This is a genomic window from Pseudomonas sp. NPDC087614, from assembly GCF_044743485.1.
Classification (GTDB): Bacteria; Pseudomonadota; Gammaproteobacteria; order Pseudomonadales; family Pseudomonadaceae; genus Aquipseudomonas; species Aquipseudomonas baetica_A.
Genome location: NZ_JBIUWN010000010.1, coordinates 1 through 53,171, shown reverse-complemented (window position 1 = coordinate 53,171; position 53,171 = coordinate 1). Strand labels below are relative to the sequence as shown.

Genomic DNA, 53,171 nt, shown 5'->3' with positions numbered 1-53,171 from the left:
TTCTCGCCCCTTACGGGCTTGGCCGTCTGCTTGATTTCCAGGGGATCGCCGCCGGCAGCGAAAACACCAATTTCTTTATCAGCCTGGAGCAGGGCGAGTTTGTCCTGACCTTGGTCGAGCGCGGCCCGGTGCAGGAGATGCCGTTCTTCATCGACCTGCTCGACGTGCTGCACGAAGCCGATTTGCCGGTGCCTTACGCACTGCGCACCACCGAAGGCCAGGCGTTGCGGGAGCTCAAGGGCAAACCGGCGCTGCTGCAACCGCGCCTGGCCGGCAAGCACATCAAGGTCGCCAATGCTCAGCATTGCGCGCAGGTCGGCGAGTTGCAGGCGCATCTGCACCTGGCGACCCTGGGCGAGCGCATGATCAAGCGCACGACCGATCGTGGCCTGGACTGGATGCTGGAAGAGGGCACCGAGTTTCTCTCGCACCTGGCCGACGAGCCGCGTGCGCTGCTGCACAAAGCGCTGGATGAGATCACTGCGCAGAAAGAAAAAATTCTCGCGCTGCCACGGGCCAATATCCACGCCGACCTGTTCCGCGACAATGCGATGTTCGAAGGCACGCACCTGACCGGTCTGATCGACTTCTACAACGCCTGCTCGGGGCCGATGCTGTATGACGTGGCGATTGCCTTGAACGACTGGTGTTCGGACGATGACGGCTTGATCGACGGCCCGCGTGCCCGGGCTTTCCTCGGTGCCTATGCGGCGCTGCGGCCGTTCACGGCGGCGGAGGCTGAGTTGTGGCCGACGATGCTGCGCGTGGCGTGTGTGCGGTTCTGGCTGTCGCGGTTGATCGCGGCCGAACAGTTTGCCGGGCAGGACGTGTTGATTCACGATCCGAAGGAGTTTGAGCAGCGTTTGGCGCAACGCCAGCAGGTTCTCACCCCTCTACCGTTTGCCCTTTAAAAGCTTCGCGAGCAAGCCCGTCACCTTGGTTCTGTGTCATGCACACATCCAAGGTGGGAGCGGGCTCGCACGCGAATGGGCCGACACAGATGGCCGGGTTTAGAGAGACTCCAGGCAGCCGGCCAGATCATTGCCCAATTTTTCCAGCACCTGCTCATACCCCTGAGCAGTCGCCGGGGTGTACCCGCCCAGCGCATCGAGTTCGGCCAGTTTTACCGGCAGACCGGCCACCAGTGTTTCCGCCAGACGCGGGCGCAGTGGCGGCTCGCTGAATACACACGTCTTGCCTATTTCCTGCAAGCGTTTGCGCATTGCCGCCACGTGTTGCGCACCTGGCTGCACTTCCGCCGCTACGCTGAACACGCCGGTGTGCTTCAAGCCGTAAGCGTCTTCGAAGTAATCAAATGCTTCGTGAAAAACGAAGTACGGTTTGCCTTCAATGCTGGCCAGACGCTTCTTGAGCCGCTGATCCAAGGCATCCAGTCGTTCATCGAACGCCTTGGCGTTGTGCTGATAGCGCTCGGCATTGGCCGGGTCGGCGGCACTTAGATCCGTTGCCATTTTGTCGGCAATAACGCGCGCGTTCACCGGCGATAGCCACAAATGCGCGTCCAGCGTGCCCGGACGGTGATCGTGATCATGCTCATCGGCGTCTTCGGCGTGGGAATGGCTGTCTTGCGCGAAATGACGCAATTTCAATCCCGGCAAATCCTGCACCGCCACGCTCGGCAGCTTTCGACCGCTCAGCACGCGCGGCAGGAACCCTTCCATGTCCGGGCCGATCCAGTAGAGCAGGTCCACCGATTGCACTTTCCGTACGTCGGATGGGCGCAGGGCATAGTTATGTGGCGAGGCGCCCGGCGGCAGCAGCACTTCGGGAGTCGCCACGCCGTCCTGCACCGCCGCTGCAATCAGTTGCAACGGTTTGATGCTGGTGAGGACTTTGACCTCGGCCTGAGCCGAACCGATCAGCAGGAAACTGGCGACAAATGCCGCAAAAACAGAAAAAAGTCGGGACACGATGACCACTCAAGGAGGCGAGAACGGGTAACATAATAACGTCTCTATCAAAACTCGTCGCCGCCCATGCCTATTACACCGATTGCCAGCCGTCCCCACGACCACTCTCATTGCGTGCACAGTGCTTTGTCCGAGGCCGATGCCTTGTGCGCCCAGAAAGGCCTGCGCCTGACCGCGTTGCGCCGCCGGGTGCTGGAGCTGGTGTGGCAGAGCCACAAGCCGCTGGGCGCTTATGACATCCTCGCGGTACTCAGCGAGCAGGACGGCCGCCGCGCCGCGCCGCCGACCGTCTATCGCGCACTGGATTTCCTTCTGGAAAACGGCCTGGTGCATCGCATTTCCTCGCTCAATGCCTTCGTCGGCTGCGTGCAGCCGGAGCACGCGCATCAGGGCCAGTTCCTGATCTGCCGCGACTGCCACGCCGCAATCGAACTTGAACAAAAATCCATCAGCGACGCGATCATCAACAGCGCCAGGGATGTCGGTTTCATCGTCGAAGCCCAGACCGTCGAAGTCGTCGGCCTGTGCTCCGGTTGCCAGGGGGCTTGATGAGCAACGCGCTGATCCGTCTGGAGCAGGTCGCCGTCACGTTTGCCGGGCAGACCGTGCTGGACAACATCGATTTGAGCGTCGAGCCGGGACAGATCGTCACTCTGATCGGCCCCAACGGCGCCGGCAAAACCACGTTGGTGCGCGCCGTGCTCGGGTTGTTGAAGCCGGACAGCGGCAGCGTCTGGCGCAAGCCGAAGCTGCGCGTCGGCTATATGCCGCAAAAACTTCATGTCGACCCGACCCTGCCGCTCTCGGTGCTGCGTTTTCTGCGCCTGGTGCCGGGCGTCGATCGCCCGCGTGCACTGGCGGCGTTGAAGGAAGTGGGCGCCGAACACGTCATCGACAGCCCGGTACAAAGCGTTTCCGGCGGTGAAATGCAGCGCGTGCTGCTGGCCCGGGCGCTGTTACGCGAACCGGAGCTGTTAGTGCTCGACGAACCGGTGCAAGGCGTCGACGTTGCCGGTCAGGCCGAGTTGTACAGCCTGATCACCCGGCTGCGCGACCGCCATGGCTGCGGTGTACTGATGGTTTCTCACGATTTGCATCTGGTGATGAGTACCACCGATCAGGTGGTCTGCCTCAACCGTCACGTCTGCTGCTCCGGGCACCCCGAGCAAGTCAGCGGCGATCCGGCGTTCGTCGAGCTGTTCGGCAAGAACGCGCAGAGCCTGGCGATCTATCACCACCATCATGACCACGCCCACGACCTGCACGGTTCAGTGGTCAAGGGCCCGGTTTCGGGCCAACCCCACGTTCATGGAGACAACTGCAAGCATGGCTGATTTTCTGTTGTATGCCCTGCTTGCAGGTCTGGCGCTGGCGCTGGTTGCCGGGCCGTTGGGGTCTTTCGTGGTCTGGCGGCGCATGGCCTATTTCGGCGATACGTTGTCGCATGCGGCCCTGTTGGGGGTGGCCTTGGGCTTTGTGTTGGATGTCAGCCCGACGGTTGCCGTAACGGTCGGTTGCCTGCTGCTGGCGGTGCTGCTGGTGACGTTGCAACAGCGCCAGCCACTGGCGTCCGACACGCTTTTGGGAATTCTCGCACCGAGCACGCTCTCTCTCGGGCTGGTGGTACTAAGCTTCATGCATGAAGTGCGGATCGACCTGATGGCCTATCTGTTCGGCGACCTGCTGGCGATCAGCCCGACCGATCTGGCGTGGATCCTCGGCGGCAGCGCGGCGGTACTGGTGTTGCTGGTGACACTGTGGCGCCCATTGCTGGCGATCACCGTGCATGAAGAGTTGGCCAAGGTCGAAGGCCTGCCGGTGGCCGGTCTGCGCATGGCGCTGATGCTGTTGATTGCGGTGGTGATCGCGGTGGCGATGAAAATCGTCGGGGTGTTGCTGATTACTTCGCTGTTGATCATCCCGGCGGCTGCGGCACAGCGTCATGCCCGTTCACCGGAGCAAATGGCCGTGGGCGCAAGCCTGCTGGGCATGCTCGCTGTGTGTGGCGGCCTGGCGCTGTCGTGGTTCAAGGACACCCCGGCCGGCCCGTCAATCGTTGTGACGGCGGCCGCACTGTTTCTGCTGAGTTTTGTTCTGCCCCGTCGAGGGGTGTAGACTTGCTCGCTTTTTGCGCAAATAGAGAGTCGCAGGAATGAAGCCGTTCGCCTCCCGTTATCTGCTCCTTGTCGCATTTTCACTGCTGCTGGGCGCCTGCCAAAGCACGCCACCGGTGGCTGAAGTCGCCGATGCGCGAGCTACGGCCATCGCACAGCTGGAGCAAAGCCTGGCCAGTAGCGAATTGGCCACTGCCGAAGACCAGTTGGCCGCCATGCAGGCCGAAACCCCCAACGATCAATCCCTTGAGCACTATCAGCGGCAATTGGCCGAGGCGTATCTGCGTCGTAGCCAGATCGTGCTGCAGAAGGGTGACGTGAATGCTGCCGCTACCGCGTTGAGCCGTGCGCGTGCGTTGATGCCGAAAGCGCCAGCGCTGACCGGTGGCGTCAACGGTGCCATCACCCAAGCGCGCAAGGCCGAACTGGAAAAGGCCGAAGCAGCGTTGTTGGCAGCCGAAGCCAAGCCGAAAGCCAAGGTGATTGATCCGACCGCCGAGAGCACTACGGTTGCGCTGAACATCACCGATAGCCGCAAACTTCGTCGGCAACTCGATGCGATCGCCGCCGATGTGGTGAATTACGAATGCGCAGTGAGCATTCAGGCGCCCCGCACCAATGATTACCCTTGGTTGGCGACGTTGCTGACCAAGCGGGTGAAGAAATTGAATCCGGATTTCGATCTGAAAATCGAGAAACAGATTTTGCGCACGGTGCCGGCGCAGATGGTTCTAAGTCCGAAAAAGCCCTAAAAGCTTCGCAAGCAAGCCCGCTCCCACCCTTGATCCTCTGTGCCCACAAATTTTGTGTTCGACGCAGATCCAGAGTGGGAGCGGGCTTGCTCGCGAAGGCGTCCCTTCAGTCAGTGAATGACTTTTAGGCCGCAATGGCTTTCGCCTTAGGCTCGCGTGCCCAAACCCGATGCTGCCCGATCGCGGCAAAGAACGGTTTGGTCAGCGCACCAACATCCTTGCCCTCAAGCAGCCCGGCATCCGCCTCCAGCTTCAGCACATTCAGCAACTGCTTGGCGTCACCCTGCAACGCAATCGCCTTCAAATGCTTGTACGCCTCCAGCAGGTAGTGCAACGCCACGCCGTCGCCGCTCAACGCCTTGATCGATGCCGCGCCACCCGGCACGAACACCGCATCAAAGATCACCGAAGGCATACCTTCCATCGAGGCATCCACCGGCAGGCTTTTGCCATCAGCGGTTTTGACGGGTGCCGACGTCGGCCCGAGCAGTTTGGCGTGCGCACCTTGTGCTTCAAGCGCTTTCTTCATGGCGTCAATCGCCGCACCATCGACGCCGTTGGCCGCAAGAATCGCTACTTTTCGCGTCTTGATGTTCTCCGGCAACAGATTTGCCTGACTCAGTGCCGGGGATCGATCCGGTGACGTTTTGCGCACCTCAATCGTGCCTTTGGCTGGCGCCGGCAAACCGAGGTTCTCGGCCACTCGCTTGGCCAGTTCCAGATCGATGTTGGCCAGAATTTCGTTCACCTGACGCGCACGGATGAATTCGCGCTCGACCTTGCCCAACTCAAAGCTGTAAGCAGAAATGATGTGTTCCTGCTCATGCTTGCTCATGCTGTGAAAGAACAACCGTGCTTGAGAGAAGTGATCGCTGAACGACTCGCTGCGCTGGCGGATCTTGTTGGCGTCAATGCGTTCCGGATAGCTCTCGAAACCACCGTCCTGCGCGCCCGGCGGAGTTTCTTTCGGCCAGCCGCCATCAATTGAGTTCGGCTCGTAGGACGCACGGCCCTTGTCGATCACCGTGCGGTGCTGAGCATCGCGCTGACCGTTGTGGAACGGCGCCACCGGGCGATTGATCGGCAGTTCATGAAAGTTCGGCCCGCCGAGTCGGCTGATTTGCGTATCGGTGTAGGAAAACAGCCGACCTTGTAGCAATGGATCATTGGAAAAGTCGATTCCCGGGACGATGTGGCCCGGACAGAACGCAACCTGTTCAGTCTCGGCAAAGTAATTGTCCGGATTGCGGTTGAGGGTCATTTTGCCCAGCGGCGTGATCGGCACGATTTCTTCGGGGATCAACTTGGTCGGGTCGAGGATGTCGAAATCGAAGTCGTGCTCGTTTTCCTCCTCGATGACCTGCACGCCCAGTTCCCATTCCGGGTAGTCGCCCATCTCGATCGATTCCCAAAGGTCGCGACGGTGATAGTCCGTGTCCTTGCCGGCGAGTTTCTGCGCCTCATCCCACACCAGCGAGCAAGTGCCGGCGGTAGGGCGCCAGTGGAATTTGACGAAGCGCGATTTGCCTTCGGCGTTGATCAAACGGAAGGTGTGGATGCCAAAGCCCTGCATGCTGCGCAGGCTTTTGGGGATCGCCCGGTCGGACATCGCCCAAATGACCATGTGCGCCGATTCCGGGACCAGCGAGACGAAATCCCAGAAAGTGTCATGGGCCGAACCGCCGGTAGGGATTTCGTTGTGGGGCTCGGGTTTCACCGCATGGACGAAGTCGGGAAACTTGATCGCATCCTGAATGAAAAACACCGGCATGTTGTTGCCGACCAGATCGAAGTTGCCCTCATCTGTGTAGAACTTCACCGCGAAACCGCGTACGTCACGTACGGTATCGCCAGAGCCGCGTGGCCCCTGCACCGTGGAAAAGCGCACGAACACCGGAGTTTTCTTCCCCGGATCCTGTAGGAAGCCAGCCTTGGTCAGCGTGGCGTGATTCTCGTAGGCCTGAAAGAAGCCGTGGGCCCCGGTGCCGCGGGCGTGGACGATGCGTTCTGGAATCCGCTCGTGGTCAAAGTGCGTGATCTTTTCACGCATGATGAAATCTTCGAGCAGCGACGGCCCGCGGGCGCCGGCCGTCAGGGTGTTCTGGTTGTCGGCAATTTTTACGCCCTGATTGGTGCGCAGGGCCTGGCCGGTGGCGTCGGAGCGAAACTTCTCCAGGCTGTCGAGTTTGGCGTTGGTGTTGGCGCGATCCTTGGTATCGGTTCCGGCCAGTTGGCTTTTGTCAGCGGTGGGCTTCTTACTGCTCATCAGACGTAAACTCCTCGTTTGACCCCGAGGCTTGCCGGGGGTTCTTGAGTGGTTCCCGGGCACGGCACCCAGGGTTTTCAAGTCGCTTACCTAGTGACTGACGAGGATTTTGAGCGTTCCTTTTTTATGACCTTTGATCTTGTTATTGCCAAATCGAAGGTTAATTGCGAAATAAATGCTAAGAACCTCTATACGGACAGGCTAAAATGCGCGCCCGGCTAAACGCTGATCCTTTTCTAACGCGCCCCACAAGGTTCGCTACGTGATCGAGTTTCAAAACGTCCACAAGACTTACCGCGTCGCCGGTAAGGACATTCCCGCCCTGCACCCGACCAGCCTCTCGATCGAGAATGGTCAGGTCTTCGGCCTGATCGGTCATTCCGGTGCGGGCAAAAGTACCCTGCTGCGTCTGATCAATCGCCTGGAAGATTCCAGCGGCGGCAAGATCTTCGTCGACGGCGAAGAAGTCACCGCGCTGGACGCCAACGGCCTGCGTCGTTTCCGTCAGCAAGTCGGGATGATCTTCCAGCACTTCAACTTGCTCGCGTCCAAAACGGTGGCCGACAACGTTGCGCTGCCGCTGACCCTGGCGGGCGAATTGTCGAGCAGTGAAATCGACAAGCGCGTGGCCGAGTTGCTGGCGCGGGTCGGTCTGTCCGATCACGCCAGGAAGTACCCGGCGCAATTGTCCGGCGGCCAGAAGCAGCGCGTCGGCATTGCCCGCGCCCTGGCGACCAAACCCAAGATTCTGCTCTGCGACGAAGCCACCAGCGCCCTTGACCCGCAGACCACCGCGTCGGTCCTGCAACTGCTGGCCGAGATCAATCGCGAGCTGAAACTGACCATCGTCCTGATCACCCACGAGATGGATGTGATCCGTCGCGTGTGCGATCAGGTTGGCGTGATGGATGCCGGCGTGATCGTCGAGCAAGGTTCGGTGGCCGATGTGTTCCTGCATCCGCAGCACCCGACCACCAAGCGTTTCGTGCAGGAAAGCGAGCAGATCGACGACAACGAACAGCGCGATGACTTCGCGCATGTGCCGGGTCGCATCGTTCGTCTGACTTTCCAGGGCGAAGCGACCTACGCGCCGTTGCTCGGTACCGTCGCCCGGGAAACCGGGGTCGACTACAGCATCCTCGCCGGTCGCATCGACCGCATCAAAGACATTCCGTACGGGCAATTGACCCTCGCCGTCACCGGTGGCGACATGGAAGCGGCGTTCGCCCGCTTCACCGCCGCTGACGTTCACATGGAGGTGCTGCGTTAATGGAACTGCTCAAGACTTTCTTCGAAAACATCGACTGGTTTGAAATCTGGCTGGCGACGGGCGACACCCTGCTGATGCTCGGCGGTTCGCTGCTGTTCACCGTGCTGCTCGGTTTGCCGCTGGGCGTGTTGCTGTTCTTGTGCAGCCCGCGTCAGTTACTCGAAGCCAAAGGCGTCTACGCCATGTTGTCGCTGGCGGTGAACATTCTGCGTTCGCTGCCGTTCATTATCCTGTTGATCGTGATGATCCCGTTCACGGTGCTGATCACCGGCACGTCGCTGGGCGTGGCCGGTGCGATTCCGCCGTTGGTGGTGGGTGCCACGCCGTTCTTCGCGCGTCTGGTGGAAACCGCCCTGCGTGAAGTCGATCGCGGCATCATCGAAGCGACCCAGTCGATGGGCGCGACGACCCGGCAGATCATCGTCAACGCTTTGCTGCCTGAGGCTCGTCCGGGGATCTTCGCGGCGATTACGGTGACGGCGATTACTCTGGTGTCCTACACGGCCATGGCCGGTGTCGTGGGCGCGGGTGGTCTGGGTGACCTGGCGATCCGCTTCGGCTATCAGCGTTTCCAGACTGACGTGATGATCGTCACCGTGGTCTTGCTGTTGATCCTGGTGCAAGTGTTGCAAATGGTAGGTGACAGACTGGTCGTGCATTTCTCGCGCAAGTAACCGGTTTCGTCATTAATAAATGAGCCGGCCATTCGCTGGCAGGCGCCGCAAGCGGGTGCCTCAAATGGAGTTAGCTGAATGAAAAAACTGATCGTTGCCCTCGCCGCCGTGGCGGCTTTTTCGGCCCAGGCAGAAGAAACCCTGACCGTAGCCGCCACTCCGGTGCCGCACGCTGAAATCCTCGAGTTCGTGAAGTCGGCGCTGGCCAAAGAAGGCGTGGACCTGAAGGTCAAAGTCTTCACCGACTATGTTCAGCCGAACGTGCAGGTCGCGGAAAAGCGTCTGGACGCCAACTTCTTCCAGCACCAGCCGTACCTCGATGAGTTCAACAAGGCCAAGGGCACCCACCTGGTGGCTGTGACCGGCGTGCACCTGGAGCCGCTGGGCGCTTACTCCAGCAAGATCAAGGATCTCAAAGACCTGCCAAGCGGCGCCAATGTGGTGATCCCGAACGACGCCACCAACGGCGGCCGTGCGCTGTTGCTGCTGGCCAAGGCTGGCGTGATCAAGTTGAAGGATTCGAACAACATCCTGTCGACCGTCAAAGACATCGTCGAAAACCCGAAAGACCTGAAGATCCGTGAACTGGAAGCCGCGACCATTCCGCGCGTGCTGACTCAGGTCGACCTGGCGCTGATCAACACCAACTACGCGCTGGAAGCCAAGCTTGATCCATCCAAGGACGCGCTGGTGATCGAAGGCAATGACTCGCCTTACGTGAACATCCTGGTGTCCCGCGAGGACAACAAGGACAGCGACGCGATGAAGAAACTGGCTGCGGCGTTGCACAGCCCAGAAGTGAAGCAATTCATCACCGAGAAGTACAAAGGCGCGGTATTGCCGGCGTTCTGATTCAGAACGCGGCAATGAAAAAAGGGGCGCATTCGATGCGCCCCTTTTTTTGCCTGGAATATGGCCCCTGTGGAAGCGGGCTTGGTCGCGAAAGCGGTGTGTCAGTCAGTCGAGAGGTTGGCTGGACTGACGCCTTCGCGAGCACGCCCGCTCCCACCAGGGAACCGTGGTGTCTTTACTTGCGGTTAAGCATCACTGGCAACTGCGCGACAAGCTTGGCGTTGTTCAACGGTGCCCGAATAAACCCGCGCTGTGTCCCGTCCGGCCCGATCACCGCCAGGTTGCCGCTGTGATCAACCGTGTAATTGGGCTTGCTGGTATCGGCCGGGATAAACGGAATGCTCACCGCGTTGGCGACTTTCTGCAGCTCCTCGATCGAGTTCGGCGTCAGGCCGATGAACTGTGGATCGAAGTAGCCCAGGTACTGCTTCAACTGCTTCGGGTTATCGCGATTCGGGTCGACGCTGACCAGCACGATCTGCAACTTATCCACAGCCTCTTTGGGCAACTCGCTCTTGATCTGGCGCAGTTGGGCGAGGGTGGTCGGGCAGATGTCCGGGCAGAAGGTGTAGCCGAAGAACAACAGGCTCCACTTGCCTTTGAGCTCATTGATCGCGACCGGTTTGCCGTCCTGATCGGTCATCGTCACGTCCGGCAGGGTGCGGCTCTGCGGCAGCAGGATGATGCCGGCGTCGATCAGCGCGGTGGGGTCGCCCTGGCCCTTGCCGCTCAGCACTTTGTTAACGGTAAGTCCCAGGATCAGCGCGATCACGGCGACGAGGATGAAGACGGTTTTCTGGGTTCGAGTCATAGGTTCAACAGTAAGTAGTGGTCTACGAGCAGGGCGATGAACAACAGGAACAAGTAATAAATAGAGTACTTGAAGGTGTTGATCGCCGCGTGCGGCCGAGTGCCACGGTACAGCACCACGGCCCATTGCAGAAACCTTGCACCCAGGCCGAGGGCGCAGATCAGGTACAACACGCCGCTCATGTGGATCACATACGGCAGCAGGCTCACCGCGAGCAGGGCGAAGGTGTACAGCAGAATGTGCACCTTGGTGTAGTGCTCGCCGTGGGTGACCGGCAGCATCGGTATATCGGCCTTGGCGTATTCCTCCTTGCGGTGGATCGCCAGTGCCCAGAAGTGCGGCGGGGTCCAGGCGAAGATGATCAGCACCAGCAGTAACGGTTCGGCGCTGACATGGCCGGTGGCAGCGGTCCAGCCGAGCAGCGGTGGCGCGGCGCCGGCGAGGCCGCCGATGACGATGTTCTGCGGCGTCGCGCGTTTGAGAAAACCGGTGTAGATCACCGCGTAACCGAGCAACGAGGCCAGCGTCAGCCACGCCGTCAGCGCATTGGTAAAGGTCAGCAGCATCGCCTGACCAAGTAAGGCCAGCACCAGTGCAAAGGTCAACGCCGCTACTGGCGAGACGCGACCTTCAGCCAATGGCCGTTTGTGCGTGCGCGCCATCACTGCATCGATACGCCGATCCACCACATGATTGACCGCCGCCGCGCCACCGGCACACAGCGCAATACCCAGATTGCCAAACACCAGCACCGTCCACGGCACCCCGGCGCGGGTCGCGAGGAACATCCCGACCAGCGAGGTGATCAACATCAACACCACGACTTTTGGTTTGGTCAGTTCCAGATAATCACGCCAGATCGCCTGAGTGGGACGTTCGCCAATCAGAATCGCCATGGCGTTTCTCCTTTTAGGGTGATGGGCGCAGCGCAGTGTTTACGTGGGCTCAGGCGCCAGCGCGCAAGCACCGGCTGCTTGACCCGGACCAGACTGGTGCGCGCGTGATAATTGACCAGCACCAAAGTCAGCAACAGCGCTGCGCCGCCGGCGTTGTGCGCCACGGCCACCGGCAGTGGCAGATGGAACATCACGTTGCTGATGCCAAGCGTGATTTGTGCGCCGAGGGCGATCAGCACCAGCCCGGCCAGCCGCGTCATGCCGACCACTTTCAGTTGCCAGGCCAGGCCGAGCAGCACCAGCGTCACCAGCAGCGCGCCGATGCGATGAGTCAGGTGAATCGCCGTGCGCGCATCGCTGTCGAGTTGTCCGCCCAGGTAATTGGGGCCGATGTGTTGAGTCAGGTGAAAACCGTTGGCGAAGTCGGCGGGCGGCAGCCATTGGCCGTGGCAGGTCGGGAAGTCGATGCAGGCGACTGCCGCATAGTTGGAGCTGACCCAGCCACCGAGCGCGATCTGGCCGATCACCAGCAACAATCCGGCAGTTGCCCAATATTGCAGACGTTTGGGCACGGTCAACGCCGGCAGCACGCCGGACAATCTCAGGGTCAGCAAAAACAACAGGCTCAACGTCGCAAAGCCGCCGAGCAAATGCCCGGTGACCACTTGCGGCCAGAGCTTGAGCGTCACCGTCCACATGCCGAACGCCGCTTGCGCGAACACCACCGCCAGGAGAAACAGTGGCAGCTTCAACGGTTGTCCCGGATGACGACGGTTGACCCACGCACGCCCGGCCAGAATCGAAATGAGCAGGCCAAGGGTGCCGGCGAAGTAGCGGTGGATCATCTCGTTCCAGCCCTTGTGCGCCTCCACTGGCGAGTCGGGGTAATGCAGTTCGGCATGGGCCAGTTGGGCTTCGCTTTTCGGCACGCTGATAAACCCGTAGCAGCCCGGCCAGTCCGGACAGCCGAGGCCGGCGTGGGTCAGGCGGGTGTAGGCGCCAAGCAGCACGACAATCAGTGCCAGCAGGGTGGCAAACAGCGCGAGGCGAAATCCAGGTTTGGCCATGACGATGCCCTTATCCGATGTTCGACAGTTTCAGCAGGTGGCGCAGGTCGTTGAGCAGGTCCTTGCCCTTCACCTTCGGGTCGTAACGCAGCACAAGGTTGCCGTGGGGGTCGATGATCCACAGTTGCGGCGTGACCTTGTCGCCCGTCGTTTTGCTGAACACGGCGGCGTCCAGCCGATAGCGCTGCAATTGCGGGTATTCGCGGCTGAGTTTGGCTTGATAGTCGGTGCTCAGCGGTTGCGCGGCGGCGAGGGCGTGGCTGGCACGGCCGGCATCGCGGCCCAGGCCGATCTGGATTTGTCGCGCCAGGTACACCAGTTGCTGGCAATCCACCGCGCAATCTTTCGGCGCGGTCACCAGCATCAGCCAGCGCTCTTCATCGGCCTGCACGCCAAGGTCGGCGCGGGTCTGGCCGTTGCCGATCAGTTCGCCGTGATAGCTGCGACCTTCCGGCACCCAGAACTGCAATTTGTACATGCCGGTGGCGAGGATCATCGGGCCGACCACGCCGAGCACAATCAGCAGCAGTTGAAGGCGTCCGCGACGACGGCTGGCGGCAGGTTTGGTTTCAGACATGCTGGGTGGATTCATGGCCGTTCCCATGGTGTTTCTCCTTTGCGTTGTGCCAGCCGAGGTAGACGTAGAGACCGAGCAGGGCGGTGGCCATGGCGAACCACTGCACGGCGTAACCGAGGTGTTTTTCCGGGCCCATGGCAACCACCGGCCAATCGGCCTGATAGCTGGCCGGGCCGGGCTCGGCGCGTAATTCATAAGCGAAGCCGTCGCGCTCGAGGGTTTTCCACAGCCTGGCCGGCTCGACGGCGGTGATGGTTTGCGGCCAGGTATTGCTGACCGGGTCGGCGTGCAGCTGGAAGGTTGCGCCGGGGGCGACGTAGACCCAGGCGTCGATGTTCAGCGCCTGGGTAGGCGTGGTGAATTGCGGCGGTACGCGCCGATCCGGCCACGGCAGCCAGCCGCGATTGACCAGCAGCCACAATCCCGTGCGCTGATCCTGAAACGGTTGCAGCAACTCGACGCCGACCTTGCCGTTGCGCTGGCGGTTGTCGAGCAGCAGGCTGTGGGCGGTATCGAACTGGCCATAAAGGTGTACGCGGCGATAGGCCGGGTCGGCGCTGTGCAGCAACTCGCCGCTGGCCATAGGATCAGCGGCACGACGTTCGGCATAACTGGCGAGCAGGGCGGTTTTCTCTGCGCCACGGCCCAGTTGCCAGAAGCCCAGCGACACCAGCAACGGCAGCAACAACGCCACCACCACCGTCGGTATGACGCCCGGACGGAAGCGCATCATGGCCGCGCCACAAAGTCAGTCGTCGTGATCGCTATACTCAAACACATCGCCTGTCCCCCGGAGTCTTCCCATGCTCAAAACAGCCATCGTCCTGATGCTGATTGCCACGGTGATCAGCCTGTTCAGCGGCCTGTTTTTCCTGGTCAAGGACGACAGCAGTTCCAATCGCCTGGTCATCGCCTTGAGTGTTCGGGTGGCGTTGGCCGCTGCCACTGTCGGCTTGATCGCCTGGGGCTTTTACAGCGGCCAACTGGTGTCGCATGCGCCTTGGTAGTGCTGATTCTCAGAGCACGTAAACGAAAACGAACAAGCCGATCCACACCACGTCGACGAAGTGCCAATACCAGCTCGCCGCTTCGAAGCCGAACTGGTGCTCGTTGTCGAAGTGGCCCTTCATGATCCGCATCAGCATCACAAACAGAATGATCGTGCCGATGGTCACGTGGGCGCCGTGAAAACCGGTGAGCATGAAGAACGTCGCGCCATAAATGCCCGAACCCAGTGTCAGGCCCAGTTCGTGGTAGGCGTGCATGTATTCCTCAGCCTGGAAGCCGAGGAACGCGCAGCCCAGCAGCACGGTGATCGCCAGCCAGATTTTCAGCGCGCCGCGATGGCCCTTCTTCAAGGCGTGGTGGGCGATGGTGATGGTCACGCTGGAGCTGACCAGCAGAATCGTGTTGATCAGCGGCAGGCCCCACGGGCTGATGACTTCCTTGGGTGGCGGGAACAGTTTCGGATCCGGGGTGTGCAGCAGCGGCCAGGTGAACTGGAAGTTCGGCCACAGCATATGGGCAATGCCTTTGGGGCCTTCACCGCCGAGCGCCGGGCCGGAGATGTGACGCACGTAAAACAGCGCACCAAAGAAGGCGGCGAAGAACATCACCTCGGAGAAAATGAACCAACTCATGCCCCAGCGGAACGAGCGATCGAGTTGCGAGCTGTAGAGCCCCGCACGGCTTTCCTTGATCACCACCCCGAACCAGCCGAACAGCATGTACGCCAGTAACAGTCCGCCGACGAAAAAGATGTACGGCCCGTGGGATTCCGGGCGTGCGGCCTTCAAATCGTTGAACCAGGTGGCCAGGCCATACATGGTGATGGCCATGCCGAACGTGGCGATGATCGGCCATTTGCTCTGGGCCGGGACGTAATAGTGCTCATGAGTTGCCATTTATTGTTCTCCTTATCGGGCACGCTTAACCGCCAGTGTGTACAGCCACCGGTGGATGTCGGGCGGTGATATCGAACAGCGTGTAGGACAGCGTCAGGTGCTTCACATCCTTGGGCATGTCGCGGTCAACAATGAAACGCACCGGCATCTCGATCTGTTCACCGGGCTGCAGCACCTGCTGGGTAAAACAAAAGCACTCGGTCTTGTGGAAATACGCCGCCGCGTTGCTCGGTGCGATGCTTGGCACGGCTTGCGCACTCATTGGTTTGTCGGTGGGGTTGCGGGCGATAAAGATCATCTCGTTGACCGCCCCGGGGTTGGCCGTCAGCTCGTCGTGCTTGGGGTAGAAGTCCCACGGCATGTCGACGTTGTTGGTCGACAAAAACTGCACGCGCACCTGCCGCGAAGTGTCGACGACCTGCTCGCCCTCATACTGCCCGGCGGTCTTGCCATTGATACCCAAGGCTTTGCACATCACGTCGTAGATCGGCACCAGGGCGAAACCGAAAACAAACATCGCCACCACCACGCCGAGCAGGCGGGTGACCAGTTTCTTCAACGAAATCGAGTCAGCCATGGTTCCAGCCCTCAACCGAGAACCCCTGTGGGAGCAAGCCCCCTCCCACAAAGGCAAGGCGTTTCATTTCACTTCCGGCGGCGTAGTAAAGGTGTGATACGGCGCCGGTGACGGCACGCTCCACTCCAGGCCTTCGGCGCCATCCCATGGTTTGGCCGGTGCCGGCGGCCCGCCGCGAATGGTCTTGATCACGATGAACAGGAAGAAGATCTGCGTGGCGCCGAACATGAACGCGCCGATCGAGGAGACCATGTTGAAGTCGGCGAACTGCAGGTTGTAGTCCGGAATCCGCCGCGGCATTCCCGCAAGGCCGACAAAGTGCATCGGGAAGAAGGTCAGGTTCATGCCGACGAATGACAGCCAGAAGTGCAGCTTTCCGAGGGTTTCGTCGTACATGTGGCCGGTCCATTTCGGCAGCCAGTAGTACGTGGAGGCGAAGATCCCGAAAATCGCACCCGGCACCAGCACGTAGTGGAAATGCGCCACCACGAAGTAGGTGTCCTGATACTGGAAGTCCGCCGGGGCGATGGCCAGCATCAGCCCGGAGAACCCGCCGATCGAGAACAGGATCACGAACGCCACGGCAAACAGCATCGGCGTCTCGAAGGTCAGCGAGCCTTGCCACATGGTGCTCGCCCAGTTGAACACCTTGACCCCGGTCGGCACGGCGATCAGTAGTGTGGCGTACATGAAGAACAGCTCGCCGACCAGCGGAATGCCGACCACGAACATGTGGTGCGCCCAGACAATGAACGACAGGAACGCGATGCTCGCCGTCGCGTAGACCATCGAGGTGTAGCCGAACAGCGGTTTGCGCGAGAAGGTCGGGATGATCGAGCTGACGGCACCGAAGGCAGGCAGGATCATGATGTACACCTCGGGGTGGCCGAAGAACCAGAACACATGCTGGAACAAGACCGGGTCACCGCCACCGGCGGCGCTGAAGAAACTGGTGCCGAAGTGAATGTCCATCAGCATCATCGTCACGCACCCGGCCAGCACCGGCATCACCGCGATCAGCAGGAACGCGGTGATCAGCCAGGTCCAGACGAACAGCGGCATTTTCATCAACGTCATGCCGGGGGCGCGCAGGTTGAGGATGGTCGCGATCACGTTGATCGCGCCCATGATCGAACTGATCCCCATCAAATGGATGGCGAAGATGAAAAACGTCACGCTTTCCGGCGCGTAGGTGGTCGACAGCGGCGCATAGAACGTCCAGCCAAAGTTCGGCCCGCCACCGGGGGTGAACAGGGTCGACACCAGGATCAGGAACGCTGCCGGCAGCAGCCAGAAACTGAAGTTGTTCATCCGTGGCAGGGCCATGTCCGGCGCGCCGATCATCAACGGGATCATCCAGTTGGCGAGGCCGACGAACGCCGGCATCACCGCCCCGAAAACCATCACCAGACCGTGCATGGTGGTCATCTGGTTGAAGAACGCCGGTTCGACGATCTGCAATCCGGGCTGGAACAGCTCGGCGCGGATCACCATGGCGAACGAGCCGCCCAGCAAGAACATGGAAAACGCGAACCACAGGTACAGCGTGCCGATGTCCTTGTGGTTGGTGGTCAGCACCCAGCGCATCAGGCCTTTGGCGGGGCCGTGGGCGTGGTCGGCATGACCGTGGTCGTCGATGACAGCGCTCATGGCCGGTCTCCTTTACTTGAGTGGACGGGGCTGGCCGGGGCGCGCTGCCCCGGCCGGTTCACGAAGTACGCGATAGACCGGCTCATTTGCTTTGCGCCTGTTTCAGCTCCAGCACTTCTTTTGGCGTGACCATGTCGCCCTTGTTGTTGCCCCAGGCGTTACGTTCGTAAGTCACGACCGCTGCGATATCGACTTCCGACAGTTGCTTGCCGAACGCCGCCATGGCGGTGCCGGGTTTGCCGTGGAAGACAATGCTCAGGTGACCTTCTTTCGGCCCTGTGGCGATTTTCGAGCCCTTGAGTGCCGGGAACATCGGCGGCAGGCCCTGGCCTTCGGCCTGGTGACAGGCTACGCAGGTGGTGTGATAGACCTTGTCGCCGCGCTCCTTGAGCTCGTCGAGGGTCCATTCCTTGCTGGTCAGCTCTTTGAGCTGCGCGGCCTCGGCCTTACGCTCGGCGAGCCACTTGTCGTAGTCGGCCTTTTCCTTGACCTCGACCACGATCGGCATGAAGCCGTGATCCTTGCCGCACAATTCGGCGCACTGGCCACGGTAAATGCCGGGCTTGTCGATGCGCGTCCAGGCTTCGTTGACGAACCCCGGGATCGCATCGCGCTTGACCGCGAAGGCCGGCACCCACCATGAGTGGATGACGTCGGCTGAGGTTACGAGGAAGCGCACCTTGGCCCCGGTTGGCAGCACCAACGGCTTGTCGACCTCAAGCAGGTAGTGCTCGCCCTTGGCTTCCTTGTTGTGGATCTGCTCGGCGGGGGTGGCCAGGTTGCTGAAGAACTCAACGTCCTGGCCCAGGTATTTGTAGTGCCACTTCCACTGATACCCGGTGATCTGGATATCGATATCCGGCTCACTGGTGTCGTACATCTTGATCAGGGTGGCGGTCGCCGGCACGGCCATCGCCACCAGAATCAGGAACGGCACGATGGTCCAGAGAATCTCGACGGTGGTGCTTTCGTGGAATTTTGCGGCGACCTGCCCGGTAGAGCGGCGGTGCACCATCATCGACCAGAACATGGCGCCGAAGACGATGACCCCGATCACCACACAGATCCAGAAGATGGTCATGTGCAGGTCGAATACTGCGTGACTGATCTCAGTCGCTCCAGGCGCCATATTCACAGTCCAGGCCGCATTAGCCTGGCTGAAAATCGACCACAACAGGAGGCCCATCCAGACGTGTGGATGTCGCATCATTGCGGGTTCCCCTTATCGTTCTTGTTATCCCGTAGGCGCAACGCCTGCGGCAAGGGAGCGGCTGCATCAGACTACGAACTTGAATCGCCGGGCCTTGCTGCGTGGGCAGTCGGGCGTCATCAGCTAACTCCATTCAATGGCGAGTATAGACAGCGACTGGAAATTGCAATGTGAGGACGTAAATGAACTGAAACAGCCGGGACTTGCGTTCGAGGGCACGAATGGAGAAGGATGCAGACGAGTGGTGGCAAACGGATATAACGCGGGTGCATCAAGGATGAAATAATTATGACAAATGCGTCTTAGCATTTTTCGTAAGCCAGCTAACTTATGTCTTCCCTATTTCATTGCCTTGTTTCCTGGAGTTTTCATGAACACCGCCGCATTGCGCGAGCAGATCCAAACAGCCCAACAACATGAGAAAGACACCGGCCTGCTGACTCGTCAGCTGGAAAGCAAGCTGCCTCATTTACATCCGGCGATCCAATTGCCGGAAGCCGACGCCCAAGGCGTACTGACGCGTTTTGTCGCCGCCTACATCGAAGAAGTGCCAGACCTGCTGGATGCAGCCAATGAAGTCGCCAGGGAAGCGGGAATCGAATCGCAGATCAAACCGGTGCTGAAAATCGCCGAGCAGTATTTCCTCCAGCCGCCGGCCATCATGGCCGGGCACGTTGGCCTGGACAGCCTGCTGGACGAAGCCTATCTGGCGCACCGTTTTGTCGAAGAGGTCAACGACCTCTACATCAAGCATTTCGGCCAGCCACTGATCCCCCTGGACATGACGGTCGCCAATCTGATTGCTCACCAATTGATCGGTGAGGAATTTGCCAACCAACTGGACGAAGCTGTGCATCACGCCATCGACGAGATGCTCGACGAAGAGAGTTTTGCGCTGGAGTCGGTAGAGGCCTACCGCGAAAAACTAAGCAGCCCGGACACCGGCGCCGCGTGGAAACGCTGGCCGTGCATGGGCCGCCGACTGGGCGTGGGCCTGGAGCTGGATCAACCGGCTGCCTGATTTAAAGGCGTGCGCAAATGCCAATGTGGGAGGGGGCTTGCTCCCGAAGGCGGTGTGTCAGTCACTAACAATGTCGACTGATTCATCGCTTTCGGGAGCAAGCCCCCTCCCACAGGGTTTGTGTTCAGGCGGGAAGATTTAGCCGGCCGTGCCGATCCCGGTGGTAGTACGAATCCGCCCCTCTAGCCTGCGCTTCAACCCACGCGACTCAATCAACAGTTTCGACCCCTTCGCCGCATTCGCCCGACCCCACTCCTCCAGCAACTCCAGACACGAATGGTCGATGTAGCTCAGGTTATTGAGCGGCACATGCACCGTCGTGCCCGTTGGAATCGTGTTCAGCACCTGCGTCAGCGCCGGCACCTTGAGGAACGTCGCCGCGCCGAGCAGGCGCAACTCCATCTCGCCTTGTTGCGGCAGATCGATCAGGCTGATTTTCAGTCGTGAAGCCTTGAACGCCAGTTTCAGCAAGGTCAGACCGAAACCGATCAGTACGCCGGTCAGCAGATCCGTGAAGATGATCGCCAGCGCCGTCGCGGCGTAGGTGAACATCGGCATCCGGCCATAACGGCTCAGACCACGGAAGACTTTCAGGTCCACCAGTTTGAAACCGGTATACACCAGCACACCCGCCAGACTCGCCACCGGAATGCTTTGCAGCACGCTCGATAACAACAACACGAACGCCAGCAACCACAGGCCATGGAAAATCGTTGAGTAACGCGTGGTCGCACCGGCCTGAACGTTGGCCGAACTGCGCACGATCACCCCGGTCATCGGCAGCGCACCGACCAGACCGCAGAGCATGTTGCCCACACCCTGCGCCGACAGTTCTCGGTCGAAGTCCGAGCGTACGCCGCTGTGCATCCGATCGACCGCGGCCGCCGACAACAGGGTTTCGGCGCTGGCGATAAACGCTACGGCAAGCGCAGCGATCAGCAGCGTCGGATCCGCCAGACTGAGCAGATCCGCAGGTTTCAGCCAGTCGATGGCTTGCGCCAGGTTCGCCGGCACTTCAACCCGTTTCACCTGCAAGGCGAGCATCAGGCTGGCGCCCGTAGCCAGACCGACCCCCAGCAATGCGCCGGGAATGAAGCGCAGCGAATGCGGGCGCAATTTCTCCCACAGCCACATCACGGCAATGGTCGACAGCCCGAGCAGTCCGGCCTGCCAGCCGAATGACGGCAAGGCTTGCGCCACCGCACCGGGGAAAGCCGTGAGGTTATCCAGCCCGGAGGGCTTTGGTGAGGCGTCGAGCATCACATGGATTTGTGAGAGCACGATCAATACGCCGATCCCGGCGAGCATGCCGTACACCACCGCTGGCGCCGTGACGCGAAACCAGCAACCGAGCTTCAAGCGCCCGGCCACCCATTGCAGGAAACCTGCCAGCAACAGAATCGGCCCGAGCATCTCGATGCCGTGCTGTCGTACCAGTTCGAATACCAGCACCGCCAAACCCGCTGCCGGTCCGCTGACCTGCAGAGGGGAACCGGCCAGCCAACCCACCACCAGACCACCGATGATCCCGGTGATCAGCCCTTTGGCCGGTGGCAATCCCGACGCAATCGCAATACCCATGCACAGCGGCAGGGCGACCAGAAACACAACCACTGAAGCGAGCAACTCCCGTGGCAATACCGCTTTCAATTGAGCCGCACGCATGGCGATTCTCCCGAAGTTTTCTTCAGGCATGGCTTCGCCGAACCGCTGAAACAGCGGCCGGCGTCAAACCACACAGATTTTTAGGAAGATTTAGAAGCGCGCTTTGGGCGTCGCCACCGGAATCGGATGGCTGCCGTCGAGCGGCAGGAATCGACTCTGATCCGCGTCGTAAGCTTTGATTTCGCTGGTTTCGATGTTGTAGACCCAGCCATGGATGAACAGATGACCGTTCGCCATGCGTGAGGCTACCGAAGGATGGGTACGCAAGTGCTGCAATTGGGCGATGACGTTTTCCTCGGTGAGGATCGGCATGCTTTCTTTTTCGTCGGCGCAGTGACAGTTGTCGTGCACCATGGTTTTCGCGACTTCAGCGTGGCGCAGCCAGGCTTTGACCGTCGGCATTTTTTCCAGGCTGTCCGGGTTGAGCACCGCACGCATGGCGCCACAATCGGAGTGCCCGCAGATGATGATGTGCTGCACGCCCAGCGCCAGCACCGCGTATTCGATGGCGGTGGAAACGCCGCCGTTCATCTGGCCATAAGGTGGAACAACGTTGCCGACGTTACGCGTCACGAACAGATCGCCGGGTGAACTCTGAGTGATCAGCTCGGGGACGATGCGCGAATCGGCGCAGGTAATGAACATCGCCCGTGGCGATTGGGCCGTGGCGAGTTTCTTGAAGAGTTCTTCCTGCTGCGGGAAGACCTCATGATGAAAATGCAAAAAGCCGTCAACGATCTGTCGCAGCGCTGCATCGGCGGATTGCGCCTCAGGGGCTTGCGCCGACGCAGCCAACGGCTGTTTATCCTTGTCACTCATGATTCATCCTCTTTGGCGGATTCTGGGAGTCATTCCCGTGTATTCCGGTGTGAAGCCAGTGGCTGTTTAAAACATCCGGGTTATCCCGACCCGTCAGTCACTCGATGAACAAGGTAGCCGTCGAAACTTAATTCAAACTGAATCAAACGCTCTAGAACGTGTGTTCCAGGTCACAAAAAACGTGACTGAGGCAGTTCGACGGAAGGGTTCCAACCGCTCAACCATAGGTCAATTGTCGCTAAATCTAGGAAATCTGGCGACCCGGCGGACAGAAGGCTGTGCAATTTCTATCGGGCCTTGAGGTGGGTGAGTCCTCCCTTGCCGTGACAAGTCGTGGCGGCGTCGCTGGCGCTCAGCAATTGAGGGCAGAGCAGTGGCCCGAGCCAGTCCCTGGGTTAACCATACGAAACCTGATGAAACAGATGTTGAATGGCGTTGAAGATGATGGCCCGTATGATCCGAAGTGCCGAGACGTTCAATAAGGCAAATAAATTAAAAAAGGGATTTTTTATGACATCTGTTTTGCGTCCAAATAGTATCAAAGGTATTTTTCTAGAAAAGATGGAAATTTCGCTGCCTCGCAAAGAGATCATGGTGATCATGAACTTTGCAACTAAACAAAAACAACAGGATCCAGAAACAAAACTTATAACCGAAAAGTTGGTTGACATTAAACAGATTGCTGCAATATCGCGCGATAACGGCAAAAATTTTGAGGTCGGGCCATACGGCGATATGGACGGTGACGGTGATATTGACCGTCATGACCGGGCGAAGTTGATCGCGTTGGCGAAGGCTTACAGTGGCATCGTCATTGCGTAAATAAAGACAAGGCCTGTATGAGTTCTCATACAGGCCTCGTTATATCCATGCATTGGCCCGTTTGCTAAATCAATGACATCTGCCGTCCTGGCGGACAGAAGGCTGTGCAATCGAGGTTGTAGCCCTCGCGGTGATTGAGTCCAAGACGCTTGATGGCTTTGGCGAAACGTTGCGCGAGCAGATCGGCAAACGGCCCTTCGCCCCGCATCCGTGCGCCGAAACGGCTGTCGTAGAGCTCGCCGCCACGGCTCTGGCGAATCAGGCTCAGCACATGCGCCGCCCTTTGCGGGTAATGCGCGTTCAGCCATTCTTCGAACAGCGGCGCCACTTCCAGCGGCAGGCGCAGCATCATGTACGCAGCACTTTGCGCGCCGGCGGCGTGGGCCTCGGTGAGCAGGCTCTCGATCTCGCTGTCGTTGATCATCGCAATCATTGGCGAACACAGCACGCCCACCGGAATTCCTGCTTCGCGCATCACCCGGATTGCCCTCAGCCGTGCCTTGGGCGCTGCGGCGCGGGGTTCGAGGATGCGCTTGAGCTCATCGTCCAGCGTCGTGAGGCTGATCATCACCGCCACCAGCCGTTGCTGCGCCAGTTCGGTCAGTAGATCGAGATCACGCAGGATCAGCGAGCCTTTGGTGACGATGGTCACCGGGTGTCGATAGCGCAAAAGCACTTCGAGGATCTGACGAGTGATCTTGTATTCGCGTTCGATTGGCTGATACGGATCGGTGTTGGAACCGAGATTGATCGGCGCGCATTGATAGCCTTTTTTCCCGAGTTGTTCTTCCAGTACCTGTGCGGCATTGGTCTTGGCGATCAGCTTCGTTTCAAAATCCAGACCCGGCGACATATCCCAATAGGCGTGGCTGGGTCGCGCGTAGCAATAGATGCAGCCGTGCTCGCAGCCACGATAGGGATTGATCGAACGATCAAAGGGCAAATCCGGCGACGTGTTACGAGTGATGATGGTCTTCGCGGTTTCGATCATCACCTCGGTGCCCTGCGTCTCGGGCACTTCCTGATACCAGCCGTCGTCCTCGACCACCGAACGGTTCGGCGCGAAACGGTTGTGCGGGTTGGTGGCGGTGCCGCGACCGCGGGGAGGGAGAGGACTGAACATTGAGCAATCTCTGATCTGTATATGCATACAGTATCCGGTAATGCCCATCGTGATCCAGTACCGTTCAGCCATGCAGCTTGCTGATAGGTTCCTTAAATAGCCATAACTATGGAAAGCCGGCGATACATATGTTCCGTTGTATATGAAAATTATCAAATATAGTCTTGTTCAACTTTCAGGTACTGATGCCTGATTTTTAAACTAAAAGGACTTTATGTATGTCGTACCTCAATCAACGTGGTGTTTTTCTACAAATGATGCTGCCGGGTCCATCGGAACCCAATACCATTGTTTCCATGCAACTTGCCCGCAAGGAACTGGGCTGGAATGCCGAGGAGCAACTATCGACCGAGGCGTTGGTCGATTCCATCTACGTGGTGGCGGTATCCGCTGATCGCGGCAAGTCCTTCACCATCCGCACGGACAAGAAAGATGTCGACGGCGACGGTGACATTGATGGCGATGACAAAGCCAAGTTGATGGCGCTGGCCAAGGCTTATGCAAGTATCGTTAATCCGTAAAGCGCACGGCGATAAATGCAAGAAAACCCTGCATGATTCACGCATGCAGGGTTTTTTGTCGGACAGTGTTTCGTCGACACCGTAGCAACCATGTCAGCGCTTATTTCAAATTTTAAAATCTCTCATTGACGCAAAGGAGACCGCGATTTTTCTGAAAATAAACTCATCGTCCAGATCAATATCGCCATCACCGTCTGCGTCCGTCGATCCTGACACTTTTTTATACATACCCTTGTCATAACCTGTGACGGTCACGACTGAATCCGGGCGAGTCAAATCGGAGTTCGCGACATTAAACAAACCAATGTTGACGTCGCCAAGTTTGCTCCCTGAGGCGTTGTCTCCAAATGAGATAAGTATGCATCGGTAAAGACGACCCGCACCGACGGTACTCAAACCGACCAAAGCAGAGGCGAGGTCGCTTGCCAGGGCATAATAGGATTCGTCATCCTCATCAATGTCACCGTCGCCCTCGACGTCGTCGACTCCGGTGACCGTGTCAAATTTTCCGTTGGCGGTATTGGCGTACGCCGTGACCACAACGTCGGGCATTGAATTAACTGCATCTCCATTGTTGTACCGGGAAATTACCGCTTCTGCCTTTCCGTCCCCATCCGTGTCTTTGAACTCATATAGCAATGAATAGCTCATGTCTTTGTGCTCCATACCAGGGCGATATTAAGGACAATTGCGTCTGCTTCCCTTTGCACCCTAAGTAACGTAAAGAAGAGTGTCTACTGTCAGAGTTGACAGGTGTCAGTATTTACAGTGGTTATTGTTCAGGCCAGACGACTGTATGTGTATACATCCTGTCAAGTCTGACAGTAGACCCGATTTCTCCCCAACTTTAATGTCCAGAAGCCTAGGCACGATTGTCGGTTGTACGGGCGAAATCAACTGAAAGGACTTGATCAATGGCTATCAGGATATTGCTGGAAATTGCGGATATGGACCGAGACGGAAATCCTGAGGTCGCGTTTTATCACTATGATGAAGACGCGACCGAAATGATGGACTACGACTACTCGCTCTTTGCCTCTTCATCGGAAGGCAATGGTCGTTATGACCTGATTTCCGAAGACGCCGTTGACGCCGATGGCGATGGTGACGTCGATAAATACGACAAAAAACTTTACCTGCAGTTAGCCGATGCCTTTGCGCAATTCAAGGGCTTTCAGTCCACGCGTTGAATTGCCCGCTGACACAGCAAAAACACCCATGCCATGTCAGCGGTATTCAAGCCTCGTTACTGCGCAGTAACTTGCCCCAGGTCATCCCCGGAAGTGGTCTGCGTATCGTTCTTGCGCAGGCTCGCGACATCGGCAGCGTTCACCGGCGCGCCCTTGTTACCCCAACTGCCGCGAATGAAGCTCACCACATCCGCCACTTCCTGATCCGACAACCGCCAGGCGAAGCCGGGCATGGTGAAGGTCGAAGGCGCGGTGTACGTTGCCGGCAATGTCCCGCCCTTGAGCACGATGTGGATCAATGAGGTTGGATCTTCCGATTGCAGCACCGGATTACCTGCCAGCGCCGGGAATACCCGCGTATAGCCGTGGCCGTCGGTGCGGTGGCATGCCGCGCAGTTGTCGATGTAAACCGACGCGCCGCGCTGGCTGTCGTCACCGTTCCATAGGGCCTTGGCGGCTTTTTCATCGTACGAGTGCGGTTGATCGTTCGGATCAGTCGCTGGCAACGACTTCAGGTAGCGAGCAATTGCAGTCAGGTCGGCGTCGGTCATGTATTGCATGCTGTGGGTGACCACATCGCTCATGCCGCCGAACACTGCGCTGCGGTCACTGCGGCCGGTCTTGAGGAACTGCACCAGTTGCTCTTCGCTCCAACTGCCGAGGCCGTCCTTGTGATCGCCGCGCAGGCTCTTGGCGATCCAGCCTTCCAGTGGCGCGCTGCCGGCCAGGAACGTGCTGCCATCGGCCGCGCTCAGGGATTTTTCCTGCAGGGTCAGGGCACGCGGCGTGTGGCAGGCGCCGCAATGGCCCAGGCCTTCCACCAGGTACGCCCCACGGCTGATCACCGGATCATCCGATGTCGCTTTATAGCCCTCGACCTTCGGCGCAAACATCCAGCGCCAGCCCATCAGCGGCCAGCGCATGCTCAACGGCCATGGAATGTCGCTGGCCTTGTTCTGTTGCGCCACCGGTTCTACGCCCTGCATGAAATACGCGTACAGCGCTTTCATGTCGGTTTGGCTGACACGGGCGTAGGACGGATACGGCATCGCCGGGTACAACGTACTACCGTTTTTAGCGACACCATGACGTACGGCCTGATCAAAGTCCTCGAAGCTGTAATCACCGATGCCGGTTTTATCCGGAGTGATGTTGGTCGAATAGATCGTGCCGATCGGGGTTTCCATCGGCAGGCCACCAGCGAACGCCTTACCGTTTTTTGCAGTGTGGCAAGCCACACAGTCGCCGGCACGGGCGAGGTATTCGCCCTTTTTGATCAAGGATTGATCAACTTCGGCGGCCTGCAAAGAGGCGCTGCCGAGCAGGGCCAAGGTCGCGATAACAAGATTTTTCATGGTCATCGCTCCTTACGCCTGAACCAGCGGGCCGGGGTTTTTCAGGTATTGCTCGCGGATCGCTTTTGCCGACCAGTAGGTCAACGCAGCCACCAGCCCGGTCGGGTTGTAGCCCAGGCCCTGCGGGAACGCTGAAGCGCCCGGCACGAAGACGTTATGCACGTCCCAGCTCTGCAAGTAGCGGTTCAGCGCGCTGGTCTTCGGATCGGTGCCCATGATCGCGCCACCGTTGAGGTGCGTGGTCTGGTAGGCCGCGGTGTTGAAGTGATCGCCAACGTTCTTGCCAATCACCGCAATGGCTTTCGGGCCCATCGCCTCGGCGACTTTGCCCATTTTCTCGACCATGAAGCGGTTCATTTTGATGTCGTTTTCCTGCCAGTCGAACGTCATCCGCAGCAGGGGCAAGCCGTAGGCATCGCGGTACACCGGGTCGAGATCGAGGTAGTTGCCTCTGTAGGATTGATGCGCGCCGTGAGCGTCCATCGACACCTGGTGGGTGTAGTAATCGGCGGTCGCGCGTTTCCAGGCACTGCCCCAGGCCGGAGTGCCCGGTGGGTTGGAGGTGCCGGCAATCGGTCGGCTGCCCGCCTGGTTGACCCACATTGGCGAACCGCCGACGAAGCCGTGCGGGCCGTGGTCGAAGTTGTCGGCGTTGAAGTCATCCAGCGCCACGCCGTTACCGCCGGCGCCGATGAAGTTGTTGGTGTGGGTGTCCTTGTCGAAGAACGCCTTGATGGTCGCCATGTTCTGGTAGGCGAAGTTACGCCCCACCACACCTTCGCCGCTGATGGGGTCGTAAGGTTTGCCAATCCCGGAAAGCAGCATCAGACGCACGTTGTGCAACTGGAAAGCGCCGAGGATCACCAGGTCCGCCGGTTGCTCGATCTCGCGGCCCTGGCTGTCGACGTAAGTGACGCCGGTGGCTTTGGTTTTGCTGCTGTCGAGGTTGACCCGCAGCACATGGGCATTGGGTCGCAATTCGAAATTCGGCAGCGGCTTGAGCGCCGGCAGAATGTTCACGTTCGGCGAGGCCTTGGAATACATGTAGCAAACGTAACCGCTGCAGAACCCGCAGAAATTGCACGGGCCCATCTGCGCGCCGTAGGGATTGGTGTACGGGCCCGAGGTATTGGCCGAAGGCAGGTTGTAGGGTTTGTAACCGACCTCCGTAGCCGCTTTGCCGAACAGCTGTGCGGACACGGTGTTTTTCTGTGCCTGCAGCGGGAACGGGTTGGAGCGATCCGGTGCGTAAGGGTTGCCCCCCTTGCCCTGACCGACCAATTGACCTTTCACGGTCCAGGCCTGGCCCGACGTGCCGAAAACCTTTTCGGCGAAATCGAAGAACGGCTCCAGCTCTTCATAGCTGACGCCGAAGTCCTGGATGGTCATGTCTTTGGGGATGAAGCTTTTGCCGTAACGCTCTTCGTAATGGCTGCGCATGCGCAACTCGATCGGGTCGACACGAAAGTGCACACCCGACCAGTGCAGCCCGGCGCCGCCGACGCCGTTGCCCGGGAGGAACGCGCCCAACTGGCGGTTGGGCAAGGCAATGTCGTTGACGCTATGGCGAATGGTCACGGTCTCTTTGGAAATGTCCTGGAAGAGTTTTTTCCGCACGCTGTAGGTCAGTTCGTCAATCACCTGTGGATAGTTGCCGTCGGGGTAGGTGTCCTGCATCGGCCCGCGCTCCAGCGCCAGCACGTTGAGCCCGGCCTCGGTCAGCTCTTTGGCCATGATCGCGCCCGTCCAGCCGAAACCGACGATCACGGCGTCGACCTTCTTCATTACCGTTGCCATGCTCACGCCCTCTCGCCGCGAATCGAAACTGCCGGGAAGGGGTATTGCTCGTTGCGTTCCACCCAATCCATGAAATCGGCGCGGGCGCCGGGGAAGCCGATCATGGTCCAGCCGACCATGCCTTTGTTGCCGCCGTGGATCGGGTCGCAGAAGAACCCTTCCTTGGTGTTTTGCAGCAACAGGTTGAAGAAAATCTTCGCGGGGACGGTATCGAATTGCGGTTTTCCGGCTTCGAGTTGTTTGAGTAAATCGTCTCGGGTAGCGCTGTCTTGGTCAGCAAATACTTTACCGTTGATGGATTTTGCCCACTGATCCGTGGCGGCGATGCCGAGGCGATAGATCTCTTTTGGCACGAGTTTGCTCTGCCAGCCCATCTCCGGCGCCGCGTCGGCGTTGAAGGGGCCTTGCATGTACCAAAGGGCGCCAGCGGCATACGGGGTGTTCATCTGACGATCGATGTATTGCGGCACGCCAGCTTCCAGCGCTCCCGGGCCTTGATCGTCGTTGGGGATCAGTTGCGCCACGGCGGCATGGATGAAGGCCCATTCTTGGGCGGTGAAATAGCTTGGCTGATAATCGTCGGCGTCAGCGCGAACCGGTTGCGTTGCGGGCGCAGGTTCAGGCGCGGCTTGCAGCACGCTGCTGCCCAGACCGGTACCGGCCAGGGTGACGACGGGAATCAGGGTCAGGGATTTGCGCAAAAACTCACGCCGCGGGTTGTCTCGATCTTCATCAGACATGGGGGGGGGGCACCTCATCAGGCATTAAGGGTGGTCAGCCGTTTCTGCGAACGGCTTGAGGATTTTTCGTCGCGACGTGGCCGGGATGATCCGGAGAGCTGCAACATGATGTGACAAATGGTAGCAGCCTAAGCATTGAGATGAATCGTTTCAGTCGAAAAAAGCCGAAATGGCTGACCCGCTTTTCAGCGGATTGATGCCGATTCACATTTCTTTGACAGACGGCTCACGGGGCTTTGACCGGCAAACCTTGAAGCTTCAATTCTTCAAAAAACCGACACGGTCTACCCAGCATGTCTCGAGTGCGTTTTTTCCCCGCTTTGTGTTTGTCGCTTGTCGCCATGCTGCACCTGATCCCGGCCCAGGCGGCTGATACCGTGCCTTCCCGTCCCGAGGAGTGGGCGCAGCCGGTCGAGGTGCAATACAACCTGTTCCAGATGTCGCCGACCCTCTATCGCAGTGCATTGCCCGATAGCGGCGCGGTGCCGCTGTTGAAAAATCTCAAAGTGGCAACGGTGATCAACTTCTTGCCGGAGGCCGACAGTCGCTGGCTGTCCGAGCCAGGCATCAATCAAGTGCAGTTGTCCTATCGCACCAATCACGTTGATGACAGCGATGTGCTCAAGACTTTGCGCGCTATCCAGAGCGCCGAAGCCAAGGGCCCGGTGTTGATGCATTGCAAACACGGTTCTGACCGCACCGGCCTGATGGCAGCGATGTACCGCGTGGTGGTGCAAGGCTGGAGCAAAGAGGATGCCTTGAACGAGATGACCCAAGGTGGTTTCGGCGAAAGCGGCCATTTCAAGGATGGCATTCGCTACATGATGCAGGCCGATGTCGACAAGCTGCGCACTGCGCTGGCCAATGGTGATTGCAGCACCAGCGCGTTCGCCACCTGCTCGATGAAGAGCTGGTTTCAGACCGTCAATCTCAAGTGACCAGAGAATTCATTGAGGTGCGGCCGCAAAAAATTGCGTGTTGACCGGCTCGCCGAGAAACGCCTGCGCCGCGCTCAGCAACGAGCGCGAGTCGCCGGGGGAAAAGAACGCCTCGCGAAAATCCCGACCCGTTTGTGCGTCGAACACCCAGTCTCGCTGAAACCGCTTGAACACTTCGGTTGCCAGCACGCCAGACCATTTGTAGGCATAGACTGACGCCTCGTAACCGGTCACCAAATAGTCAAAGCCATAGGCGAAGCGGTGATAACCCGACATTCCTAGATGAGGAATCTCGCGTTGCACATCCTCGAACACTTGTTCGATGCTTCGGCCATCGCCATGAGTGTGGTGCAACTCCAGATCAAACAGCGCCGTCATCAGTAACATCGCGGTGGTCCGACTGGTGTGGGCGCCAATGGCGGCCAGCGCGGTGTTGACCCGCGCTTCTGTCAGGCGTTCGCCGCTCTGGTAATGCGCCGCCAGCCACACCAGAAACTCGGGTGACAGGCACCAGTGTTCAAACAACTGCCCGGCAAATTCGGCGGTATCACGCGCCAGTTGGGAAATCCCCGACAAGTTGCGATGGGGCGAGCGCGTCAGCACATGCTGCAGGCAATGGCCGAATTCGTGGAACAGCACCCGCAGGTTTTCATGGGAGAGCAGGCACGGGTGCTCGTCGGTGGCAGGGCTGAAATTGCAGTAGAGGCAAGCAATCGGCAGTGACGGCCGTCCCTCGGCATTGATTCGACGGGTGCGCAAGACGGAGGTGAAGGCGAAGTCGGCCGCGTCTTCGCGGTGATAGGGGTCAACATAGATATGCCCGATCACCTGCCCATGTTCACTGACCTCCAGTAGCCGTACGCTTTGATGCCAGTGGCTGGCGGTCGTCTGTTCGACGATGCTGATCCCGAACATGCGCTCGCTGAACAGACAAAGTCGGCGCAACGTGCCCTCCAGCGGGAAGTACTCACGCAAGCCTTTCAACGCACCGTTCAACTGCTGGAGGCGTAACTGCTCGGCGAGGAAGTCTTCATCCCACGCCTGGACATCCGCAATCCCTTGGGTGTGCGCAAACGCTTTCAGGGCTTGGGCATCGCGCAGCAGGGTCGGCGTATTCAACGCCAGTTGCTGGCGCAAAAAAGCTTCAACCTGTGCAGCAGAGGTGGCCATGCGGTTTTCGAGACGCATCTGGACGAAATTCTCGAAGCCCAACAATTGGGCTTTCTCGTGACGCAATGCGATCAGCACCTTGAGTACCGGATCGTTATCGAGTTTTTTCGCCTGTGGGCCTAGATCCGACGCCCGGTTGATCCAGGCTGTGAAATAGGCCTCACGCAGCGCCCGGTTTTGCGCATGGGTCATGATTTGCCGGTAGGTGTTTTGCTCCAGCGTCAGCCGCCAACCCTCGTGTCCTGCCTCTTTGGCGTTGAGCGCCAGGCGCGCCTTCACTGCCGCAGACAAGCCTTCGAGCTGAGTGACATCGTCTATGCGTTGGCTCCACGCGGCGTTGGCCAGCTCCAGATGACTTCGAAAACGTTGCTCCGTTAGCCGGATCTCGCCATTCAAGCGGGCAAGTTTGCGCTGTTGTGCGAGCGGCAGTTCGATGCCGGACAACCGGAATTTGCGCAGAATTTTCGCCAGCGACGCTTTGCGTTGATCGTCGAAACCGGTGGCGACCGAACTCTTCGCCAGCCGTTGATAACTGCGGTACAGCGCCAGGTCAGCGGTCTTGTCGGCTCTGTACTGAGCGGCAACGACGCTGCACAACGCGCTTTCCCTGAGCCAGTCGATATCGTTGGATTTGACCGTCGAAAGCGTGTCGATAACGGCCATGGCCTCAACCAGACGTGCATCGGTTTCGTCGATGGCCACGACCAGATCGTCCCAGCCTGGATGCTCGGTCTGGCTGGTGATCACCCTGGCAACGGCCTGGCGGTTATCGGTCACGATCGCGTTGATGGCTGGCAGCAGATGTTCGGCGCGTATCGCCGACCACGGAGGCAGGGTCCAGTGTTGTAAAAGAGGGTTGGTGTGGAGCATGGCGTCTTCCTTGAGCGATGGCTGAAAGTGCCAGCCTAAGCAGGAAGCGCGGCAGAAGGGTGGTACATAGTTACCACCTTCCACCGCAATCGGTGGAAGGTGGCACTGACTCAGTGTTGTTCGTCGGGGTTTTTCTTCAATTTTGGATTCGGGAAGAACTGCACCGCCTGGACGCTCTTGTCTGCTGGCGGTTTGAGCGCGCTGGTATTGACCCGCGTGCCCAGTTCTTTGGGCACCGACAGCCCTTGCTCGTTGAGCGTGTCGGCGTAACCGCAGGCCACGCATTCGCGGTGTGGCACGCTGTCCTCGTTCCACATCATCAACTTGTCCGGCTCGCTGCACGCCGGGCAAACCGCCCCGGCGATAAAGCGCTTCTTGGTAATCACAGGCCCCTCACTCATGCTGCCGCGTCCTCACTCAGGCCGCTGTGGCGCAAGAGTGCGTCAATCGACGGCTCGCGACCACGGAAGTCGACGAACAGCACCATCGGCGCCTGCGAACCGCCACGCGCCAGAATCGCTTCGCGGAAAGCGCGGCCGGTTTCAGCGTTGAGCACGCCGTCTTCTTCGAATTTGGAGAAAGCATCCGCCGACAGCACTTCGGCCCACTTGTAGCTGTAGTAACCCGCCGCGTAACCGCCGGCAAAGATGTGCGCAAAGCTGTTGGGGAAGCGGTTGTAGGCCGGTGGACGCATCACCGACACCTCGTCGCGTACGCCTTCGAGCACCTGCGCGGCGCTGCGCCCGTCACCGTGGGTGGCGTGCAGTTCGAAGTCGAAAAGCGAGAACTCCAACTGACGCACCATCATCAGGCCAGACTGGAAGTTCTTCGCCGCGAGCATTTTTTCCAGCAGGTCCTGTGGCAGCGGCTCGCCGGTTTCGTAGTGACCGGAAATCAGCGCCAGGCCTTCCGGCTCCCAGCACCAGTTTTCCATGAACTGGCTTGGCAGCTCGACGGCGTCCCACGCCACGCCGTTGATCCCGGACACGCCGGCATGTTCGACGCGGGTCAGCAGGTGATGCAGGCCATGACCGAATTCGTGGAACAGGGTGGTCACTTCATCGTGGGTCAACAGCGCAGGTTTGCCGCTGTCGGCCGGGGTGAAGTTGCACACCAGATTGGCCACTGGGCTTTGCAGCACGCCGTCGACAGTGCGACGACGATCACGAGCGCCGTCCATCCAGGCACCGCCGCGCTTGTTGGCACGGGCATACAGGTCGAAGAAGAAGCGGCCGACGTGCTGGCCGTTTTCCTTGATTTCGAACAGGCGCACGTCCGGGTGCCAGGTGTCGAAGCCTTTGAGCTCGGCAATCTCGATGCCGTACAGGCGTTGAACGATGGCGAACAGACCGCTCAGCACCTTGTCGATCGGGAAGTACGCGCGCAGGGTTTCCTGGGCGACGCTGTAGCGTTGTTCACGGAGTTTTTCGCCGTAGAAACCGCTGTCCCAGCTTTGCAGATCGGCGCAGCCCTGTTCGGCGGCGTAGGCGCGCAATTGTTGCAGATCCTGCGCGGCAAACGGTTTGCTGCGCTTGGCCAGGTCGCGCAGGAAGCTCAGCACCTGATCGCTGGACTCGGCCATTTTCGTCGCCAGACTCAACTCGGAGAAACTGGCGAAGCCCAACAGTTGGGCCAGTTCCTGCCGCAGATCCAGAATCTCTTCCATCACCGGGCCGTTGTCGTTCTGGCCAGCATTGGGGCCTTGATCCGAGGCGCGGGTGCAGTAGGCGGCGTAGACTTCTTCGCGCAGCGCGCGGTCCTGGGCATAGGTCATCACCGCGTAGTAGCTCGGGAATTCCAGGGTGATCAGCCAGCCGTCCAGACCTTTAGCCTGTGCGGCGGCAGCCATTTGCGCCTTGGCCGAATCGGTCAGGCCGGCGAGGGCGGCTTCGTCGGTGACGTGCTTGGTCCAGGCCTGAGTGGCGTCGAGCAGTTGGTTGGAGAAGCGGCTGCCCAGCTCGGACAGTTTGCTCTGCACTTCGGCGTAGCGCTTCTGTTCGGCTTCCGGAAGGTCGATACCCGACAGACGGAAATCGCGCAGGGCGTGTTCCAGAATGGTTTTTTGCGCCACGTCGAAACCGGCAGCTTGCGGGCTGTTAGCCAGGGCTTCATAGGCCTGGAACAATTCGCGGTTCTGGCCCATCTCGGTGGAGTAGGCGCTCAGGGCTGGCAGGCACGACTCGTAGGCATCACGCAGTTCGGCACTGTTGCACACGGCGTTGAGGTGGCTGACCGGGCTCCATGCCGCACCGAGGCGGTCATTGAGTTCGTCCATCGCCAGTACCAGGCCGGCCCATGTCGGGTTCTGGCCTTGGGTCTTGAGGATGTCGGCGATGGCGGCGCGGTTGTCGGCCAGGATGGTTTCAATGGCCGGCAGGACGTGTTCGGCACGGATCGTGGAGAACGGCGGCAGGTCGTAGGACTGCAGAAGAGGGTTGTTCACGCTCACGGTTGGCACCTTGGCTGGAAGAAACATGCGCCCATCTTAATTACAATCGACACTCACCGCAGCTATCGGCGACAGAGAGAGAACTAATCGTGTCCCTTCGCAAATACCAGAATCACACCCCGCAGTTGAGCAAAGGCGCATTTGTCGACGGCTCGGCGGTGGTGATCGGCGACGTCGAAATCGGCGAAGACAGCTCCGTCTGGCCGCTGACGGTCATTCGTGGCGACATGCACCGCATCCGCATCGGTGCGCGCACCAGCGTGCAGGACGGTTGCGTGTTGCACATCACCCACGCAGGCCCGTTCAACCCGGACGGCTTCGCGCTGCTGATTGGCGACGACGTGACCATTGCCCACAAAGTCATGCTCCACGGCTGCACGGTTGGCAGCCGCGTGTTGATCGGCATGGGCAGCATTGTCATGGACGGCGCGGTGGTCGAGGACGATGTGATCATCGGCGCTGGCAGCCTGGTGCCGCCGGGCAAACGTCTGGAAAGCGGCTTTCTGTATGTGGGCAGCCCGGTGAAACAGGTCCGTGCGCTGACCGATAAGGAAAACGCCTTCTTCACCTACAGCGCGGCGAATTACGTGAAGCTCAAGGATCTGCACCTGGCTGAAGGCTACGACCAGCTCTGAATCGACTTACACCTGCTCAGGATTTCTCATGCACTACCAGACCGTACTGTTCGACCTCGATGGCACCCTGACCGACCCGCGTGAGGGCATCACTCGTTCCATTCAGTTCGCCTTGAGCAAACTCGGCATCGACGAGCCGGACCTGACAAAGCTTGAGCATTTCATCGGCCCGCCGCTGTTGCAGGCGTTCATGCAGTTCTACGATTTCGACGAGGCCAAGGCCTGGGAGGCGGTGAATTTCTACCGCGAGCGTTTCAAGGTGACGGGACTGTACGAGAACCGCGTGTTCGACGGTGTCACGCCGTTGCTGGAAACCCTGAGCGGCCAAGGGCGGCAGCTGTATATCGCGACGTCCAAGCCATGGGTGTACGCCCGCGAGATCGCCCGGCACTTCGACTTTGCCCGACACTTCAAGGTGATCTACGGCAGCGAGCTGGATGGCACGCGGACCAACAAGGTCGAGTTGATTGCCCACCTGATTGCCGAGCAAGGCCTGAATCCGGCGGATACGCTGATGATCGGCGATCGTAAACATGACCTGATCGGTGCACGCAGCAATGGCCTGGATGGGGCGGCGGTGGGCTATGGGTTTGGCAGTTTTGAAGAGTTGAACGCTGAAGCGCCGGCTTATCACTTTGAAACGCTGGAGGAGTTGCATCAGGCGTTTTTGCAGAACCGATGAAATTGCGCTCCCACAGGGCCTGTATGTCGTGTGCAAGTCCAGTGTGGGAGCGGGCTGGCTCGCGAACAGGCCCGTTCAGTCAGCCATCAAGAATCTGCCAGCGTTTTCAACGCTGCCTTACGCTCGAGCACCGGCAAATTCCCCAGCCTCTCCACCGCTGAATAAAACCTCACCCAATCACCTCCCACCTGCCTGAACAGCGCAGCAAAAGCCGGCACCCACTGGTCGTACAGTCCAAACGGCAACAGCCGCGCATTGTTCAGCGGCGCATTGACCCACGCGTCATAGCGCTTGTCGCCGGCCCACTGACGATCACGCATCACCCGGTAATCCCGGCGAAACTGTTCGAACTGCGCCGCTTTGCGCTCACGCATCTGCTCGGCCGGCAATGACTGGGCGTAGAGCTTTTCCAGACGTGAACGGGTATCGAGCACCAGTGCAATGAACTGGTCACGTTGTTTGAGTTTTGAGTCGTTGTCCGCTGGCAATCCACGAAACGCCCGCCATTGCCGGGTGCCTTCCTGCTCGACGAACGTGGCGAAGGACTCGTTGAACTCGGTGTCGTCCTTCACATAGAAGCGCTGATGGGCCAACTCATGAAAAATCAGTGTGGCCAACCGCTCGTCGCCCCAACCCATCATCGAATTGAGGATCGGGTCGTTGAACCAGCCCAGCGTGGAGTACGCCTCGACGCCGCCGATCGACACGTCCATGCCCTGCAGGCGTTGGATCGCGGCTTCGCCCCGGGCCGTGCTCTGGCTGTAGTAGCCGCGATAGGCCACGCATCCGGCAATCGGGAAACAGTGTTTTTGCGGAGTCAGCGAAAACTCTTGGGTGGCGAACACATTCCACACCACAAACGGCCTTCCAATGTCGGCGTACAGGCGATAGCTCTGGTTATCCGGAAGGTGCAAGTGCTGGCTGGCGAATGTGCGGGCCTTTTGTGACTGCGCCAAGTGTGCGCGTAACTTTGCGTCGCGGCTTGGGTCGGCAATCACCTCGGCCACCGGCTCGCGGGCCCGCAGCAATTGCCATTGACCGTTGGCCAACTGGCCGTAGTAGCTGACGCTGGCGCAACCGTTGAGCAACAAAAGCATCACACCCGGAAACAAAATCCGAAAAACGCGATCAAGTAACCGATGGCTTGGAAGCGGCCTGATCAAAATAAGAAACCCCTGGAAAGTCTGCCCGCAAGACTATCCCGCCCATTGGAGCTGCGCTATGCGTATGTTGATGCTGACAGGAGGCCTGCTGACGCTGGCCGGATGTGCCGGATTTGGAGTGCCGGATCCTGACCCCTCGCAGGCCTGGATCGATCTGAATGCCCGGCAGCAGGACACGGCGATTCAAGCGCTGCAAGTCGACCGCAAGGCTGCCATCGACAAACGCTATTTCGAGGTGCAGCCCGGCAGTCATGAGCTGACGGTGCGTTATCAGTTTCCGGTGGAAGCCACCAATATTGGTCCCGACGCCGAGCCGCTCTGGCGCGATTGCCAGTTGAACGTGAAATTCAATGATTTCAACGCCGGCCAGCGACATCAATTGCAGGCCGGCAGTATCGGTTTCCGACCTTGGGCCAAGCTCTATGACGAACAGCGCAAGGTCGTGGGGCAGGGCACTCCGGCGGGCTGTCAGAAGACCTGATCGGCGCTATGCTCAATCTCCCATCCAAAGGACATTGATCATGCGCAGGTTGACGTTGTTGCTTGCTGCAAGTGTGGTTGCCGGTTGCCAGAGCCCGATGCCAGCGGCTGACCCCGGCAAGGCCTGGGTCGACTTCGCCATGCCCACCCCTGGCGGCAAAGTGCTGATGGCGGAACGGCTGGACAAACAGAGAATGCCGGACGGACGGTTTTTCCAGGTCACGCCGGGCAGTCACGAGTTGACGGTTCGCTTTGATTTCGAGGTGTTCGGCGGTGGCATGAGCATGAACACCGATCCGCAGGAGCGGCTGTGTTACCTGACCGTGCGTTACGATCATTTCGAGGCCGGGCAACGTTATCGTCTTGAAGCCAGGTCACTGGCCTTTACGCCGAGCGCCCGGTTGATCAATCGCCAAGGTCAGATCGTTGCCGAAGAACGGCAGGTCAACTGCGTGCCGTGATCGACCTCAATTGTCGTTCTTCTGATAGATGATCGCTTTGGTGCCGTTTTCGCATGTCCCTACGACCATGGCGATTTCGTGCTTTTCAGCCTCTTCCTTGCTGACGATTTCCAGCGTGTAGGAGGGCACGGCATTCGCCTGGATTTTGATTTCGATCTCGTTCTTCAATTCTTCACAGTCTTTGGGGGCGGCAAGAACCGAGGTGGCCAGTGCACTGCAAAAAATCGCCAAGCCAATACGTTTCATGAGAGAAGCTCCTTGAGGCAGCGCGCACGGGTGTGCGCTGAAGCTGCTGTCATTTATTCGACCATACTTTTACTCGGCGAGTTCTGACTTCGCTCACAGGTCTTGTTTATCGCTTCAGGCTTCGTGGGGATTTTCAGGTCGCTTTCGCAAGCAAGCCCGCGCCCACAACAGATCTTGTGAAACACCAAAGATCCTTTGTGGGCGCGGGCTTGCTCGCGAAGACGTCAGCCCAGCCAACGCCTGCTTAAGCGACCAGCGATGCCTCAAGGGTAATCTTCGCATTGAGTACCTTGGACACCGGGCACCCTTCCTTGGCCTTGTTGCTCAGTTCTTCAAACTGCGCCTGACTGGCTCCCGGGATCTTCGCCTTGAGAATCAGCTTCACCGCCGTGATCGCAAAACCGCCATCGACCTGGTCGAGGGTGACTTCAGCGTCGGTGTCGATGCTGTCGGCCTTCAGGCCTGCATCGCCGAGAATCATCGAGAACGCCATGGAGAAACAACCGGCATGTGCGGCGCCGATCAGTTCTTCCGGGTTGGTGCCCTTACCGCCTTCGAAACGGGCCTTGAAACCGTAGGGTGCTTCTCTGAGGACGCCGGTTTCAGTAGAAATCGAGCCGATACCGGTTTTCAGATCACCTGCCCAATGTGCGGATGCTTTCTTAACGATAGCCATGCTGCCTCCTCAAGATCAGACGCGGAACGCCGCGCCGTTGTGAATTTTGCTTGCAAGGGTTCTGAGGATAGACGTCGGGACAAAGTTCAGCTCGTCTGAATCGTTGACTTTTTTAGTAGGATTTTTCGTTCTGCTATTGAAACTCGGGTATATGCCCTCATTGCACAAAACACGCTTATGATTCGGCAGGTTTTCGTTTGCAAGAAAAACCTGCCTCCTCACTCGGAGACGCAGGTTTATGAAGCAACTGTCCGACGTAAAATTTTCCACCCTCGACCTGGTGCCAGTGCGCGAGAACGGCAGCCCGGCGCAATCGCTGCGCAACTCGTTGAACCTGGCGCAGCATGTCGAGAAACTCGGCTATACGCGGTTCTGGGTGGCTGAACACCACAACATGGACGGCATCGCCAGTTCCGCCACTTCAGTGCTGCTCGGTTATCTGGCCGGGGGTACGTCGACCATCCGCGTCGGCTCCGGCGGCGTCATGCTGCCCAACCATGCGCCACTGGTGATTGCCGAGCAGTTCGGCACGCTGGAAAGCCTGTATCCGGGGCGGATCGACTTGGGGCTGGGCCGCGCGCCCGGCTCCGATCAAATGACCGCCCGTGCCCTGCGCCGCGAGCGTTCCGGCAGTGCCGATGATTTCCCGGAAGACGTCGCCGAACTGGCGCGCTTCCTCGGCCCGCGCACCCCGGAGCAACGAGTCATCGCGATGCCCGGCACCGGCACCCATGTGCCGATCTGGCTCCTTGGTTCCAGCCTGTTCAGTGCACAACTGGCCGGCGAGCGCGGTTTGCCCTACGCCTTCGCCTCACATTTCGCACCGCGCTTGATGCATGAGGCGATCCGCGTCTACCGCAGTCACTTCAAACCGTCGGCAGTGCTCGACAAACCGTATGTGATGCTCGGTGTGCCGCTGGTTGCAGCAGATACCGATGAGCAGGCGGATTACCTGGCGACTTCGGTGTACCAGCGCATTCTCGCGTTGATGCGTGGACAAAGCCTGGTGCAACGCCCTCCCGTGAAAACCATGGACGGCCTGTGGCTGCCTCACGAGCGTGAAGCGGTCGGCGATTTCCTCGGTCTGGCGATGGTCGGCAGCCCGCAGAAAATCCGCGCCAAACTGGAAATGCTGGTTGAACAGACCCAGGCCGATGAGCTGATTTTCACCTGCGATCTGTATGAACATGCTGATCGCCTGCATTCCTATGAGTTGCTGGCGCAGGTGATGAAGGGCTGAGACGGTGCACCGTCCCCTGTGGGCGGGCTTGCTCGCGAAGGCGGAGTGCCAGGCGCGCATGATGTTGACTGATACGCCCCCTTTCGCGAGCAAGCCCCACATTGGAAACGTGTTGCCCACAAAAAAGCCGACGCATGAGCGTCGGCTTTTGCATTTCAGGCGCGATCAACCGCGCTTGTAGACGATTTCCTTGGTGCCGCCTTCACAACTGCCGACCACCTTGCCGTCAGTCGCTGCACCCTTATCGACGATCTCCAGCGAATACCCGGCAACCCCCTTGGCATCCAGCTTCGCCGCAATCTCGCTCTTGAGCTCGTCACAAGGCTTGCCGGCAGCAAACGCGCCACCCGCAAGGCTCAACAAACCTACTGCCAATATGAACTTCTTCATCGGTCGCACTCCCTGGTCGGATTAATAGAGGCGGGCATCGGAGCATTGGCCCGATGCGCTCACCCTGTAGCGCTTTGCCATTCCTATGGCACTCGGCCAGCGCGCAAGTTCAGAAGTGTAGACCCAACTCAGCTACTGGCGATCCGGAAGCCGACTTTGAGCGTCACTTGAAAGTGCGCGGCCTTGCCGTCCTTGATGTGACCACGGGTGTCGATCACTTCGAACCATTCCAGATGCTTGATGCTTTTGTTGGCTTCGGCCAGCGCGTTGTTGATGGCGTCCTCGATGCTGTTGGTGGAAGAACCGACCAGCTCGACTTTCTTGTACGTGTGATGGTCACTCATGACGATCTCCTAGGCGTGTGGATTTGAGACTAGCAGTGAATTGCACTGTTGATTTCGGTGGCTACACGCAAGCGAAGTTCAGATTTTCTGCACTTTCTCAAACCGCTGAAGTCCCAATCAACACACGCCACTCATCACCAATGCAGGAGAGCCACCATGGCCAACACCTCTTTACGTAAAGCCTCGTTGCAAAGCATGGAAGCCGAGATCGAGAGTCTGCTCAAATCGTTGGAAAGCCTCAAAGACGACGCTTCGGACGAGTCGCGCAAGACCCTCAAGGCGCTCAAAAGCAACGCCGAAAGTGCGCTGAAACACTCGCGCCACCTGCTCAGCGATGCCTATGAAGAAGTCAAAGTGAAAACCCGCGAGACCGGGCTCGCCACCCGTGATTACGCTCAGGAACATCCTTGGACAACGGCCGGTGTGGCGGTCGGTGCACTGGGCCTGCTCGCGGCCTACTTGCTGTTCAAGCGCGGCGAATGATCCGGCTGGCGCAGCTCGTTCTTGAGCCATTGCGCCAGTTGCCGGGCGCGCCCGTCTGCGGCGCGTTTGGGTAGCCACAGCGCCAGTTGCGCGGGGGTTTCACAGAAGCCCCACGGCGCAACCAGGCGACCAGCCTTCAAGTCTTCAGTCACCAGCGGCTCCGGCGCGATTGCCACCCCCAGTCCCGCCACTGCGGCCTCCAGCAAGTAATACAAATGCTCGAAACCTTGCCCGAGCTTCAACGTTTTGGCGTCGAGGCGGTTTTGCTGTGCCCAACTGGGCCAGGCTTGCGGGCGCGATGTGGTGTGCAGCAATGGCTCATCGAGCAAAGCCTCGGCAGATGCCCTTTGCAGGCGTTGATAGCCGCTGAATAGTGGGCTCATCACCGGGCCGATGCGCTCGGCAGCTAATTCATACACCTGCATGTCCGCCGGCCATGGCGGCTCGGCGAACAACAGCAAAGCATCGAGCCCGGGACGTCGAGGGTCAAGATCGCCCTCACCGGCCGACAGATGCAGGCGCAAATCCGGCAGATCGGCATTCAGCCGTCCCAAGCGTGGAATGAACCAACGCGCCAGCAGGCTTCCGGAACAACCGAGCACAAATGGCGCGTCGGCAGTGCTTTGGGTTAATTCGGTGCAAATACTGCGCAACCGATCAAAGGCTTCAGCGCTGGCGTCGCGTAGACGCACGCCTGCATCTGTGAGTTTCAAGCCGCGTCCATCCTTGATGAACAGGCTGAGACCTAGGTGCTCTTCCAGCACCTTGAGCTGACGACTGACCGCGCCATGGGTGACGTGCAGTTGTTCGGCCGCCTGACTGACGCTGTTCAGGCGTGCGGTGGCTTCGAAGGCGCGCAAAGCGTTCAGCGGGGGGAGGTCATGGCTCATGGTATCTGTGAGTTTTCCTGACAGGTTGCGGCGATCTTATCGGTTTTCAGCATAGAAGGTCAGGGGTAGAGTGGTCGTCATTGTCTTTTGACCCCCTGGAGCAAACCATGACCCAGACTTCGCACAACGCCGATCTGCGTAACGGCCCTGACGCCAACGGCCTGTTCGGCTCGTTCGGTGGCCGCTACGTGGCGGAAACCCTGATGCCGTTGATCCTCGATCTGGCCCGCGAGTACGAAGCGGCCAAAGAAGATCCTGCCTTCAAAGAAGAACTGGCCTACTTCCAGCGCGACTACGTCGGACGTCCCAGTCCGTTGTATTTCGCCGAACGTCTGACCGAGTTCTGCGGTGGCGCCAAGATCTACCTCAAGCGCGAAGAGCTGAACCACACTGGCGCGCACAAGATCAACAACTGCATCGGCCAGATCCTGCTGGCGCGGCGCATGGGCAAGAAACGCATCATCGCCGAGACCGGCGCTGGCATGCACGGCGTGGCAACTGCCACCGTGGCTGCGCGCTTCGGTCTGGACTGCGTGATCTACATGGGCACTACCGACATCGAGCGTCAGCAGGCCAACGTGTTCCGCATGAAGTTGCTGGGGGCCGAAGTGATCCCGGTGGTCGCCGGCACCGGCACCCTGAAGGACGCGATGAACGAAGCCCTGCGTGACTGGGTGACCAATGTCGACAGCACTTTCTACCTGATCGGCACCGTGGCCGGGCCGCACCCGTATCCCGCGATGGTTCGCGACTTCCAGGCCGTGATCGGCAAGGAAACCCGCGACCAACTGCAAGCCCAGGAAGGTCGCCTGCCGGACAGCCTGGTGGCCTGCATCGGCGGTGGCTCCAATGCCATGGGCCTGTTTCACCCGTTCCTCGACGACAAAAGCGTTGAAATCATCGGTGTTGAAGCGGCCGGTTACGGCATCGAAACCGGCAAGCATGCGGCCAGCCTCAACGGCGGCGTACCGGGTGTATTGCACGGCAACCGTACCTTCCTGCTGCAGGACGACGACGGCCAGATCATTGACGCGCACTCGATTTCCGCCGGTCTCGACTATCCGGGCATCGGTCCGGAACATGCCTGGTTGCATGACATCGGCCGCGTGCAGTACACCTCGGTGACCGACGATGAAGCCCTCGCTGCGTTCCACAAATGCTGCCGCCTGGAAGGGATCATTCCTGCCCTGGAAAGCGCTCATGCCCTGGCTGAAGTGTTCAAACGCGCACCGAAGCTGCCCAAGGATCACCTGATGGTGGTCAACCTGTCCGGTCGTGGTGACAAAGACATGCAGACCGTGATGCACCATATGGAACAGTCGCAGCAGGAGAAACACTGATGAGCCGCCTGCAAACCCGTTTTGCTGAACTCAAGGAACACAATCGCGCCGCGCTGGTGACCTTCGTCACCGCCGGTGACCCGGACTACGACACCTCGCTGGCGATCCTCAAAGGCCTGCCGAAAGCCGGTGCCGATGTGATCGAGTTGGGCATGCCGTTCACCGATCCGATGGCGGACGGCCCGGCCATCCAACTGGCCAACATCCGTGCGCTGGGTGCCAGGCAGAATCTGGCGAAAACCCTGCAAATGGTTCGCGAATTCCGTGAAGGCAACAGCGACACGCCGTTGGTGCTGATGGGCTACTTCAACCCGATCCACAAGTTTGGCGTTGAGCGTTTCATTGCTGAAGCCAAAGACGCGGGCGTTGACGGTCTGATCGTGGTCGACATGCCACCGGAGCACAACGAAGAGCTGTGCGACCCGGCCCAGGCTGCCGGTCTGGACTTCATCCGTCTGACGACTCCGACCACGGATGACGCGCGTCTGCCGAAGGTGCTTAACGGCAGTTCCGGATTTGTTTACTACGTCTCGGTGGCCGGTGTCACCGGTGCCGGTGCAGCGACGCTGGAACACGTCGAAGAGGCGGTCACTCGCCTGCGCCGCCACACGGATCTGCCGATCAGCATCGGTTTTGGCATTCGTACGCCCGAACAAGCGGCGGCCATTGCGCGTCTGGCAGACGGTGTTGTGGTGGGGTCGGCGCTGATCGATCACATTGCCAATGCCACGACGCCCGATCAGGCGATCGACGGCGTGCTGAGCCTGTGCTCGGCGCTGGCCGAAGGCGTGCGTAAGGCTCGGGTCAGTTGAAGGTAAAGTTCCTGATACAGAGGAATTAGCACCTCGCGGCACAGCCTAACCAAGCAAGACCGAGGGATTCAGAACCACGTTCTGAATCCCTTTTTGCTGTTAGTGCAATGAGGAACCCCCCATGAAAATGCCGAAACGTCTGATTGCCAGTCTGGGCGTGCTGATGATCAGCGCGACACCGCTGCTGGCCAGCGCTGATCAGCGCGATGATCACGACCGCGGCGGCCCGCAGCAGGGCCACTACGATAACCGCGGGGACAATCGTGGCAACGATCACCATGGCCCACAGAACAACCACCGAGGTGGCCCGCCGCCGCGCGACTTCGGCCCGGTGCGCCAGACCATTCGCGACAACCACGGCTACTTCGTGCGCGGCGCACCGCCGCCACCGGGCATCCATCTGGTACGAGGCCGGCCGCTGCCCCACGGGTATTACGGTGAGCGCCTGGAGGGTCGTGCGTTAGGTCGTTTGCCGGTCTATCCGGGTTACGAATGGCGCCGGGCCGGGCGCGATATCGTGCTGATCGCGGTGGGTACCGGGATCGTGTATGAAATTCTGGATGGGGTTTTGTACTGATTCACAGGCAATAAAAAAGATCGCAGCCCAGGCGGCGATCTTTCGCGTCAGGGCAACTCCAGCCCGCCCGAGGCTTTGTGCAGTTTGCGCAAATGCTCGCCAATGTGTTTCACATTGGCTTCGCTCGCGGCAATCTCGGCCGCGCGCTTGGGTTCAAGCAGCTTGCGCACCTCCGTGTCCAGATCGCCGGAAAGCGCCAGGAGCTTTTTCTGCCGCTGGCTGCTTTCCGCTTGCAGTCGGCTGAACTCGCTCGGTTGCGGCAAGCCGTAACCCTTGGAATCAAGCAACTCTGCCGGACGACTGAGGAAACCGCTGTTGGCGAGGATTTGCTGCAAAGTCGCGTTGGCCTTGTCCATCCCGCCGTTATCCAGTTCGCGTTCACCGAGGTAGCGCTGCTTGACCTCGTCCTGAGCCAGCAGCAGTTGCCGGCGAAAACTGGCCTGCTCCAACAGCAGCAGTGCGGCGCTGGTGCGCAGGTCGGCGCGATCAAACCACGGACGGCGTTCCTCGGCCGACAACGATAGCCACTCCTCGACGCTGTTCTGTTTGATCGGTAATTGTTTCTTCAGTACAGCGAACATCGCTTGATAGCGATCGCGGAACGAGTCGAAGCGATACCCCAGGCGCAGAGCCTCCTTCGGATCGTCCAGCACGCTGGTGTCGGCGAGGCCGCGTCCTTTAAGCACTTCCAGCAAACCATTGGGCATGATGCTGTCCAGGCCGACGAGCTGAGCGTTGTTGCTGCCGCTGCGCAACAGCTTCAGGCCTTCCACTGCGCAATTGTTGGACAGGAAGAAGTAGTTGCCGTCGTAGCTCCAGTGCATCTCGGCGGCGTGTTCGACCACGCCTTCAATCTCGCTGCGTGACAGGTTCAGCGGCACCGATGCAAGGCTGCGCAGCTCGGTTTTGGTGTATTCATCGATGACCTGCGCCAGTGGCAAGACGAACAGCCGCGAAGGGTATTTGCCGACCAAGCCGTCCCAACTCGACAGTTGTACATCGCCCACGAAGGCGCGGTAGGACAGCACCAGATGCTGGTCCAGATCGAGCCGGCAATCCGGGCCACGTGGCCGACCCGGTGCGCAAATCACCAGACGCAACATGCTGTGGCCCCAACGGCTGACCCAGTTCTGGTTGGCCTCGGCGAGCAGGTAGTCGACGGCGTACACCCGCTCCGGATCGACTTGTCCCAACGGCTGCTTGGCGAAGTCGTTGCCCGCATTGAGAAACGCGAAACTCTTGCTGCAAGTGTCCTTGGCGGGCGGCGCCCAGCCAAAGTGTTCCTTGTAATAGCGGTACAGCGCCGGGCGGCGGCAGGCGTAGCTCGGGTCGAGGAGGAAATACTCCATGTTGACCGCGACGAACTCTTTCGGACTGGAGATTTCGTACAGATCCGGGCTGCGGGCAATCTGGCGGTTGTGTTGTTCGCGCTCGCCACGACGACCAACGTATTGCTGCCAACCGGCGAGATCGAGCAGGCGTGGGTCATCACTAAGGGTGAAGCGGCGGCCGTTCTGGCCACGGCACTCATCGGGAATACCGATCAGCCCGGCGCTGTTGAAACGTCGGGTGCAGCGCTGGATCAGCGTGCGCTCGGCACTCGGCCACAGGCGCGCGCGATCATAAATATGGGTGACTTCGTGCAGCACCGTGGCGAGCAGTTCCTGGCGCACAGTACCGTGGGGGCGATTGGTTTTTTCTTTGGCCGCGCTGCCGTCGGTGAGGCTGTCGAGCAGTTTGCGGTTTAGATCGAGCTCGGCAACCAGCGTGGCCTGGCCGTAGGCATTGCCGGGCATGTCGTCGGTCCAGCCAACGTCGATGTGCCGGTCCAGCCGCTCGATGAAGCTGGGCGGCAAGGCCTGCATGGCTTCATCGATCAGCGCTTGACTGGCCTGTTGTTGCGCGGCGCTCAGACCGTCGGTCTTGAGCCGCAATTGCAGGCCGGCGTGGGCGCTGTTGCCAAGCAGCAACAACGCCCCGGCCAGCAGCCAGGCGCCGAGTGATTTCACAGTGCGAGGATGGCTTCGGCGAGGACCTGATCGCTGGCGTCGCGAGCTTCCGGTACGCGAGTGCGCAAGGTATTGAGAGCGGCTTCCAGGTGTGCGCCGCGAATATCACCGTTGCTGGCGACAAAACTGGCGGCATCGTCGTGGGCTTCGCGGATGATTTTCGAGTCGCGAATCGAGGTGGTGGTATCGGACGTGAAATCGATGCTGCGCTGGGAGGCACGAACGATGATGTTACTGGTGGCTACCAGGGTGTGCGCCTGGGCCACATCGGCCAACAAAAACAGGCCAAGGGTGGCAGCAATCAGCGGGCTACGCATGGAACGACTCCGGAAGGACAAGGGTAGCTATTGGACGAGAATTGCCTGTGCCAGTTCACGGTCGCTTACATGAAGTTTCGGCCGTGTTTTGCGCAGGTAATGCAGCGCTGATTCCAGTCGAGCGCCTCGCAATTCACCGTCAGTGGCTACAAACGCTGCCGCGTCATCGTGAGCGGCGAGCACCAGTTTACGGTCGAACGGCGCGGAAGACACCATGCCGGTCGCCCAAAGGCTCACTACGGTGTTCTGCGTGGAGACATCGAAAGCATAGGCCGGTGTCACCCAGCAGGCGGTTAACACTACGGAAGGGATAAGCAGTTTTTGAAAAAAGTGCATAAGACTCGGTAACTGTTAGCGAGCCTCAAGGCTAGCGCAATGCCCGGGCCAGAGCCAGCGCCAAAAAACATCGGGACACGACCGGCGTGTCCCTTCATGCCACGTTGATTCAGATCGCAAGAATCGCTTGGGCCAGTTGTGCATCGGTCGCGCTCAACTGTGGTGCTTGATGGCGGATAAGATCCAGCGCGCTTTCCAGCTTCACGCCACGGATCTGGCCTTCGCTGGCAACGAAGCTGGCCGCGTCGTCACGGGCGGCGAGTACTGTTTTGTTGTCACGCAACGACGAGGTGGCGTCGGAGGTAGCGTCGGAAGAAGACTTGAGCGCACCAACAACGGCGTCGGTGGTCACGATGAAGCTGGAGGCGCTGGCATTGGCAGCCACGGCCAGCAGGGCGGCAGCGCTGAGCAGGCGAAGACGGGACATGATGTATCTCCTGTGGATAAACCGTATTGAGAGGTGGCTCGGTATCTGAGGAGTCAGACGCCAATGGCACAGCATTCGCCACGTTCTGCGTGGATATTAGGCCTGCAGACGAAGTTCGCACAGTGGGCAGAATGCTAGCGCCAGAAGGTTTTCTCCAGTTCATTCAGCCGATCGGCGTGGCTGAGCCCCAGATCCGCGAGATCCCGCCCATCCAGTTGCGTCAATAGACGCCGCGTCCTGGCTCGTTCAAGGCCTTGGCAGAAGCGGCGCAACAGGCGTTTTACGAGGTTGCAGCGAAGGGCGGGTTGTAAAGAAACTGCTGAAACATCCTGTAAGCCATTCATGACAGATTCCTTTTTACTGGCAAGGTCGGAAAGTCATGTTGAACCCGTTGCAGGCAAGGGGGCAGATACACCCGTTTTAAATTGTACTGGTTCAGGTTCGGTATTCTTATAACTGTACTGTTGTTTGTAGCTGCCACCTGTAATGCATGTTTTCCTCGCCTGAAACGACAAAACCCGTCGCGGTTTCCCGCGACGGGTTTTGTTTGTTCAATTCGGGTTGCTGGCGGTGGGTCTAACGACCAGAGCCAGCGACGCTACTTAGCGCCAGAACGGCTTGCTCAGCTCTTCGTAGCGTTGTGCTTCGCTGATACCGGCGTCAGCCAGCAGACGCGAATCCAGACGAGCCAGTTGGTGGCGGCTGGAGATGCGGCGCTGCCACAACATCAGGTTGGCGATAACGCGCAAAGGCAGGGAAGCCTGGGTTTTTGCAGCTTTGTCTTCGAAGAACAGATCGGAACTGAGTGTACGTTCCATGGTTGACATCCTTCCGCTTGTGGCGGGATTAGGTAGTGGTTTAACTGGTGCCCATGATCCTCTCGTTTGCCTAGTCTCTCTAGATACAGTTCAACTGTATTGTGAGTGACCAGTTAACTGTTTAAAGGCGGTGTACGGGTCAAAATTGAGCAAACTGTACCTGTCCGCACTAAATCGGTGCGTTTTAGGGTGAGGCGGGCGTATTTGTAGGTAAATACTGTAGGAAATGACCAGTACAGAAGTACAGTTTTTGCAAGGAAGGCAATTTTAAAAAATCCATCGACGCAAACTGTGTTTGCGTCGATGGATTATCTGTGCGGATTACACCGCCAGCATGCGTCCGGTTTCTTCCAGGTTAATGTGCCAGCTCAAGGCTTCACGCAGGATATGCGGGGTGTGACCACCGATTGCACAGGCCGCAGTGAAGTAGTCATCCAGCGCCTGACGAAAGTCCGGATGCACACAATTATCGATGATTACCCGCGCGCGCTCCCGTGGCGCCAGCCCACGCAGATCCGCCAGGCCCACCTCGGTCACCAGAATGTCAACGTCGTGCTCGGTGTGGTCAACGTGGCTGACCATCGGCACCACGCTGGAAATCGCGCCACCCTTGGCGATCGATTTGGTCACGAACACCGCCAGATGTGCGTTGCGCGCGAAGTCACCGGAACCGCCGATGCCGTTCATCATCCGTGTGCCGCAGACGTGGGTCGAGTTCACATTGCCGTAGATGTCGAACTCCAGCGCCGTGTTGATGCCGATAATGCCCAGGCGCCGTACGACTTCTGGATGGTTGGATATCTCCTGCGGACGCAGCACCAGCTTGTCTTTGTATTTCTCCAGGTTGCCGAACACGTCGCTGTTGCGGCGTTCCGACAAGGTGATCGAACTGCCCGAAGCGAAACTCAGCTTGCCGGCATCGATCAGGTCGAACGTCGAATCCTGCAGCACTTCGGAGTACATGGTCAGGTCTTCGAACGGTGAGTCGATCAGGCCGCACATCACCGCGTTGGCGATGTTGCCGATCCCGGCTTGCAGCGGGCCAAGCTTGTTGGTCATGCGCCCGGCATCGACTTCCTGCTTGAAGAAGGTGATCAGGTGATCGGCGATGGCGTTGGTGTCGGCATCCGGCGACGATACGGTCGATGGCGAGTCCGCCTGCTGCGTGATGACGATGGCCACGATCTTTTCCGGCGGAATCGGGATCGCTGTGCTGCCAATGCGGTCGTCGACCTTCACCAGCGGGATTGGCGTGCGCGTCGGACGATACGTCGGGATATAAATGTCATGCAGGCCTTCCAGGTTGGCGTTGTGCGCCAGGTTGATCTCGACGATGACCTGTTTGGCGAAAATCGCGAAGCTCGCTGAGTTGCCCACCGAGGTGGTCGGCACGATGTGGCCCTGTTCAGTGATGGCCACGGCTTCGATCACCGCGATGTCCGGCAGCTTCAGTTGCTGATTGCGCAATTGCTCGACGGTTTCCGACAGATGCTGGTCAATGAACATCACTTGGCCGGCGTTGATCGCCTTGCGCAAGGTGCTGTCGACCTGAAACGGCATGCGTCGCGACAGCACGCCGGCTTCGGTCAGTTGCTTGTCGAGGTCGTTGCCCAGGCTCGCGCCGGTCATCAGGCTGATCTTCAGTGGCGTGACCTTGGCGCGTTCGGCCAACGCGTGAGGGACGGCTTTGGCTTCGCCGGCGCGGGTGAAGCCGCTCATGCCGACGGTCATGCCGTCCTCAATCAAAGCGGCGGCGTCGGCGGCGCTCATCACTTTATCCAACAACGAAGGCAGGCGAATACGGTCACGGTACATGGATTATTATCTCGGGAAGCGAGTATCAGGATGCGCAGTCTAGTGAATTTCGCGGGCGCCTGTCCCGCTACCAAGGTCGCAAAAGAGGCGTCTATTTAGCGGGTTTGAAGTAAAACACCGTTACGGGATCTGCAACAACGCGGCATATTGTCCGATTGTTTTCGCCAACGAAAACGCCCCGACAAGTCGGGGCGTTCGGTATTGCTGCGGGGTGATTACTCGACCGCTTTAACCATGTCTTCGATAACTTTTTTCGCGTCGCCGAACACCATCATGGTCTTGTCCAGGTAGAACAGTTCGTTGTCCAGACCGGCATAGCCGCTGGCCATCGAGCGTTTGTTGACGATGATGGTCTTGGCCTTGAACGCTTCGAGAATCGGCATGCCGGCAATTGGCGATTTCGGATCGTTCTTCGCGGCCGGGTTGACCACGTCGTTCGCGCCGAGCACCAGCACCACGTCGGCCTGGCCGAACTCGGAGTTGATGTCTTCCATCTCGAACACCTGATCGTAAGGCACTTCGGCCTCGGCCAGCAGGACGTTCATGTGCCCTGGCATCCGCCCGGCCACCGGGTGGATTGCGTACTTCACGGTCACGCCACGGTGGGTCAGCTTCTCGGTCAGCTCTTTCAGAGCATGCTGTGCACGCGCTACCGCCAGACCGTAGCCCGGTACGATGATCACGGTGTCGGCGTTGGTCAGCAGGAAGGTCGCATCATCAGCCGAACCGGATTTCACCGGACGTGCTTCTTTCGCGCCAGCCGGGCCAGCGTCGGCCGTGTTGCCGAAACCGCCGAGCAGTACATTAAAGAAGGAACGGTTCATCGCCTTGCACATGATGTACGAGAGGATCGCACCGCTCGAACCCACCAGCGAACCGGCGATGATCAGCATCGAGTTGTTCAGCGAGAAACCGATACCTGCCGCTGCCCAGCCGGAATAGCTGTTGAGCATCGACACCACCACCGGCATGTCCGCGCCGCCGATCGGGATGATGATCAGCACGCCCATCACGAACGCCAGCGCCAGCATCAGCGCGAAGGCGGTGAGGTTGCCGGTGAGCATGAAGGTCAGGCCGAGCACCAGCGTCGTCAGACCCAACACCGCGTTGAGCTTGTGCTGACCGGCAAACTGTACCGGTGCGCCCTGGAACAGACGGAACTTGTACTTGCCCGAGAGCTTGCCGAACGCGATCACCGAACCGGAGAAGGTGATTGCACCGATGGCTGCACCGAGGAACAACTCCAGACGATTGCCCGCCGGAATCGAGTCGCCCAAGTGTTTAACGATGCCCAGCGACTGCGGCTCGACCACTGCGGCAATGGCGATGAACACCGCGGCCAGACCGATCATGCTGTGCATGAACGCGACCAGTTCCGGCATCTTGGTCATTTCAACGCGCTTGGCCATGATCGAACCGGCGGTGCCGCCGATCAGCAAGCCGACGATGACGTAACCGATGCCGGCGGTGGCCAGTTCAGCACCCAGCTTATAGATGAGGCCGACGGTGGTGAGGATGGCCAGTGCCATGCCGAGCATGCCGAACAGGTTGCCGCGCCGCGATGTGGTCGGGTGCGACAGGCCTTTGAGGGCCTGGATGAAGCAGATCGACGCGATCAGGTAGAGCGTCGTGACGAGATTCATGCTCATTACTTCGGCGCCTCTTCTTTTGCTTTCGGGGCTTTCTTCTTGAACATCTCAAGCATGCGGCGGGTGACCAGGAAGCCACCGAACACATTGACCGCCGCCAATGCCACGGCGAGGGTGCCCATGGTCTTGCCCAGCGGCGTGACGGTCAGCGCAGCGGCGAGCATGGCACCGACGATCACAATGGCTGAAATGGCGTTAGTCACCGCCATCAACGGCGTGTGCAGCGCAGGTGTAACGTTCCAGACCACGTGATAACCGACATAAATCGCCAGCACGAAGATGATCAGGTTGTAGATACCGGGGGAGATAAGCTCTTCCATCGTCAATCCCTGCTTAGGCGTTTTTGCGGA

Annotated in this window: 59 protein-coding genes (1 of these 59 running past the window's edge); 23 read left to right on the top strand and 36 right to left on the bottom strand. The window is 59.3% G+C overall.

Translation table 11 applies throughout. The features are described 5' to 3' along the window. A protein-coding gene (locus ACIOWA_RS06270; RefSeq protein WP_401158806.1) for a homoserine kinase crosses the window boundary here: on the top strand, positions 1-911 show its 3' portion. It extends 43 nt beyond the left edge of the window; the window shows 911 of its 954 coding nt (coding positions 44-954); its start codon lies off the left edge, out of view; its stop codon occupies positions 909-911. Between the two features lie 99 nt (positions 912-1,010). On the opposite strand, the gene znuA is transcribed toward ACIOWA_RS06270, so the two are convergent. Beyond that, positions 1,011-1,931 carry a zinc ABC transporter substrate-binding protein ZnuA gene (gene znuA / locus ACIOWA_RS06265; protein WP_339432371.1) on the bottom strand — a complete coding sequence of 307 codons (921 nt, stop codon included), beginning with the start codon at positions 1,929-1,931 and terminating at the stop codon, positions 1,011-1,013. 66 nt (positions 1,932-1,997) lie between these two features. Here znuA and ACIOWA_RS06260 point away from each other — a divergent pair, with 66 nt between their 5' ends. Genes ACIOWA_RS06260 through ACIOWA_RS06245 form a run of 4 tightly spaced genes read left to right on the top strand, consistent with a single transcriptional unit; the run spans position 1,998 to position 4,797 of the window. Continuing rightward, on the top strand, positions 1,998-2,480 hold the full coding sequence (locus ACIOWA_RS06260) for a Fur family transcriptional regulator (protein WP_339432372.1): 483 nt from the start codon (positions 1,998-2,000) through the stop codon (positions 2,478-2,480). Beyond that, on the top strand, positions 2,480-3,265 hold the full coding sequence (gene znuC, locus ACIOWA_RS06255) for a zinc ABC transporter ATP-binding protein ZnuC (RefSeq protein ID WP_339432373.1): 786 nt from the start codon (positions 2,480-2,482) through the stop codon (positions 3,263-3,265). Before ACIOWA_RS06260 ends, znuC begins: the two co-directional genes overlap by 1 nt. Then, complete coding sequence (znuB, locus tag ACIOWA_RS06250) at positions 3,258-4,046, top strand: zinc ABC transporter permease subunit ZnuB (RefSeq protein ID WP_339432374.1); 789 nt, start codon at positions 3,258-3,260, stop codon at positions 4,044-4,046. Before znuC ends, znuB begins: the two co-directional genes overlap by 8 nt. Before the next feature lie 37 nt (positions 4,047-4,083). Next, on the top strand, positions 4,084-4,797 hold the full coding sequence (locus tag ACIOWA_RS06245) for a PA5502 family lipoprotein (protein ID WP_339432375.1): 714 nt from the start codon (positions 4,084-4,086) through the stop codon (positions 4,795-4,797). Between the two features lie 124 nt (positions 4,798-4,921). Here the strand turns inward: ACIOWA_RS06245 and katE are convergent, their stop codons facing one another. After that, positions 4,922-7,063, bottom strand: coding sequence for a catalase HPII (katE, locus tag ACIOWA_RS06240; RefSeq protein WP_401158803.1), 2,142 nt, complete (start codon positions 7,061-7,063; stop codon positions 4,922-4,924). A 262-nt stretch (positions 7,064-7,325) separates the two neighbouring features. Here katE and ACIOWA_RS06235 point away from each other — a divergent pair, with 262 nt between their 5' ends. From ACIOWA_RS06235 to ACIOWA_RS06225, 3 genes are all read left to right on the top strand, one after another. Continuing rightward, positions 7,326-8,333, top strand: a complete 1,008-nt coding sequence (locus ACIOWA_RS06235; protein WP_339432377.1) for a methionine ABC transporter ATP-binding protein — start codon at positions 7,326-7,328, stop codon at positions 8,331-8,333. After that, positions 8,333-9,007, top strand: a complete 675-nt coding sequence (locus ACIOWA_RS06230) for a methionine ABC transporter permease (protein ID WP_221732278.1) — start codon at positions 8,333-8,335, stop codon at positions 9,005-9,007. Before ACIOWA_RS06235 ends, ACIOWA_RS06230 begins: the two co-directional genes overlap by 1 nt. Before the next feature lie 78 nt (positions 9,008-9,085). Beyond that, positions 9,086-9,859 carry a MetQ/NlpA family ABC transporter substrate-binding protein gene (locus tag ACIOWA_RS06225; RefSeq protein WP_401158800.1) on the top strand — a complete coding sequence of 258 codons (774 nt, stop codon included), beginning with the start codon at positions 9,086-9,088 and terminating at the stop codon, positions 9,857-9,859. A 175-nt stretch (positions 9,860-10,034) separates the two neighbouring features. On the opposite strand, the gene ACIOWA_RS06220 is transcribed toward ACIOWA_RS06225, so the two are convergent. The 5 genes from ACIOWA_RS06220 to ACIOWA_RS06200 are packed head-to-tail and all read right to left on the bottom strand — an operon-like array spanning position 10,035 to position 13,943. Further along, positions 10,035-10,670, bottom strand: coding sequence for an SCO family protein (locus ACIOWA_RS06220; protein ID WP_339432379.1), 636 nt, complete (start codon positions 10,668-10,670; stop codon positions 10,035-10,037). After that, the gene (cyoE, locus tag ACIOWA_RS06215) at positions 10,667-11,566 is read right to left on the bottom strand and encodes a heme o synthase (protein ID WP_339432380.1); all 900 of its coding nucleotides are present in this window, start codon (positions 11,564-11,566) and stop codon (positions 10,667-10,669) included. Before cyoE ends, ACIOWA_RS06220 begins: the two co-directional genes overlap by 4 nt. Beyond that, positions 11,554-12,633 (bottom strand): COX15/CtaA family protein, encoded by a 1,080-nt coding sequence (locus ACIOWA_RS06210; RefSeq protein ID WP_339432381.1) that lies wholly within the window; start codon positions 12,631-12,633, stop codon positions 11,554-11,556. The genes cyoE and ACIOWA_RS06210 overlap by 13 nt, the downstream gene beginning before the upstream one ends. A 10-nt stretch (positions 12,634-12,643) precedes the next feature. After that, a complete protein-coding gene (locus ACIOWA_RS06205; protein ID WP_401158797.1) occupies positions 12,644-13,237 on the bottom strand; it encodes a hypothetical protein in 594 nt (197 codons plus the stop codon). Continuing rightward, a complete protein-coding gene (locus ACIOWA_RS06200) occupies positions 13,203-13,943 on the bottom strand; it encodes an SURF1 family protein (RefSeq protein ID WP_339538808.1) in 741 nt (246 codons plus the stop codon). Before ACIOWA_RS06200 ends, ACIOWA_RS06205 begins: the two co-directional genes overlap by 35 nt. A 70-nt stretch (positions 13,944-14,013) precedes the next feature. Between ACIOWA_RS06200 and ACIOWA_RS06195 the strand changes: the two genes are divergently transcribed. After that, positions 14,014-14,217 (top strand): twin transmembrane helix small protein, encoded by a 204-nt coding sequence (locus ACIOWA_RS06195; protein ID WP_007911731.1) that lies wholly within the window; start codon positions 14,014-14,016, stop codon positions 14,215-14,217. Between the two features lie 9 nt (positions 14,218-14,226). On the opposite strand, the gene ACIOWA_RS06190 is transcribed toward ACIOWA_RS06195, so the two are convergent. The 4 genes from ACIOWA_RS06190 to coxB form a co-directional block, all read right to left on the bottom strand. Beyond that, positions 14,227-15,114 (bottom strand): cytochrome c oxidase subunit 3, encoded by an 888-nt coding sequence (locus ACIOWA_RS06190; protein ID WP_339432384.1) that lies wholly within the window; start codon positions 15,112-15,114, stop codon positions 14,227-14,229. A 25-nt stretch (positions 15,115-15,139) separates the two neighbouring features. After that, the gene (locus ACIOWA_RS06185; RefSeq protein ID WP_339432385.1) at positions 15,140-15,691 is read right to left on the bottom strand and encodes a cytochrome c oxidase assembly protein; all 552 of its coding nucleotides are present in this window, start codon (positions 15,689-15,691) and stop codon (positions 15,140-15,142) included. 63 nt (positions 15,692-15,754) lie between these two features. After that, complete coding sequence (gene ctaD, locus ACIOWA_RS06180; RefSeq protein WP_339432386.1) at positions 15,755-17,341, bottom strand: cytochrome c oxidase subunit I; 1,587 nt, start codon at positions 17,339-17,341, stop codon at positions 15,755-15,757. An 82-nt stretch (positions 17,342-17,423) separates the two neighbouring features. Next, positions 17,424-18,551, bottom strand: coding sequence for a cytochrome c oxidase subunit II (gene coxB / locus ACIOWA_RS06175; RefSeq protein WP_221732288.1), 1,128 nt, complete (start codon positions 18,549-18,551; stop codon positions 17,424-17,426). A gap of 370 nt (positions 18,552-18,921) precedes the next feature. Here coxB and ACIOWA_RS06170 point away from each other — a divergent pair, with 370 nt between their 5' ends. Beyond that, positions 18,922-19,572: a hypothetical protein gene (locus ACIOWA_RS06170; RefSeq protein WP_339432388.1), complete on the top strand. Its 651-nt coding sequence runs from the start codon at positions 18,922-18,924 to the stop codon at positions 19,570-19,572. 138 nt (positions 19,573-19,710) lie between these two features. On the opposite strand, the gene ACIOWA_RS06165 is transcribed toward ACIOWA_RS06170, so the two are convergent. Both ACIOWA_RS06165 and ACIOWA_RS06160 read right to left on the bottom strand, forming a co-directional pair. Next, the gene (locus ACIOWA_RS06165) at positions 19,711-21,237 is read right to left on the bottom strand and encodes a SulP family inorganic anion transporter (RefSeq protein ID WP_339432389.1); all 1,527 of its coding nucleotides are present in this window, start codon (positions 21,235-21,237) and stop codon (positions 19,711-19,713) included. Between the two features lie 90 nt (positions 21,238-21,327). After that, positions 21,328-22,056: a carbonic anhydrase gene (locus ACIOWA_RS06160; protein WP_221732291.1), complete on the bottom strand. Its 729-nt coding sequence runs from the start codon at positions 22,054-22,056 to the stop codon at positions 21,328-21,330. 444 nt (positions 22,057-22,500) lie between these two features. On the opposite strand from ACIOWA_RS06160, the gene ACIOWA_RS06155 reads away from it, so the two are divergent. Beyond that, entirely contained in the window at positions 22,501-22,878 is a 378-nt protein-coding gene (locus tag ACIOWA_RS06155; protein ID WP_339432390.1) for a hypothetical protein, read from the top strand. 64 nt (positions 22,879-22,942) lie between these two features. Here the strand turns inward: ACIOWA_RS06155 and ACIOWA_RS06150 are convergent, their stop codons facing one another. Next, the gene (locus ACIOWA_RS06150) at positions 22,943-24,001 is read right to left on the bottom strand and encodes a PA0069 family radical SAM protein (RefSeq protein ID WP_401158792.1); all 1,059 of its coding nucleotides are present in this window, start codon (positions 23,999-24,001) and stop codon (positions 22,943-22,945) included. Between the two features lie 218 nt (positions 24,002-24,219). Between ACIOWA_RS06150 and ACIOWA_RS06145 the strand changes: the two genes are divergently transcribed. Beyond that, a complete protein-coding gene (locus ACIOWA_RS06145; RefSeq protein WP_221732294.1) occupies positions 24,220-24,522 on the top strand; it encodes a hypothetical protein in 303 nt (100 codons plus the stop codon). 105 nt (positions 24,523-24,627) lie between these two features. Here the strand turns inward: ACIOWA_RS06145 and ACIOWA_RS06140 are convergent, their stop codons facing one another. Beyond that, complete coding sequence (locus ACIOWA_RS06140; protein WP_401158789.1) at positions 24,628-25,173, bottom strand: hypothetical protein; 546 nt, start codon at positions 25,171-25,173, stop codon at positions 24,628-24,630. 263 nt (positions 25,174-25,436) lie between these two features. On the opposite strand from ACIOWA_RS06140, the gene ACIOWA_RS06135 reads away from it, so the two are divergent. Next, entirely contained in the window at positions 25,437-25,712 is a 276-nt protein-coding gene (locus ACIOWA_RS06135) for a hypothetical protein (protein ID WP_221732296.1), read from the top strand. A gap of 56 nt (positions 25,713-25,768) precedes the next feature. Here ACIOWA_RS06135 and ACIOWA_RS06130 read toward each other — a convergent pair whose 3' ends face one another. The 3 genes from ACIOWA_RS06130 to ACIOWA_RS06120 are packed head-to-tail and all read right to left on the bottom strand — an operon-like array spanning position 25,769 to position 29,604. Continuing rightward, a complete protein-coding gene (locus ACIOWA_RS06130) occupies positions 25,769-27,067 on the bottom strand; it encodes a c-type cytochrome (protein ID WP_401158787.1) in 1,299 nt (432 codons plus the stop codon). A 12-nt stretch (positions 27,068-27,079) separates the two neighbouring features. Further along, positions 27,080-28,864, bottom strand: a complete 1,785-nt coding sequence (locus tag ACIOWA_RS06125) for a GMC family oxidoreductase (protein WP_401158785.1) — start codon at positions 28,862-28,864, stop codon at positions 27,080-27,082. A gap of 2 nt (positions 28,865-28,866) precedes the next feature. Then, the gene (locus ACIOWA_RS06120; RefSeq protein WP_339465428.1) at positions 28,867-29,604 is read right to left on the bottom strand and encodes a gluconate 2-dehydrogenase subunit 3 family protein; all 738 of its coding nucleotides are present in this window, start codon (positions 29,602-29,604) and stop codon (positions 28,867-28,869) included. 293 nt (positions 29,605-29,897) lie between these two features. Between ACIOWA_RS06120 and ACIOWA_RS06115 the strand changes: the two genes are divergently transcribed. Further along, positions 29,898-30,542 carry a tyrosine-protein phosphatase gene (locus ACIOWA_RS06115; protein WP_339432397.1) on the top strand — a complete coding sequence of 215 codons (645 nt, stop codon included), beginning with the start codon at positions 29,898-29,900 and terminating at the stop codon, positions 30,540-30,542. A 9-nt stretch (positions 30,543-30,551) separates the two neighbouring features. Here the strand turns inward: ACIOWA_RS06115 and ACIOWA_RS06110 are convergent, their stop codons facing one another. The 3 genes from ACIOWA_RS06110 to prlC form a co-directional block, all read right to left on the bottom strand. Continuing rightward, complete coding sequence (locus ACIOWA_RS06110; RefSeq protein WP_401158782.1) at positions 30,552-32,582, bottom strand: M3 family metallopeptidase; 2,031 nt, start codon at positions 32,580-32,582, stop codon at positions 30,552-30,554. Between the two features lie 110 nt (positions 32,583-32,692). Further along, the gene (locus ACIOWA_RS06105) at positions 32,693-32,983 is read right to left on the bottom strand and encodes a YheV family putative zinc ribbon protein (RefSeq protein ID WP_339465431.1); all 291 of its coding nucleotides are present in this window, start codon (positions 32,981-32,983) and stop codon (positions 32,693-32,695) included. Continuing rightward, entirely contained in the window at positions 32,980-35,058 is a 2,079-nt protein-coding gene (gene prlC, locus ACIOWA_RS06100) for an oligopeptidase A (RefSeq protein WP_339538801.1), read from the bottom strand. The genes ACIOWA_RS06105 and prlC overlap by 4 nt, the downstream gene beginning before the upstream one ends. A gap of 62 nt (positions 35,059-35,120) precedes the next feature. Here prlC and ACIOWA_RS06095 point away from each other — a divergent pair, with 62 nt between their 5' ends. Further along, a complete protein-coding gene (locus tag ACIOWA_RS06095) occupies positions 35,121-35,666 on the top strand; it encodes a gamma carbonic anhydrase family protein (RefSeq protein ID WP_339432401.1) in 546 nt (181 codons plus the stop codon). A gap of 28 nt (positions 35,667-35,694) precedes the next feature. After that, on the top strand, positions 35,695-36,348 hold the full coding sequence (locus tag ACIOWA_RS06090; RefSeq protein ID WP_339465434.1) for an HAD family hydrolase: 654 nt from the start codon (positions 35,695-35,697) through the stop codon (positions 36,346-36,348). Between the two features lie 86 nt (positions 36,349-36,434). Here ACIOWA_RS06090 and ACIOWA_RS06085 read toward each other — a convergent pair whose 3' ends face one another. Beyond that, positions 36,435-37,511, bottom strand: coding sequence for an aminopeptidase (locus ACIOWA_RS06085; RefSeq protein WP_401158779.1), 1,077 nt, complete (start codon positions 37,509-37,511; stop codon positions 36,435-36,437). A 58-nt stretch (positions 37,512-37,569) separates the two neighbouring features. Here ACIOWA_RS06085 and ACIOWA_RS06080 point away from each other — a divergent pair, with 58 nt between their 5' ends. Beyond that, on the top strand, positions 37,570-37,992 hold the full coding sequence (locus ACIOWA_RS06080; protein WP_401158777.1) for a hypothetical protein: 423 nt from the start codon (positions 37,570-37,572) through the stop codon (positions 37,990-37,992). A 40-nt stretch (positions 37,993-38,032) separates the two neighbouring features. Next, positions 38,033-38,452 carry a hypothetical protein gene (locus ACIOWA_RS06075; protein WP_339432405.1) on the top strand — a complete coding sequence of 140 codons (420 nt, stop codon included), beginning with the start codon at positions 38,033-38,035 and terminating at the stop codon, positions 38,450-38,452. A gap of 6 nt (positions 38,453-38,458) precedes the next feature. On the opposite strand, the gene ACIOWA_RS06070 is transcribed toward ACIOWA_RS06075, so the two are convergent. Both ACIOWA_RS06070 and ACIOWA_RS06065 read right to left on the bottom strand, forming a co-directional pair. Next, positions 38,459-38,698 (bottom strand): DUF1161 domain-containing protein, encoded by a 240-nt coding sequence (locus tag ACIOWA_RS06070; protein WP_339432406.1) that lies wholly within the window; start codon positions 38,696-38,698, stop codon positions 38,459-38,461. A gap of 244 nt (positions 38,699-38,942) precedes the next feature. Continuing rightward, on the bottom strand, positions 38,943-39,374 hold the full coding sequence (locus ACIOWA_RS06065; RefSeq protein WP_221732310.1) for an OsmC family protein: 432 nt from the start codon (positions 39,372-39,374) through the stop codon (positions 38,943-38,945). Between the two features lie 238 nt (positions 39,375-39,612). Between ACIOWA_RS06065 and ACIOWA_RS06060 the strand changes: the two genes are divergently transcribed. Further along, positions 39,613-40,614 carry an LLM class flavin-dependent oxidoreductase gene (locus ACIOWA_RS06060; protein WP_401158774.1) on the top strand — a complete coding sequence of 334 codons (1,002 nt, stop codon included), beginning with the start codon at positions 39,613-39,615 and terminating at the stop codon, positions 40,612-40,614. Between the two features lie 165 nt (positions 40,615-40,779). Here ACIOWA_RS06060 and ACIOWA_RS06055 read toward each other — a convergent pair whose 3' ends face one another. Together ACIOWA_RS06055 and ACIOWA_RS06050 are read right to left on the bottom strand one after the other, a co-directional pair. Then, the gene (locus ACIOWA_RS06055; RefSeq protein WP_339432408.1) at positions 40,780-41,004 is read right to left on the bottom strand and encodes a DUF1161 domain-containing protein; all 225 of its coding nucleotides are present in this window, start codon (positions 41,002-41,004) and stop codon (positions 40,780-40,782) included. Between the two features lie 128 nt (positions 41,005-41,132). After that, positions 41,133-41,348, bottom strand: a complete 216-nt coding sequence (locus tag ACIOWA_RS06050) for a dodecin (protein WP_339432409.1) — start codon at positions 41,346-41,348, stop codon at positions 41,133-41,135. Between the two features lie 156 nt (positions 41,349-41,504). Here ACIOWA_RS06050 and ACIOWA_RS06045 point away from each other — a divergent pair, with 156 nt between their 5' ends. Continuing rightward, on the top strand, positions 41,505-41,831 hold the full coding sequence (locus tag ACIOWA_RS06045) for a DUF883 family protein (RefSeq protein WP_339432410.1): 327 nt from the start codon (positions 41,505-41,507) through the stop codon (positions 41,829-41,831). Here ACIOWA_RS06045 and ACIOWA_RS06040 read toward each other — a convergent pair. Beyond that, on the bottom strand, positions 41,804-42,721 hold the full coding sequence (locus ACIOWA_RS06040; protein ID WP_401158771.1) for a LysR family transcriptional regulator: 918 nt from the start codon (positions 42,719-42,721) through the stop codon (positions 41,804-41,806). The two genes, ACIOWA_RS06045 and ACIOWA_RS06040, sit on opposite strands and share 28 nt — an antisense overlap. A gap of 107 nt (positions 42,722-42,828) precedes the next feature. Between ACIOWA_RS06040 and trpB the strand changes: the two genes are divergently transcribed. The 3 genes from trpB to ACIOWA_RS06025 all read left to right on the top strand — a co-directional run bounded on the left by trpB (position 42,829) and on the right by ACIOWA_RS06025 (position 45,450). Continuing rightward, positions 42,829-44,061 carry a tryptophan synthase subunit beta gene (trpB, locus tag ACIOWA_RS06035; protein WP_339432412.1) on the top strand — a complete coding sequence of 411 codons (1,233 nt, stop codon included), beginning with the start codon at positions 42,829-42,831 and terminating at the stop codon, positions 44,059-44,061. Beyond that, a complete protein-coding gene (gene trpA, locus ACIOWA_RS06030; protein WP_339432413.1) occupies positions 44,061-44,873 on the top strand; it encodes a tryptophan synthase subunit alpha in 813 nt (270 codons plus the stop codon). The genes trpB and trpA overlap by 1 nt, the downstream gene beginning before the upstream one ends. 121 nt (positions 44,874-44,994) lie before the next feature. After that, the gene (locus ACIOWA_RS06025; RefSeq protein ID WP_339432414.1) at positions 44,995-45,450 is read left to right on the top strand and encodes an anti-virulence regulator CigR family protein; all 456 of its coding nucleotides are present in this window, start codon (positions 44,995-44,997) and stop codon (positions 45,448-45,450) included. Positions 45,451-45,497: 47 nt separating this feature from the next. Here the strand turns inward: ACIOWA_RS06025 and ACIOWA_RS06020 are convergent, their stop codons facing one another. The 9 genes from ACIOWA_RS06020 to ACIOWA_RS05980 all read right to left on the bottom strand — a co-directional run bounded on the left by ACIOWA_RS06020 (position 45,498) and on the right by ACIOWA_RS05980 (position 53,141). Beyond that, positions 45,498-47,459 carry a DUF4105 domain-containing protein gene (locus ACIOWA_RS06020; protein ID WP_339432415.1) on the bottom strand — a complete coding sequence of 654 codons (1,962 nt, stop codon included), beginning with the start codon at positions 47,457-47,459 and terminating at the stop codon, positions 45,498-45,500. Beyond that, the gene (locus ACIOWA_RS06015) at positions 47,456-47,776 is read right to left on the bottom strand and encodes a DUF2388 domain-containing protein (RefSeq protein ID WP_221732320.1); all 321 of its coding nucleotides are present in this window, start codon (positions 47,774-47,776) and stop codon (positions 47,456-47,458) included. Before ACIOWA_RS06015 ends, ACIOWA_RS06020 begins: the two co-directional genes overlap by 4 nt. Before the next feature lie 27 nt (positions 47,777-47,803). After that, on the bottom strand, positions 47,804-48,112 hold the full coding sequence (locus ACIOWA_RS06010; protein ID WP_339432416.1) for a DUF2388 domain-containing protein: 309 nt from the start codon (positions 48,110-48,112) through the stop codon (positions 47,804-47,806). Between the two features lie 109 nt (positions 48,113-48,221). Further along, the gene (locus ACIOWA_RS06005; protein WP_221732322.1) at positions 48,222-48,539 is read right to left on the bottom strand and encodes a DUF2388 domain-containing protein; all 318 of its coding nucleotides are present in this window, start codon (positions 48,537-48,539) and stop codon (positions 48,222-48,224) included. Between the two features lie 134 nt (positions 48,540-48,673). Next, positions 48,674-48,883, bottom strand: a complete 210-nt coding sequence (locus ACIOWA_RS06000) for a DUF1127 domain-containing protein (RefSeq protein ID WP_401158767.1) — start codon at positions 48,881-48,883, stop codon at positions 48,674-48,676. A 258-nt stretch (positions 48,884-49,141) separates the two neighbouring features. Beyond that, entirely contained in the window at positions 49,142-49,357 is a 216-nt protein-coding gene (locus tag ACIOWA_RS05995; RefSeq protein ID WP_339432418.1) for a DUF1127 domain-containing protein, read from the bottom strand. A gap of 321 nt (positions 49,358-49,678) precedes the next feature. Then, on the bottom strand, positions 49,679-51,172 hold the full coding sequence (locus ACIOWA_RS05990) for an acetyl-CoA hydrolase/transferase family protein (protein WP_221732324.1): 1,494 nt from the start codon (positions 51,170-51,172) through the stop codon (positions 49,679-49,681). A gap of 215 nt (positions 51,173-51,387) precedes the next feature. Beyond that, positions 51,388-52,821: an NAD(P)(+) transhydrogenase (Re/Si-specific) subunit beta gene (locus tag ACIOWA_RS05985; protein WP_339432419.1), complete on the bottom strand. Its 1,434-nt coding sequence runs from the start codon at positions 52,819-52,821 to the stop codon at positions 51,388-51,390. Next, positions 52,821-53,141 (bottom strand): NAD(P) transhydrogenase subunit alpha, encoded by a 321-nt coding sequence (locus ACIOWA_RS05980; protein ID WP_003220416.1) that lies wholly within the window; start codon positions 53,139-53,141, stop codon positions 52,821-52,823. The genes ACIOWA_RS05985 and ACIOWA_RS05980 overlap by 1 nt, the downstream gene beginning before the upstream one ends. Between the last annotated feature and the right edge of the window lie 30 nt (positions 53,142-53,171).

What these genes read in the sequence shown, in the direction of transcription:
- ACIOWA_RS05985 (WP_339432419.1), bottom strand. Translation starts at nt 52,821, where the DNA reads ATGAGCATGAATCTCGTCACGACGCTCTACCTGATCGCGTCGATCTGC.
- znuC (WP_339432373.1), top strand. Translation starts at nt 2,480, where the DNA reads ATGAGCAACGCGCTGATCCGTCTGGAGCAGGTCGCCGTCACGTTTGCC.
- ACIOWA_RS06005 (WP_221732322.1), bottom strand. Translation starts at nt 48,539, where the DNA reads ATGTCCCGTCTTCGCCTGCTCAGCGCTGCCGCCCTGCTGGCCGTGGCT.
- ACIOWA_RS06055 (WP_339432408.1), bottom strand. Translation starts at nt 41,004, where the DNA reads ATGAAGAAGTTCATATTGGCAGTAGGTTTGTTGAGCCTTGCGGGTGGC.
- ACIOWA_RS06245 (WP_339432375.1), top strand. Translation starts at nt 4,084, where the DNA reads ATGAAGCCGTTCGCCTCCCGTTATCTGCTCCTTGTCGCATTTTCACTG.
- ctaD (WP_339432386.1), bottom strand. Translation starts at nt 17,341, where the DNA reads ATGAGCGCTGTCATCGACGACCACGGTCATGCCGACCACGCCCACGGC.
- ACIOWA_RS06065 (WP_221732310.1), bottom strand. Translation starts at nt 39,374, where the DNA reads ATGGCTATCGTTAAGAAAGCATCCGCACATTGGGCAGGTGATCTGAAA.
- ACIOWA_RS06045 (WP_339432410.1), top strand. Translation starts at nt 41,505, where the DNA reads ATGGCCAACACCTCTTTACGTAAAGCCTCGTTGCAAAGCATGGAAGCC.
- ACIOWA_RS06230 (WP_221732278.1), top strand. Translation starts at nt 8,333, where the DNA reads ATGGAACTGCTCAAGACTTTCTTCGAAAACATCGACTGGTTTGAAATC.
- ACIOWA_RS06160 (WP_221732291.1), bottom strand. Translation starts at nt 22,056, where the DNA reads ATGAGTGACAAGGATAAACAGCCGTTGGCTGCGTCGGCGCAAGCCCCT.
- ACIOWA_RS06015 (WP_221732320.1), bottom strand. Translation starts at nt 47,776, where the DNA reads ATGCGTAGCCCGCTGATTGCTGCCACCCTTGGCCTGTTTTTGTTGGCC.
- ACIOWA_RS06135 (WP_221732296.1), top strand. Translation starts at nt 25,437, where the DNA reads ATGGCTATCAGGATATTGCTGGAAATTGCGGATATGGACCGAGACGGA.
- ACIOWA_RS06145 (WP_221732294.1), top strand. Translation starts at nt 24,220, where the DNA reads ATGTCGTACCTCAATCAACGTGGTGTTTTTCTACAAATGATGCTGCCG.
- ACIOWA_RS06090 (WP_339465434.1), top strand. Translation starts at nt 35,695, where the DNA reads ATGCACTACCAGACCGTACTGTTCGACCTCGATGGCACCCTGACCGAC.
- ACIOWA_RS06190 (WP_339432384.1), bottom strand. Translation starts at nt 15,114, where the DNA reads ATGGCAACTCATGAGCACTATTACGTCCCGGCCCAGAGCAAATGGCCG.
- ACIOWA_RS06115 (WP_339432397.1), top strand. Translation starts at nt 29,898, where the DNA reads ATGTCTCGAGTGCGTTTTTTCCCCGCTTTGTGTTTGTCGCTTGTCGCC.
- coxB (WP_221732288.1), bottom strand. Translation starts at nt 18,551, where the DNA reads ATGATGCGACATCCACACGTCTGGATGGGCCTCCTGTTGTGGTCGATT.
- ACIOWA_RS06205 (WP_401158797.1), bottom strand. Translation starts at nt 13,237, where the DNA reads ATGGGAACGGCCATGAATCCACCCAGCATGTCTGAAACCAAACCTGCC.
- ACIOWA_RS06260 (WP_339432372.1), top strand. Translation starts at nt 1,998, where the DNA reads ATGCCTATTACACCGATTGCCAGCCGTCCCCACGACCACTCTCATTGC.
- trpB (WP_339432412.1), top strand. Translation starts at nt 42,829, where the DNA reads ATGACCCAGACTTCGCACAACGCCGATCTGCGTAACGGCCCTGACGCC.
- ACIOWA_RS06130 (WP_401158787.1), bottom strand. Translation starts at nt 27,067, where the DNA reads ATGAAAAATCTTGTTATCGCGACCTTGGCCCTGCTCGGCAGCGCCTCT.
- cyoE (WP_339432380.1), bottom strand. Translation starts at nt 11,566, where the DNA reads ATGGCGATTCTGATTGGCGAACGTCCCACTCAGGCGATCTGGCGTGAT.
- ACIOWA_RS06070 (WP_339432406.1), bottom strand. Translation starts at nt 38,698, where the DNA reads ATGAAACGTATTGGCTTGGCGATTTTTTGCAGTGCACTGGCCACCTCG.
- ACIOWA_RS06150 (WP_401158792.1), bottom strand. Translation starts at nt 24,001, where the DNA reads ATGTTCAGTCCTCTCCCTCCCCGCGGTCGCGGCACCGCCACCAACCCG.
- katE (WP_401158803.1), bottom strand. Translation starts at nt 7,063, where the DNA reads ATGAGCAGTAAGAAGCCCACCGCTGACAAAAGCCAACTGGCCGGAACC.
- znuB (WP_339432374.1), top strand. Translation starts at nt 3,258, where the DNA reads ATGGCTGATTTTCTGTTGTATGCCCTGCTTGCAGGTCTGGCGCTGGCG.
- ACIOWA_RS06185 (WP_339432385.1), bottom strand. Translation starts at nt 15,691, where the DNA reads ATGGCTGACTCGATTTCGTTGAAGAAACTGGTCACCCGCCTGCTCGGC.
- ACIOWA_RS06170 (WP_339432388.1), top strand. Translation starts at nt 18,922, where the DNA reads ATGAACACCGCCGCATTGCGCGAGCAGATCCAAACAGCCCAACAACAT.
- ACIOWA_RS06080 (WP_401158777.1), top strand. Translation starts at nt 37,570, where the DNA reads ATGCGTATGTTGATGCTGACAGGAGGCCTGCTGACGCTGGCCGGATGT.
- ACIOWA_RS06000 (WP_401158767.1), bottom strand. Translation starts at nt 48,883, where the DNA reads ATGAATGGCTTACAGGATGTTTCAGCAGTTTCTTTACAACCCGCCCTT.
- ACIOWA_RS06105 (WP_339465431.1), bottom strand. Translation starts at nt 32,983, where the DNA reads ATGAGTGAGGGGCCTGTGATTACCAAGAAGCGCTTTATCGCCGGGGCG.
- ACIOWA_RS06010 (WP_339432416.1), bottom strand. Translation starts at nt 48,112, where the DNA reads ATGCACTTTTTTCAAAAACTGCTTATCCCTTCCGTAGTGTTAACCGCC.
- ACIOWA_RS06120 (WP_339465428.1), bottom strand. Translation starts at nt 29,604, where the DNA reads ATGTCTGATGAAGATCGAGACAACCCGCGGCGTGAGTTTTTGCGCAAA.
- ACIOWA_RS06165 (WP_339432389.1), bottom strand. Translation starts at nt 21,237, where the DNA reads ATGCGTGCGGCTCAATTGAAAGCGGTATTGCCACGGGAGTTGCTCGCT.
- ACIOWA_RS06050 (WP_339432409.1), bottom strand. Translation starts at nt 41,348, where the DNA reads ATGAGTGACCATCACACGTACAAGAAAGTCGAGCTGGTCGGTTCTTCC.
- ACIOWA_RS06040 (WP_401158771.1), bottom strand. Translation starts at nt 42,721, where the DNA reads ATGAGCCATGACCTCCCCCCGCTGAACGCTTTGCGCGCCTTCGAAGCC.
- ACIOWA_RS06220 (WP_339432379.1), bottom strand. Translation starts at nt 10,670, where the DNA reads ATGACTCGAACCCAGAAAACCGTCTTCATCCTCGTCGCCGTGATCGCG.
- ACIOWA_RS06025 (WP_339432414.1), top strand. Translation starts at nt 44,995, where the DNA reads ATGAAAATGCCGAAACGTCTGATTGCCAGTCTGGGCGTGCTGATGATC.
- ACIOWA_RS05995 (WP_339432418.1), bottom strand. Translation starts at nt 49,357, where the DNA reads ATGGAACGTACACTCAGTTCCGATCTGTTCTTCGAAGACAAAGCTGCA.
- ACIOWA_RS06210 (WP_339432381.1), bottom strand. Translation starts at nt 12,633, where the DNA reads ATGGCCAAACCTGGATTTCGCCTCGCGCTGTTTGCCACCCTGCTGGCA.
- ACIOWA_RS06060 (WP_401158774.1), top strand. Translation starts at nt 39,613, where the DNA reads ATGAAGCAACTGTCCGACGTAAAATTTTCCACCCTCGACCTGGTGCCA.
- ACIOWA_RS06110 (WP_401158782.1), bottom strand. Translation starts at nt 32,582, where the DNA reads ATGCTCCACACCAACCCTCTTTTACAACACTGGACCCTGCCTCCGTGG.
- ACIOWA_RS05990 (WP_221732324.1), bottom strand. Translation starts at nt 51,172, where the DNA reads ATGTACCGTGACCGTATTCGCCTGCCTTCGTTGTTGGATAAAGTGATG.
- ACIOWA_RS06195 (WP_007911731.1), top strand. Translation starts at nt 14,014, where the DNA reads ATGCTCAAAACAGCCATCGTCCTGATGCTGATTGCCACGGTGATCAGC.
- ACIOWA_RS06140 (WP_401158789.1), bottom strand. Translation starts at nt 25,173, where the DNA reads ATGAGCTATTCATTGCTATATGAGTTCAAAGACACGGATGGGGACGGA.
- trpA (WP_339432413.1), top strand. Translation starts at nt 44,061, where the DNA reads ATGAGCCGCCTGCAAACCCGTTTTGCTGAACTCAAGGAACACAATCGC.
- ACIOWA_RS06200 (WP_339538808.1), bottom strand. Translation starts at nt 13,943, where the DNA reads ATGATGCGCTTCCGTCCGGGCGTCATACCGACGGTGGTGGTGGCGTTG.
- ACIOWA_RS05980 (WP_003220416.1), bottom strand. Translation starts at nt 53,141, where the DNA reads ATGGAAGAGCTTATCTCCCCCGGTATCTACAACCTGATCATCTTCGTG.
- ACIOWA_RS06155 (WP_339432390.1), top strand. Translation starts at nt 22,501, where the DNA reads ATGGCCCGTATGATCCGAAGTGCCGAGACGTTCAATAAGGCAAATAAA.
- prlC (WP_339538801.1), bottom strand. Translation starts at nt 35,058, where the DNA reads ATGTTTCTTCCAGCCAAGGTGCCAACCGTGAGCGTGAACAACCCTCTT.
- ACIOWA_RS06125 (WP_401158785.1), bottom strand. Translation starts at nt 28,864, where the DNA reads ATGGCAACGGTAATGAAGAAGGTCGACGCCGTGATCGTCGGTTTCGGC.
- ACIOWA_RS06075 (WP_339432405.1), top strand. Translation starts at nt 38,033, where the DNA reads ATGCGCAGGTTGACGTTGTTGCTTGCTGCAAGTGTGGTTGCCGGTTGC.
- ACIOWA_RS06225 (WP_401158800.1), top strand. Translation starts at nt 9,086, where the DNA reads ATGAAAAAACTGATCGTTGCCCTCGCCGCCGTGGCGGCTTTTTCGGCC.